51 protein-coding genes and 1 pseudogene (2 of these 52 only partly in view) are annotated in these 57,671 nt (G+C 44.1%); 19 read left to right on the forward strand and 33 right to left on the reverse strand.

Annotated features, from left to right (window positions below):
• From mutL to ACS8FD_RS00710, 4 genes and pseudogenes are all read right to left on the reverse strand, one after another.
• Positions 1–15, reverse strand: the 5' end (the start) of a protein-coding gene (gene mutL, locus ACS8FD_RS00695; RefSeq protein WP_439273969.1) for a DNA mismatch repair endonuclease MutL. The gene continues 1,785 nt to the left of window position 1, outside the view; the window shows 15 of its 1,800 coding nt (coding positions 1–15); its start codon is at positions 13–15; its stop codon lies beyond the left edge, outside the window.
• Positions 16–22: 7 nt separating this feature from the next.
• Positions 23–535 carry a tRNA (adenosine(37)-N6)-threonylcarbamoyltransferase complex ATPase subunit type 1 TsaE gene (gene tsaE, locus ACS8FD_RS00700; RefSeq protein ID WP_439273970.1) on the reverse strand — a complete coding sequence of 171 codons (513 nt, stop codon included), beginning with the start codon at positions 533–535 and terminating at the stop codon, positions 23–25.
• A 331-nt stretch (positions 536–866) separates the two neighbouring features.
• Positions 867–1,006 (reverse strand): annotated as a pseudogene (locus ACS8FD_RS00705) (YnfA family protein); the annotation flags it as partial.
• Between the two features lie 138 nt (positions 1,007–1,144).
• Positions 1,145–1,606, reverse strand: a complete 462-nt coding sequence (locus tag ACS8FD_RS00710; protein ID WP_439273971.1) for a methyltransferase family protein — start codon at positions 1,604–1,606, stop codon at positions 1,145–1,147.
• Positions 1,607–1,881: 275 nt separating this feature from the next.
• Between ACS8FD_RS00710 and ACS8FD_RS00715 the strand changes: the two genes are divergently transcribed.
• Positions 1,882–2,325 (forward strand): DMT family transporter, encoded by a 444-nt coding sequence (locus ACS8FD_RS00715; RefSeq protein ID WP_439273972.1) that lies wholly within the window; start codon positions 1,882–1,884, stop codon positions 2,323–2,325.
• A 27-nt stretch (positions 2,326–2,352) separates the two neighbouring features.
• A complete protein-coding gene (locus tag ACS8FD_RS00720; RefSeq protein WP_439273973.1) occupies positions 2,353–2,811 on the forward strand; it encodes a DMT family transporter in 459 nt (152 codons plus the stop codon).
• A gap of 87 nt (positions 2,812–2,898) precedes the next feature.
• Here ACS8FD_RS00720 and ACS8FD_RS00725 read toward each other — a convergent pair whose 3' ends face one another.
• Positions 2,899–3,741, reverse strand: coding sequence for a BPL-N domain-containing protein (locus ACS8FD_RS00725; protein ID WP_439273974.1), 843 nt, complete (start codon positions 3,739–3,741; stop codon positions 2,899–2,901).
• A 103-nt stretch (positions 3,742–3,844) separates the two neighbouring features.
• Between ACS8FD_RS00725 and ACS8FD_RS00730 the strand changes: the two genes are divergently transcribed.
• The gene (locus ACS8FD_RS00730) at positions 3,845–4,408 is read left to right on the forward strand and encodes a biotin transporter BioY (protein ID WP_439273975.1); all 564 of its coding nucleotides are present in this window, start codon (positions 3,845–3,847) and stop codon (positions 4,406–4,408) included.
• A 156-nt stretch (positions 4,409–4,564) separates the two neighbouring features.
• On the opposite strand, the gene ACS8FD_RS00735 is transcribed toward ACS8FD_RS00730, so the two are convergent.
• The 5 genes from ACS8FD_RS00735 to nspC all read right to left on the reverse strand — a co-directional run bounded on the left by ACS8FD_RS00735 (position 4,565) and on the right by nspC (position 12,140).
• Positions 4,565–6,241 carry a GMC family oxidoreductase gene (locus ACS8FD_RS00735; protein ID WP_439273976.1) on the reverse strand — a complete coding sequence of 559 codons (1,677 nt, stop codon included), beginning with the start codon at positions 6,239–6,241 and terminating at the stop codon, positions 4,565–4,567.
• A gap of 199 nt (positions 6,242–6,440) precedes the next feature.
• Positions 6,441–6,647, reverse strand: a complete 207-nt coding sequence (locus tag ACS8FD_RS00740) for a DUF2905 domain-containing protein (RefSeq protein WP_439273977.1) — start codon at positions 6,645–6,647, stop codon at positions 6,441–6,443.
• Positions 6,648–6,806: 159 nt separating this feature from the next.
• Positions 6,807–9,050, reverse strand: a complete 2,244-nt coding sequence (gene betT / locus ACS8FD_RS00745; protein WP_439273978.1) for a choline BCCT transporter BetT — start codon at positions 9,048–9,050, stop codon at positions 6,807–6,809.
• A 325-nt stretch (positions 9,051–9,375) separates the two neighbouring features.
• Positions 9,376–10,641 carry a saccharopine dehydrogenase family protein gene (locus tag ACS8FD_RS00750; protein WP_439273979.1) on the reverse strand — a complete coding sequence of 422 codons (1,266 nt, stop codon included), beginning with the start codon at positions 10,639–10,641 and terminating at the stop codon, positions 9,376–9,378.
• Positions 10,642–10,928: 287 nt separating this feature from the next.
• On the reverse strand, positions 10,929–12,140 hold the full coding sequence (gene nspC / locus ACS8FD_RS00755; protein ID WP_439273980.1) for a carboxynorspermidine decarboxylase: 1,212 nt from the start codon (positions 12,138–12,140) through the stop codon (positions 10,929–10,931).
• Positions 12,141–12,423: 283 nt separating this feature from the next.
• Between nspC and ACS8FD_RS00760 the strand changes: the two genes are divergently transcribed.
• Positions 12,424–13,005 (forward strand): DUF924 family protein, encoded by a 582-nt coding sequence (locus tag ACS8FD_RS00760; protein ID WP_439274048.1) that lies wholly within the window; start codon positions 12,424–12,426, stop codon positions 13,003–13,005.
• Between the two features lie 62 nt (positions 13,006–13,067).
• Here ACS8FD_RS00760 and ACS8FD_RS00765 read toward each other — a convergent pair whose 3' ends face one another.
• The 4 genes from ACS8FD_RS00765 to lpxB all read right to left on the reverse strand — a co-directional run bounded on the left by ACS8FD_RS00765 (position 13,068) and on the right by lpxB (position 17,951).
• Positions 13,068–14,360 (reverse strand): CAP domain-containing protein, encoded by a 1,293-nt coding sequence (locus ACS8FD_RS00765; protein WP_439273981.1) that lies wholly within the window; start codon positions 14,358–14,360, stop codon positions 13,068–13,070.
• Between the two features lie 86 nt (positions 14,361–14,446).
• Complete coding sequence (locus ACS8FD_RS00770; protein ID WP_439273982.1) at positions 14,447–15,640, reverse strand: CAP domain-containing protein; 1,194 nt, start codon at positions 15,638–15,640, stop codon at positions 14,447–14,449.
• 136 nt (positions 15,641–15,776) lie between these two features.
• Positions 15,777–16,640: a ribonuclease HII gene (locus ACS8FD_RS00775; RefSeq protein WP_439273983.1), complete on the reverse strand. Its 864-nt coding sequence runs from the start codon at positions 16,638–16,640 to the stop codon at positions 15,777–15,779.
• Between the two features lie 57 nt (positions 16,641–16,697).
• Complete coding sequence (lpxB, locus tag ACS8FD_RS00780) at positions 16,698–17,951, reverse strand: lipid-A-disaccharide synthase (protein WP_439274049.1); 1,254 nt, start codon at positions 17,949–17,951, stop codon at positions 16,698–16,700.
• A gap of 251 nt (positions 17,952–18,202) precedes the next feature.
• On the opposite strand from lpxB, the gene ACS8FD_RS00785 reads away from it, so the two are divergent.
• Entirely contained in the window at positions 18,203–19,285 is a 1,083-nt protein-coding gene (locus ACS8FD_RS00785; RefSeq protein ID WP_439273984.1) for a 3-deoxy-7-phosphoheptulonate synthase, read from the forward strand.
• Between the two features lie 79 nt (positions 19,286–19,364).
• Here ACS8FD_RS00785 and pepN read toward each other — a convergent pair whose 3' ends face one another.
• Positions 19,365–22,016, reverse strand: coding sequence for an aminopeptidase N (gene pepN / locus ACS8FD_RS00790; protein ID WP_439273985.1), 2,652 nt, complete (start codon positions 22,014–22,016; stop codon positions 19,365–19,367).
• Between the two features lie 242 nt (positions 22,017–22,258).
• On the opposite strand from pepN, the gene ACS8FD_RS00795 reads away from it, so the two are divergent.
• From ACS8FD_RS00795 to ACS8FD_RS00805, 3 genes are all read left to right on the forward strand, one after another.
• Positions 22,259–22,984, forward strand: coding sequence for a DUF6231 family protein (locus tag ACS8FD_RS00795; RefSeq protein WP_439273986.1), 726 nt, complete (start codon positions 22,259–22,261; stop codon positions 22,982–22,984).
• Positions 22,985–23,229: 245 nt separating this feature from the next.
• Positions 23,230–23,766, forward strand: coding sequence for a peptidoglycan-associated lipoprotein Pal (gene pal, locus ACS8FD_RS00800; protein WP_439273987.1), 537 nt, complete (start codon positions 23,230–23,232; stop codon positions 23,764–23,766).
• A 183-nt stretch (positions 23,767–23,949) separates the two neighbouring features.
• On the forward strand, positions 23,950–24,750 hold the full coding sequence (locus ACS8FD_RS00805) for a 4'-phosphopantetheinyl transferase family protein (RefSeq protein ID WP_439273988.1): 801 nt from the start codon (positions 23,950–23,952) through the stop codon (positions 24,748–24,750).
• 130 nt (positions 24,751–24,880) lie between these two features.
• Here ACS8FD_RS00805 and ACS8FD_RS00810 read toward each other — a convergent pair whose 3' ends face one another.
• Positions 24,881–25,729 (reverse strand): hypothetical protein, encoded by an 849-nt coding sequence (locus ACS8FD_RS00810; protein ID WP_439274050.1) that lies wholly within the window; start codon positions 25,727–25,729, stop codon positions 24,881–24,883.
• Positions 25,730–26,345: 616 nt separating this feature from the next.
• Here ACS8FD_RS00810 and ACS8FD_RS00815 point away from each other — a divergent pair.
• Positions 26,346–27,107, forward strand: a complete 762-nt coding sequence (locus tag ACS8FD_RS00815) for an IclR family transcriptional regulator (protein WP_439273989.1) — start codon at positions 26,346–26,348, stop codon at positions 27,105–27,107.
• A 66-nt stretch (positions 27,108–27,173) separates the two neighbouring features.
• Here the strand turns inward: ACS8FD_RS00815 and mmsB are convergent, their stop codons facing one another.
• From mmsB to ACS8FD_RS00845, 6 genes are all read right to left on the reverse strand, one after another.
• On the reverse strand, positions 27,174–28,142 hold the full coding sequence (gene mmsB / locus ACS8FD_RS00820) for a 3-hydroxyisobutyrate dehydrogenase (RefSeq protein ID WP_439273990.1): 969 nt from the start codon (positions 28,140–28,142) through the stop codon (positions 27,174–27,176).
• Between the two features lie 118 nt (positions 28,143–28,260).
• The gene (locus tag ACS8FD_RS00825; RefSeq protein ID WP_439273991.1) at positions 28,261–29,502 is read right to left on the reverse strand and encodes an enoyl-CoA hydratase/isomerase family protein; all 1,242 of its coding nucleotides are present in this window, start codon (positions 29,500–29,502) and stop codon (positions 28,261–28,263) included.
• 54 nt (positions 29,503–29,556) lie between these two features.
• Complete coding sequence (locus tag ACS8FD_RS00830; RefSeq protein ID WP_439273992.1) at positions 29,557–30,717, reverse strand: acyl-CoA dehydrogenase family protein; 1,161 nt, start codon at positions 30,715–30,717, stop codon at positions 29,557–29,559.
• A gap of 34 nt (positions 30,718–30,751) precedes the next feature.
• Positions 30,752–32,239, reverse strand: a complete 1,488-nt coding sequence (locus tag ACS8FD_RS00835; protein WP_439273993.1) for a CoA-acylating methylmalonate-semialdehyde dehydrogenase — start codon at positions 32,237–32,239, stop codon at positions 30,752–30,754.
• A 240-nt stretch (positions 32,240–32,479) separates the two neighbouring features.
• Complete coding sequence (locus tag ACS8FD_RS00840; RefSeq protein WP_439273994.1) at positions 32,480–34,150, reverse strand: fatty acid--CoA ligase; 1,671 nt, start codon at positions 34,148–34,150, stop codon at positions 32,480–32,482.
• A 368-nt stretch (positions 34,151–34,518) separates the two neighbouring features.
• On the reverse strand, positions 34,519–35,736 hold the full coding sequence (locus ACS8FD_RS00845; RefSeq protein ID WP_439273995.1) for an MFS transporter: 1,218 nt from the start codon (positions 35,734–35,736) through the stop codon (positions 34,519–34,521).
• A gap of 557 nt (positions 35,737–36,293) precedes the next feature.
• On the opposite strand from ACS8FD_RS00845, the gene ACS8FD_RS00850 reads away from it, so the two are divergent.
• The 3 genes from ACS8FD_RS00850 to ACS8FD_RS00860 all read left to right on the forward strand — a co-directional run bounded on the left by ACS8FD_RS00850 (position 36,294) and on the right by ACS8FD_RS00860 (position 38,239).
• Positions 36,294–37,040, forward strand: coding sequence for a hypothetical protein (locus ACS8FD_RS00850; protein WP_439273996.1), 747 nt, complete (start codon positions 36,294–36,296; stop codon positions 37,038–37,040).
• 81 nt (positions 37,041–37,121) lie between these two features.
• Positions 37,122–37,865 (forward strand): hypothetical protein, encoded by a 744-nt coding sequence (locus tag ACS8FD_RS00855; RefSeq protein WP_439273997.1) that lies wholly within the window; start codon positions 37,122–37,124, stop codon positions 37,863–37,865.
• Positions 37,866–37,927: 62 nt separating this feature from the next.
• Entirely contained in the window at positions 37,928–38,239 is a 312-nt protein-coding gene (locus ACS8FD_RS00860; RefSeq protein ID WP_439273998.1) for a DUF1244 domain-containing protein, read from the forward strand.
• Positions 38,240–38,299: 60 nt separating this feature from the next.
• On the opposite strand, the gene ACS8FD_RS00865 is transcribed toward ACS8FD_RS00860, so the two are convergent.
• Positions 38,300–38,737 (reverse strand): SRPBCC family protein, encoded by a 438-nt coding sequence (locus tag ACS8FD_RS00865; protein ID WP_439273999.1) that lies wholly within the window; start codon positions 38,735–38,737, stop codon positions 38,300–38,302.
• Between the two features lie 353 nt (positions 38,738–39,090).
• Between ACS8FD_RS00865 and ACS8FD_RS00870 the strand changes: the two genes are divergently transcribed.
• A complete protein-coding gene (locus ACS8FD_RS00870; protein WP_439274000.1) occupies positions 39,091–39,837 on the forward strand; it encodes a hypothetical protein in 747 nt (248 codons plus the stop codon).
• A 106-nt stretch (positions 39,838–39,943) separates the two neighbouring features.
• Here ACS8FD_RS00870 and ACS8FD_RS00875 read toward each other — a convergent pair whose 3' ends face one another.
• From ACS8FD_RS00875 to ACS8FD_RS00890, 4 genes are all read right to left on the reverse strand, one after another.
• Positions 39,944–40,462, reverse strand: a complete 519-nt coding sequence (locus ACS8FD_RS00875; RefSeq protein WP_439274001.1) for an Rrf2 family transcriptional regulator — start codon at positions 40,460–40,462, stop codon at positions 39,944–39,946.
• A gap of 32 nt (positions 40,463–40,494) precedes the next feature.
• On the reverse strand, positions 40,495–41,730 hold the full coding sequence (locus tag ACS8FD_RS00880) for an NnrS family protein (RefSeq protein ID WP_439274002.1): 1,236 nt from the start codon (positions 41,728–41,730) through the stop codon (positions 40,495–40,497).
• A 244-nt stretch (positions 41,731–41,974) separates the two neighbouring features.
• A complete protein-coding gene (locus ACS8FD_RS00885) occupies positions 41,975–42,412 on the reverse strand; it encodes a DUF3429 domain-containing protein (RefSeq protein WP_439274003.1) in 438 nt (145 codons plus the stop codon).
• Between the two features lie 35 nt (positions 42,413–42,447).
• Positions 42,448–43,815 carry a DASH family cryptochrome gene (locus ACS8FD_RS00890; protein WP_439274004.1) on the reverse strand — a complete coding sequence of 456 codons (1,368 nt, stop codon included), beginning with the start codon at positions 43,813–43,815 and terminating at the stop codon, positions 42,448–42,450.
• Positions 43,816–44,208: 393 nt separating this feature from the next.
• On the opposite strand from ACS8FD_RS00890, the gene ACS8FD_RS00895 reads away from it, so the two are divergent.
• Positions 44,209–44,439: a hypothetical protein gene (locus ACS8FD_RS00895; RefSeq protein WP_439274005.1), complete on the forward strand. Its 231-nt coding sequence runs from the start codon at positions 44,209–44,211 to the stop codon at positions 44,437–44,439.
• A gap of 174 nt (positions 44,440–44,613) precedes the next feature.
• On the opposite strand, the gene ACS8FD_RS00900 is transcribed toward ACS8FD_RS00895, so the two are convergent.
• Positions 44,614–46,101: an aldehyde dehydrogenase family protein gene (locus ACS8FD_RS00900; protein WP_439274006.1), complete on the reverse strand. Its 1,488-nt coding sequence runs from the start codon at positions 46,099–46,101 to the stop codon at positions 44,614–44,616.
• Between the two features lie 312 nt (positions 46,102–46,413).
• On the opposite strand from ACS8FD_RS00900, the gene ACS8FD_RS00905 reads away from it, so the two are divergent.
• The 5 genes from ACS8FD_RS00905 (at position 46,414) to ACS8FD_RS00925 (ending at position 51,230) form a co-directional block, all read left to right on the forward strand.
• Positions 46,414–47,055, forward strand: coding sequence for a TetR/AcrR family transcriptional regulator (locus ACS8FD_RS00905; RefSeq protein WP_439274007.1), 642 nt, complete (start codon positions 46,414–46,416; stop codon positions 47,053–47,055).
• 238 nt (positions 47,056–47,293) lie between these two features.
• A complete protein-coding gene (locus tag ACS8FD_RS00910) occupies positions 47,294–48,508 on the forward strand; it encodes an iron-containing alcohol dehydrogenase (RefSeq protein WP_439274008.1) in 1,215 nt (404 codons plus the stop codon).
• A 176-nt stretch (positions 48,509–48,684) separates the two neighbouring features.
• Positions 48,685–49,734 carry an NADP-dependent oxidoreductase gene (locus ACS8FD_RS00915; RefSeq protein WP_439274009.1) on the forward strand — a complete coding sequence of 350 codons (1,050 nt, stop codon included), beginning with the start codon at positions 48,685–48,687 and terminating at the stop codon, positions 49,732–49,734.
• A 143-nt stretch (positions 49,735–49,877) separates the two neighbouring features.
• Complete coding sequence (locus tag ACS8FD_RS00920) at positions 49,878–50,555, forward strand: type 1 glutamine amidotransferase domain-containing protein (RefSeq protein ID WP_439274010.1); 678 nt, start codon at positions 49,878–49,880, stop codon at positions 50,553–50,555.
• Between the two features lie 36 nt (positions 50,556–50,591).
• The gene (locus tag ACS8FD_RS00925; RefSeq protein ID WP_439274011.1) at positions 50,592–51,230 is read left to right on the forward strand and encodes a glutathione S-transferase family protein; all 639 of its coding nucleotides are present in this window, start codon (positions 50,592–50,594) and stop codon (positions 51,228–51,230) included.
• A 94-nt stretch (positions 51,231–51,324) separates the two neighbouring features.
• Here the strand turns inward: ACS8FD_RS00925 and ACS8FD_RS00930 are convergent, their stop codons facing one another.
• The 5 genes from ACS8FD_RS00930 to guaB form a co-directional block, all read right to left on the reverse strand.
• Complete coding sequence (locus ACS8FD_RS00930) at positions 51,325–52,671, reverse strand: D-arabinono-1,4-lactone oxidase (protein WP_439274012.1); 1,347 nt, start codon at positions 52,669–52,671, stop codon at positions 51,325–51,327.
• Positions 52,659–53,870, reverse strand: a complete 1,212-nt coding sequence (locus ACS8FD_RS00935) for an alanine racemase (RefSeq protein WP_439274013.1) — start codon at positions 53,868–53,870, stop codon at positions 52,659–52,661. The genes ACS8FD_RS00930 and ACS8FD_RS00935 overlap by 13 nt, the downstream gene beginning before the upstream one ends.
• A 79-nt stretch (positions 53,871–53,949) precedes the next feature.
• Positions 53,950–54,591 (reverse strand): pyridoxamine 5'-phosphate oxidase, encoded by a 642-nt coding sequence (gene pdxH, locus ACS8FD_RS00940; protein ID WP_439274051.1) that lies wholly within the window; start codon positions 54,589–54,591, stop codon positions 53,950–53,952.
• A gap of 38 nt (positions 54,592–54,629) precedes the next feature.
• Positions 54,630–56,003: a phosphoglucosamine mutase gene (gene glmM / locus ACS8FD_RS00945; protein ID WP_439274014.1), complete on the reverse strand. Its 1,374-nt coding sequence runs from the start codon at positions 56,001–56,003 to the stop codon at positions 54,630–54,632.
• Between the two features lie 327 nt (positions 56,004–56,330).
• Positions 56,331–57,671: the 3' portion of an IMP dehydrogenase gene (gene guaB, locus ACS8FD_RS00950; RefSeq protein WP_439241291.1), read on the reverse strand. 129 nt of this gene lie beyond the right edge of the window; the window shows 1,341 of its 1,470 coding nt (coding positions 130–1,470); its start codon lies beyond the right edge, outside the window; its stop codon occupies positions 56,331–56,333.

The following is a 57,671-nucleotide window of genomic DNA, read 5'->3' on the forward strand; positions in this document are numbered from 1 at the left end:
GGTATTCTCTAGCATGGCAGAATTATAAGTGCAAAGTGGATAAGTCTAAGCCTTGGGCTTGACCTATTTTTGAGAGACGAAGCTCAATCTGCCGAGCGCCGTCATCGGCTTCTGTCATATCGATAAATATAGCGGGTGGCGGCAAATAGCTATCGGCGCGACTCGCCCACTCAATAATGGCTAAAGCGTTTGGTTCATCGAGATACTCATCGAAACCAATAAAGGATAGCTCTTCTGGATCTTGCAATCGATATAAATCAGCGTGATAAACCGGCTTTACTGAGCCATCATTTTGCTCAATTTGATAAGGCTCAACTAAGGTATAAGTCGGACTTTTGACCGCACCTTGATGACCTAAGGCTTGTAGCCAATAGCGAGTCAAAGTCGTCTTGCCCGCGCCTAAGTCACCAGATAGCCAAACACTGCCCTCTATAGGTAAATTAGCCAATTGCTGCGCCAATGCTTGGGTATCGGTTTCTGAGGACAGAGTTAAGGTTTGCAAACTCGCCTTATCGTTTAAATACGTATTAGACATCTGCGTGTACCTGCATCGTTACCTCTAAATTGCTAAAACAATCATGTTATCGACTATTTGTATAATTTGATCGTTGATTATAACAAATCGCTCTGTTGTCGTAAGTAAGCACTTATTAACGTTGGAGCCAAATAGCTATGAAATACATCAATCACTTCTTCAACACTAAACTTGCCTACATATGCCAGCGAATATAACTATCTATTACTCAAGCTTGAGCCCATACTGAAGGTTAAATAAATGAGTTAAAACCAAAGGAAATCATGATAAGTAAAGGTCAAGACAGTAAGAAAAACGTTAAGAAAAAGCCGTTATTGACGGCAAAGGAGAAAAAAGCGGCTAAGCCAAATGCGCTAGGCACTAATAGCCATATGCTTTTGCCTTCTCTTAGCCAAAGATGAGGCAAATAACAACCGATAATCTCTGCTAATGCGCTAATAAAAAGAGACCTGCTGTTTTTAGCCCAGGCAAAATAGTTTATCCCTTTAACTCTCATTAAACCTCAATGAATCCTGTCAAATACTGCAATGCATGATCATAGACAACTACTCTGTCTTTAGTGACTCAGCAATCTACCACCCTACCTCTATGTCACGTTCTTAGCCCCATTTATATCCAACGTCTGACCTTTGACAGATAAGCTTGATAACTCTTACCAAATTTTTGGCTCATCATTCTTTCTTCTGGCTGAATTTGAAAGCGAGTGATATAAAGTATAAAACCGGGCACTAATAAGAAAGCGAGCAGATGCGACAAATACAATCCCCAAGCTAATAACATAAGCACCAATCCTAAATACATGGGATTGCGACTATAGTTATAGATGCCACTGGTGACTAAGCTGGATACTTTTTCGAGTGCTTGCGGATTAGGGGTGGTCTGAGCTTTTTTAAATTGTGTGACGCCCACAATACCACTACTTAATCCTATAATAGTCAAACCAAGCGCTAACGCCTTCGAGCCATCGAGTGAAAACTTCAAAGTCGGAAGCACTTTGGAGACCCCATACATAGCAGCCGCTGTCACAATGACTTGCGCGACAGGAGGTATTTTTAGCTCTAAAGCATTCATAAAGTCATCCTAATTATTTATAAAAATATCTTTAATCATTATCTTATAACTATAGATTTAACCACATTAGCAGGTTGATAAAAAAGCATGATTGTGATTTTAAAATAATAACATTTTCTCAAGGTTTGTAGCGTTCTAACCTATCATCGCCGCGTGCTCTTGCAAGCTATCCATCATACCTTTAGGGTCAGTCATTGTATCCGTTGACCCCTAACCATACAATAGAAGTCATTATTTTCTGAACATTGGGCAAAATAGTTGAAAAAAGGCAGGCTATGAAGCAAATCTTGATGTTGTTATTCGTAGTATCAGGCGGTATGGCACTAGCAACAGAAGCGGCATTTCTAGGACCCTTGGGAGAGAATATCGGGCGCTTATCAGCTTCTTTATCGATATTTTTAATTGGGGTGATTGTCTTTAGCTTAGCGATGATAGTGCTCATGATAATGGGCAAGCGTAATTATCTAATTACTCTGCCAAAACAACCGCGCTGGCTGTTGACAGGTGGTCTCGTTGGTTTCGTTTATACCATAATACTGACTATTACTACGCCGTTGGTGGGCGTCGGTATTACTATGGTCGGTATTTTATGCGGGCAAATGACTGCTAGCTTAGCTATTGATCACTTTGGTCTGTTAGGTAGCGAGCGCTGCGCTATCGATAGCTATCGCGTTGGCGCATTGATGCTTATTTTAATGGCGCTTTGGTTGATTTACTAGCGTGATTAGTCTGTTAAGGAAAAAGTCATGCTATTAACTCTCGCACTTCCCTTGTTATTGATTGGCGGTATGGCAATCGCCGCGCAGTCGGCTATCAATGGCACGCTGAGCATTCGTACCGATGTGGTGACAACGGCATGGCTGACCAACGTCGTCGCTTCTATTATTCTAGTAGTGTTAGTGATATTTATTGAGCCACCACAAGCCGCGACGATGTTTAGTGTACCAACATGGCAATTAGCTGGCGCGCTATTTGGTAACTTCTCTATGGTGGCTATCGTCATTGCCGTACCGCGTATCGGTACGGCGGCAACTATTGTCGCTATCATCGCAGGTCAAATAATTATGGGGCTACTGGTCGATCATTTTGGCTGGTTTGGTAATACGCAGATAGTATTAGATTATAAACGTGTAGCGGCTATCGCCCTACTCGCTGGCGCGCTTTATTTGATTTATCTGAGTAATGTTCGGCAGGTTATTAAATAGAGTTTTTAATTCAATTAGACGGGTTACGCTTTGGTTAACCCACCCTACGCCAACGACAATGCATTGTTAGCTATTCCAAGTCTAGATTTATTCGCTTGTATCAGCAGCCTCTACCAACCTTGCAATCTCCTGATAAACAAGCTTTCCATAATCTTCGCGACTAATAGCTGCTAATAAACACTGTTCCCTCTCCACATCAGCCACACTCGCTTCTTTAACAGCATATCTCTCATAAACCTCAGCGCTCAATTCAAAATGTACTCCTGACAGTAGATACTTGCCTTGACCAAAATTACCGCTAACAATAGCATTTTTGCCATTATCATAAGTCGCTACGACATTAAACTCAGCCTCCTTATCCGCTATAAAGTACGCGCCACCATGATAATAAACCTCACCTTGCTGTTCGTTAGCATAGTCTAAAGTGACCATAGCTTTTGAAGCAATGGTTTCATCATAGAGCTGACCGTCAGTAAATTCACTTACACTACCAATAGCCGTTCCTGAGAATAAGGCTAATTCACGCGCGCCATTTATCTCATAGCCTCTTTTATGCCCCAACTCATAACTTTGTCCAGAAAATTGAATCTCTTTTGCACCGTAATAGCCGCCAGCACAGATACCAATATAGATATTACCTTTGCTAATAAACTCACGGACATTATCATTGCCTTGACCATTTAAATTTTGACAATAAGGCAAATCAGCACCGCCCGGCATCACTAAGACGCCAATACCTCTTGATTCGCTAAGCTCATCATTGAGCTTATTATTAATGATGTCTTGACTAGAGAGGGTTTGTACACTACTAATACTACCTTTTGATAGCTTTTTTTTGATAGTAACCAATGCCGATTGCACGCTTAATTCGCTAGTACCTTCGTCTGCATAAACCCAAACTGTAATGCTATGATTTATCATAAAATTCATATCCACGCCGCTATTTAAATATCAGTTGAAACTCAATGAATAATAGTATACTTTGAATTTCAGCTTACAATCGTACACTATAATCAATAAACAGGGACTACCTATGTCAATGGTTCTAGCATCAACTAAACAGTGGCTTATCACTAATGAGCAAGCTGCTTTTTTTATCAAAGTTGTTTTTGGCTCATTAATGATTGCCTTATTCGCGCAAATATCCGTACCTATGTACCCCGTCCCTATTACAGGGCAAACTCTAGCCGTCACCGTAGTTGGTTTGGCATTAGGCAGAAAAGCCGGTATCTCAGCCGTATTATTATATTTAGCGCAAGGCGCTATCGGTCTGCCAATATTTGCTAACGGTGCAGCAGGTTTCACAGCCTTCTTCGGTCCTACTGGCGGTTATTTATACGGCTTTATCGCTGCGGTCGCTATTTTAGGTTATTTCAGTGATAAAGGTATTTTGAAGAGTTATGTTAAGAGTACGCTAGTTGCTTTTGTCGCCACTGCGGCAGTGTTTGTCTTTGGTCTAGCGCATTTATCTCTGTTTGTACCTACTGAGAACCTATTACAACTTGGCTTATATCCGTTTATCATTGGCGGCATTGTCAAGGCCGTATTAGCGGCAGGCTTAGTAGTACCAACTCATAAGTTCTTTTCAAAGTTGTAATTTAAATCAGTAACTGATGGTTTAACAAGATTAGCTTAGAATGGTTGATTGAAAAGTACAGACTTCATCTAATAAGCCAGATACTTTAAGTATCTGGCTTATTTTATAGGTGACGTTTAGCACATTTTATATATAGGAATCGATGATAATCATGCGCTAGATGGTTGCTACATGCTCAGCTTTGGCGTAATTATTAATCTCAGTCGGTACGCTCTCACTGCTATGTCGCTCTGATTTCATCTGTTCGGCTATCTTTTCAGCGATAGCAATCGTTGGCGCATTGGTATTAGCGCTAATCAAGGTCGGCATAATCGAGGCATCAATCACACGTAAGCCTTCAATACCGCGTACCTTAAGATCAGTATCTACAACCGATAGCTCATCTGCGCCCATACGGCAGGTACCAACAGGATGATAAATGGTGTCGGACTTATTACGTATATAGCCAATCATGCCGTCCTTTTCGATATAGGGCGCGGCGTAATCTTCAGTGATAAACTTGGCAAGCGGCGCTTCTGCCATAATAGCTCGCGCACGCTCGGCACCCGCGACCATGAATTCCACATCTTTGTCGTTTGACAAGTAATTGGGATCAATCAGCGGCGGCGCACTAGGATCGGTCGATGCCAGTCTCACTGTGCCGCGGCTCTCAGGGCGCAAATAACAGCTATGTACTGAGACGCCGTAGCCCCATTTCAGCTCACGCCCATGATTAATCACGCGCGAGATGACAAAATGCAGCTGGGTATCAGGCCAGTCTTTGGGCGTCTTGTCAGTAGAATTATAAAAAGCACCGCCCTCGGCGTAATTAGTCGATAAAATGCCAGTCCCGTCTTTGCGCCACTGTCCTAAAGCGGACATCATCTGAGCAACCGTACCTAAACCGATACCGATGATATCCTTAGTATTGACCTTATAATCAAACACCACATCTAAGTGATCCTGCAAGTTACCGCCAACATCCGGCGATTCTTGAACCACCTCGATACCGTGCTGCTCTAAGTGCTCTTTTGGACCAATGCCTGATAGCATCAAAGTCTTGGGCGAGCCAAACGCGCCGGCACACAACAGCACTTCTTCTAGAGCGCGAACGCTATATTCTTCACCATGTTTAACATAGGCAACTCCAGTTGCCCGCTTATCTTCTATGATAACTTTGGACACCATAGCGCCAGTAATAATCGTGAGGTTCGGACGGTCATCAACAGGGTGTAAGTAAGCGGCGGCCGCTGAACAGCGCTGGCCCTGCTTATCACCATGAAAATGAGTGACTTGATAGAGTCCTGCGCCATCTTGCTTAGTACCATTAAAATCATCGTTGGCATCGAGACCATTAGCCACACAAGCATCAACAAAGGCTTTGGATATAGGGCGCGGGCTCAATAACTCAGACACATGTAGTGGGCCAGAGTCACCATGATACTCGTCGCCACCATGAATGTTGTTTTCTGCTTTTTTGAAAAAAGGCAGCATATCATCATAGCCCCAACCCTCACAGCCGTTATCTGCCCAACGATTATAGTCTTTGGCACTGCCGCGAGTATATACCATCGCATTGATAGCAGACGAGCCGCCTAAACACTGTCCGCGCGGCTGATATCCTATGCGATTATTTAGATGGGTTTGCGGCACAGTATCGAATGCCCAGTTGTTGATTTTCACCGGCTTATCACGCATCATCATGATAACGCCTGCGGGCACACGTACGGCTAAATCTTTGCCGTCGCCGCCAAACTCTAATAGGCAAACTGAGATATTGGGATCTTCTGATAAGCGGCTGGCCATCACGCATCCTGCTGAGCCACCGCCGATAATGACATAGTCAAATTCCATGAGAAAAGCGCTCCTTGCTAATAGGTAGTTCCGCTCATATAACGCGATACGGTCATTTTACTATAGCAGAATTTATCCAGAGTTTGACTAAGTTAGTGATTTTTTTGTTGGTGATATCTCATTGAAGCGCTAAGCGACTAAAATAGAATTATAGATATCATAAGCGCATGGTAGACCTTGTGAATAAGCAAATTATCACCTAACGATTAAATAGATTTAGCAAAATGCTCGCCACAACGCTTATCACAATCATCGTCATTACTGGAAAGTAAATTTTGGTATTGCCAGAGCTATGTTTGATATCCCCTGGTAGATTGCCTATCCACGAAAACAAGCTTGGAAATATCAGCCAAACAACCCCTATTATCACCAAAATCATACCAAGAGTGATTAGAATCTTTGCCATTTTCTGCCTCTTTTTATCGTATTAAATCGTTTATAAGCTCTCAATAAAAAAAGCCTATCTCTAACAGATAAGCTTATTTTTAAAACCGCTGGTTTCGCTAATAATTACTGTAATGATCAGTTTTTTTGTCTGAGTTAGAGCATTATCAGCGCTCAGCTATTAATAACTCTTTGTTGCCCCAACCAGCGTTTCCCCTTTATTGATTTCAGCATCACTGTTTACTGACTCACTGATAAACGTCAAGTAGGCCTCGTATTGCTCGAGTACATCATTGATAACTTGCTGCTTGGTCAGTCCCATCAAGTCATAACCACCAGAACCCGTTTGCGTCGCTACTTCTAACCGATAATAGACATCGGTATTAGGCGCCATTTTACCACTAAAGGTAGGTGACGGCGTCTCAACCATTGACACCTGATAATAAAAGTTATTTTTTGCATCGGAGGCGACTTTTAATAAAGGACCGCCAATATCGATATCGTTATCTATATGCGGAACATTATCGCGCTCGATGTCGTATCCTTGACGTTCAAACTCATGCGCAACCTCGTTAAGCGCTGGACGAACCACACGCTCAAGAAACTGTATCGTCTCACGTTTCGAGGGATACGCTAGCATCTGTCCCAAGCGCTGTTTCCATGAACGCTCAGGCCTCTGACCGCCACTAGGGGTAATTGAAGGACGGCGTAGCACCTTACCTTCGTTTTCAGCTCGCTCAATTTTCAGCGCTTTGGAAAAAGAGAACATCACTAAATATACAATCACGGTCACAGGGAGCGCGAAAATTAGCGTCGCGTACTCCATAGTAATGACGCCGCCTGCTATCAACATAGAAATGGTCAACATCGCTGTCAGTACTGCCCAAAAGATGCGTAACCATTTGGGGCCGTCCTCGCTTGGATCGGGAATAGAAGTTGAGAAGTTCGACATCACCATCGCTCCTGAGTTGGCACTGGTGATATAAAACAAAAACCCAGACAGCGTTGCTAGGGCGATTAAAATAGTAGCGCCGGGGAACAGCTCCAGTAGTGCATACCAGCCGCGCTCAGGGCTTTGTACAGCCAACTCAGCAAAAGCAGTATTACCTTGCAGCACCTCATAAAGCGCGGAATTACCAAAGAAAGAAACGATAATAAAATCGCACAATACCGGTACGGTAATCGCGGCGATGACGAACTCACGCAAGGTACGGCCGCGAGAGATACGCGCCAAAAACACCCCAACGAAAGGTCCCCAGGCTAGCCAAAACGCCCAAAAGAACAGCGTCCAACTGCCCATCCAGGCACTACTACCCGGCACATAAGCAAAGGTCTTGAACATCCGCGCCGGCAAAGTGACAAAGAATTGACCTAAGTTCTCGACCAAAGCATTTAACAAAAATGCGGTCTCACCAGCGATAAGGATAAACGCCATCATCGCCACCGCGCTCCAAAGGTTCAGCTCCGATATCCAGCGAATACCGCGATCAACACCTGAGGTAGTCGCTAAAATAGTCAAAATAACCGCACCAACTACTAGCGCTATTTGTAGTGTCAAGCCTTCTTCAAACCCAAATAACCTTGAAAAGCCAACGTTTAGCAGCACCACCCCAATACCCATAGTGGTGGCGACACCAAATACAGTGCCAACTAGCGCTACCGTACTAATACCGTGACCGATAGGACCTAGGACCCGCTTACCTAGCAGCGGATAAAGCGCCGCTCGAATCGATAACGGCATACCCCAGCGATAAGCAAAATAGCCCATCGCCATGCCAAGCAGCGCATATATGGACCAGCCGGCAATACCGTAATGAAACATCGTCCAGACCACCGCATCTTGCATGGCAGCAGCGCTTGAACCTTCACCAGCGGGCGGCGTTAGATACTGGACGACAGGACCGGTCACTGAGAAAAACAGCATGTCGATGCCGACCCCAGCGGCAAATAGCATTGCCGCCCACGTTCCAAGCTTGTATTGCGGGCGTGAGTCATCAGGGCCAAGACGGATGCTACCTGCCTTGGATAAGGCCACCCAAAGTACAAAGCCAATCACCAAAACCATCGTAATGACGTAATACCAGCCTAGATTACTAGCAATCCAGTCCACGACCATCTTCATCGTAGTACTAGCATTAGTAGGCAAGAAGATGGCCCAGATTGAAAAAGCCACGATCACTACCGATGAGATAATCAGCACGCTCCAATTAATATGCGCTACGCTGTTTTCAGAGAGCTCCTGCGCGCCTTTTTGCAGATCATTACGTGATATCGGTACGTCTTCATCAAAAGGTTTAGATTGACGCTCGGTACCGCCGAACTGACTACGCTCAAACGGGGTGCGTGAAGACTCCCCTGACCCAGTGGTTGCAGCCTGAGGTTTTTGCGCGGCATTTAACTCATCATTATCGGATTCATTGGCCATTTGTACGTCCTGTATTTATTTTATGTTTGGCTAAACTAGATTTGTTAAAGTAGGTTTACTCAGTTAGCTTTGCTAAAACAACGTGTTCGTAAGTGTCTTTTGGCAGCACTTGTAGACCTGCTTTAGCTCAATGATAAGATTATGTCATATACGGGATAATTTCATAGTGGTAGCGGTCAGTATTGACCGCTGTATTTAGATAAAAAGTATAACGCTATCAAATCAGAGACGGCTGTTTTTGATTAAAATACTTAAATGCTAAAACCTAAACCAAAAAAAAGCCTATCTCTAGGAGATAAGCTTCTTTGTAAAACTCATTTTTCGTCTAAAATTCGAGCGCTCTATCACCATCAGCATCTTGAATACGCGTCGGTAAGCCTATCTTATTAAGTAGATTAATAAAAGGCTTAGGGTCAAGCTCTTCAACATTGACCATTGCGCCCGTGTCCCACTCTCCAGTCGCGACAAGCATAGCCGCTGCTACGGGTGGTACGCCTGCGGTGTAAGAAATACCTTGGCTGCCCACTTCATTATAGGCGTCTTTATGGTCAGAGACGTTGTAGATAAAGACTTCACTATGGGCGCCGTCAATCGTGCCTTTGACTTTATCACCGATGCAAGTCTTACCGGTATAATTGGGCGCCAGCGAGCTAGGATCAGGCAATACCGCTTTAACGACTTTTAGCGGAATCACTTCTTGCCCTTCGGCGGTCATTACTGGCTGCTCAGACAATAGACCTAAACTCTGCAAGACAGTAAACACATTAATATAATGCTCACCAAAACCCATCCAAAAGCGTATGTTTGGCACGTCTAAGTTCGCCGATAACGAGTGAATCTCGTCATGCCCGCTAAGATAGCTATTTTGTACGCCAACGACAGGCAGATCATCAGTGCGCTTGACCTCGAACATATCATTAGACTGCCATTGGCTATCTTGCCAAGAGTAAACCGTACCAGTGAATTCGCGAAAGTTAATCTCAGGGTCAAAGTTAGTCGCGAAGTATTTGCCATGACTGCCGGCGTTAATATCAATGATGTCGATATCAGTGACTGAGCCTGCATCCATCATGTCATAGCCGAGACGGGCATAAGCATTGACCACGCCCGGATCAAATCCTGCACCCAAAATGGCGGTGACATTATTGTCGGCGCAGCGCTGCTTGCGTTGCCATTCGTAATTGTTATACCAAGGCGGGGTTTCACAAATCTTACGCGGATCTTCGTGAATGGCGGTATCAATATAGGCCACTCCCGTCTCAATACAAGCTTCTAGCACGCTCATATTAATAAAGGCCGAGCCGACATTGATAAGGATCTGAATGCCTGTATTCTTGATAAGTTTGATCAGCGCTTCACTATCCATGGCATCGACTTGATGGGTATGCAAAGTCGCCGGAAGTTTAAAGCTGCCTTTGTCATGGACGCTTTGCGCTATCTCATCACACTTGGCCTTAGTACGCGAGGCAATATGAATCTCGCCGAGTACGTCGTTATACATGGCGCACTTATGCGCGACTACCTGCGCCACGCCGCCTGCGCCAATGATAAGAACGTCTTTTTTATTGAGCTTGGTTTGACTTATGTTCAATGAACAATCCTCCTTTGTGCTCCTGCCGATGCCACAGAGATGGCTATGCAAAACAGTAACAGATGAATGATGTGTATGAATTAAAAAGGAAGACCGAGGAAAACCCATACACCCGTAAGGCAAAAACTATTATTCTTACAACAATTCTACCCAGCGCAATTATAACAATTTTTATCGTATCTTTTAGTCATAATTAGTGACTGTTAGCCGACCATACTATATTTACAGCTTCGTAATTTATAGCTTCCTAGCCAGTAGCACAAATCAACGCGATTCAAATAACAGAACTAAGACAAGCTTGCTTTATAATCCTGATAATCAAACTCACGCTGAATATCAATGCTGCCATCTAAGCGCCGAATCACAATGGCTGGCATGTTGACGCCATTGAACCAGTTTTTCTTAACCATGGTATAACCGGCCGCATTAGCGAAGCTGATTTGATCGCCTACTTTGAGTTTATCCGTCAATTGATATTCGCCAAAAATATCACCGGCTAGGCAAGAACGACCGCAAACGATAGTATTGTCTACCGCCTGCTGCTCACAGCTTTCTGTAGCGGGTAAGATATCGACGGCCTCGTCATTGATAGCCGCGATAGCCGCCGACTCTTGATAAATTAATAAATCGAGCATATGCGCTTCGATAGAAGCATCAACAACCGCGATGTTTTTTTCATTGTGCAACGTATCGAGCACCGTCGTGACTAGCGTCCCCGCGCTATGGATGCTCGCCTCGCCTGGCTCAAGATAGACTTGCACGCCGTATTTTTCGCTAAAGCCTTTTAACCTATTAGCCAATTTTTCTAATGGATAATTAGGTGCAATAAAATGAATACCGCCGCCGAGGCTTACCCACTCTAGCTTGGCTAAAACATCACCAAACTTCGCTTCGATATCTGCCAAGCTATCGCTAAACGCTTTAAAGCTATCGTTTTCGCAGTTGTTATGAATCATGACTCCGCTAATATCAGCGAGCACCGCTCTAATTTTATCTTTGTCATGCTCCCCTAAACGACTAAATGGGCGCGCCGGATCAGCAATAATAAAAGAGGAATTACTGGTCTTAGGATTCAGGCGCAAGCCTACAGGAATGTTTTGTGCATAAGCTTGCTCTTTAAAAGCTGTGAGCTGAGAGATGGAATTAAAAATAATCTTGTCGGCATAGCTCAATACTTCATCTATCTCATCACTACTATAAGCCACGCTATAGGCATGAGTTTCCTTATCTTGTGCACTGCCAAACGTCTCAAAGCCTAAACGCACTTCATTGAGTGACGATGAGGTCGTACCGTGCAAATAGGGCTGCATAGCATCAAACACACCCCAAGTTGCAAAGCACTTGAGCGCGAGCAACGCCTTAGCTCCTGAAAGCTCACATAGACGCGCGATAATCTGCATATTACTGACAATTGCGGCCTCATCAAGTAAGTAATAAGGCGTTGCCGGTAATTGAGACGACAATTCGGGAGTTGCTAAGTTTGGATTTACTGAGTTCATATAAGATAGCCTAAAGCAGATAAGCAAAACAGGTGAAATAGTATAGGTCTAAAGAGTCAAAGCAGATGGTCATTAGTAGCGACTCATAATAAGGTTTGTATTCACTTTTGCAAGCACAATCCTTGCTACATTTTAACATCATAACCACAGCTAGTATTTGAGTTATAGTAAGCTAAATTCATTACTAGGAGAATAGCTTATGTCACTCTCAACCGATTATTCTACAACCGCTAGTAAAGCAAATAATAATAAAATAAATGCTGAAGATATCAATCTACAACATATCAATGCTGATGCGCGTGCCGTGTTAGAGTTTTGGTTTGCTAAAGACAACGAGCCTTACTGGTTTGAAAAAAACGAGGATTTTGATCAGCGTATTGAGTCAAAGTTTGGCAAAATCTGGCAAGCGGCCAAACAGGGTGAATGCGCTCATTGGCGCCGCGGCAACAATAAAGCCGACGCCAACAGCTCCATCACCGATCTAGCAGGACGCTTGGCGGAGATTATTGTCTTAGATCAGTTCTCGCGTAATTTATGCCGCGATGAGCCTTGTGCTTTTTCACAAGACGGCATGGCGGTGGTGCTCGCACAAGAAGCTATTAAGCAGCCGCATTTTGACAGCTTACCGATGGAATGGCGACGCTTTACTATTATGCCATTTATGCATTCTGAATCTTTGGCGATTCATCAGCAGTATCTGCCATTATTTGAACAGCTTGATGACGAGAGCACTTTAGGGTTTGAGCATCGTCATAAAGATATTATTGAGCAATTTGGTCGCTATCCGCATCGTAATGAGACTTTAGGCCGAGAGTCTACTGACAAAGAAAAAGAATTTTTACAGCAGCCTGGATCTTCATTTTAGGCCGGCTTTAAGGACTAATCTTAAAGCGCTAAGTTGACAACTGAGCTTTTGATGATAACTCTTTATGAGTAATTCACATCGCCTGTCATAAAGCTAAATGACTTACTGATCATGCGTTGGTCGTTTATGATGACATCGAAGCTTACTTTATATTCACTATTACCCTGCAAGCCGCAGTTGTTTGCTTTTTTTATCATAGCCTGTTTTATGCTAGTCTCACAGCTGTCGACTGAATCTGTGATGGGCAAGATAAATGCCTCGTTTTTGGGAAGCTCATATTCTGTATTGAGGTAAGGATCTGACTGATAATCGAGTACTTGCGTCGGTATCGTTGTTCCGCGCTGCTCATCATAGAAGCGGATATTAATAATTTGGATCGTATCGGCTTTTGCCATCTTGATATAGACAGGTTGACCTATAGGGTCGGTACTTAAGTTGCGGCCTGTATGCTTTACCGGGTCTGGCGTTTCATTATAAAGGGCGGTTACAGTGCCAGTTACCCCTTGGCAAGGATAAGTCAGGATACCATCATAGCTCGCGCCCACTGAGTCGGCTGTTGCTGCAGCGTTACTCACTAGCACATAGCCTTGATTGGTGCGCACCTCTTTATCATAAGGTTTATAGGCGACGACTGCCGTTCCTACTACTTTCGAGCTTGGCTGCATTAAAGAGCGCAGATGATAAGGCGCTGCAAGCAAGGATCTGGCCATCGAAGTGGTTACCGCTTCTGCGGAGAGTAGCTCGCCTGCAGAATGATAAGACATACTCTGCGCAATGTTTTCTGTAAAACCATATTTTAGATTGGCGTAGCTGGCATTGAACAAGCGGTTTTTGATATCTAGGCCACTATAATGCGGGTTGTTGTTGCTAGTAACCGCTTTGATACCTTTGATTTCGTTTTGATAGTGCGGATAAAACAGCGTTGGCTGCGAATGAGCAAAAACGTGTTTGATATAGTTCGCATGACCTAACGCGACTTTTTTAAGCTCAGCGTCTGGCGATAAAGTGCTCAGACCACAGCGGCTTCTGGCTAAGTTAAACTCTTTATTCGCTACCGCGGTGGCAGTATCATCGTTATTGACGTTAATATTCTCATCATTATTATTATCTTGAGCCTTTTTACTTAAGCCGAGATCATTATTTTCATGAGCCAAAATACTCGTATCAGCTTGCTCCTCCACCTTTATACCCAACGTTTCAAACGTCTCCTCTAACTGCAAACGTGCTATCACCGCGTTTAGATCTTGTAGATAAAGTACCGGTAGATACGCTCTTTTTACCCCATCGTAGGCGGGCATCAGCAATAGTAAAACCAGTAACAATACTGGCATTGTAGAAGAAGATCTAGCGCTCACTGACTCCCCTTTCTGTTGTCAATTTAGGTGGTACATGCTAATGATACAGAGCAAATAGATCTAAACATTGCTTATTTAGACAGCGCTTAATAGTTGACGGCGCCGGTTGTAAAGCTAAATGATTTGCTTTGAAAGTCTTTATTATCGACTAGTACATCGAAGCTGACGCGGTATTCGCTATTGCCATATAGACCACAGTTGCCGCCTTTTTTTCTACCAGCTTCACAGCTTTGCAGATTGTCTGTCAACGGTAAGATAAAAGCCTCATTATCAGGTAGTCTGTTAGCGGTCGCTCTATGCGGATCATTATCATAATCTAGCAAGCTAACAGGTACTTTTGTTTGACGCTTAACATCATAAAATTCTATATTGCTGACTTTGATGCTTTGTGCGGCAGGCACATGAATATAAATAGGTTGCCCAATAGGATCGACTCGTAAATCGCGACCGGTGCCCTGTACCGGATTTGGACTTTCGTTATATAGAGCTGTAACCGTACCCTGCACCTCTTGACAAGGATAGGTAAAAACCCCTTGCGCCGTATCATTTGCACTCGCCGCGGTCGATGCAGCATGAGTGACTAATACATAGCCTTGATTGTTTTTAGGATCTCTATTAAAAGGCTTGTAGCTGACCACTTCAGTTCCTACTACGCTTGAGCTTGCTCGCATCAATGAGCGCAGATGATAAGGCGCCGCTAGTAAAGATTTCGCCATCGAGCTGGCAGCGTTATCAGCGCTGATAAGTGCTCCTACAGAGCTATAATAAATAGTCTGCGCGATATTTTCAGTCGCGCCGTATTTTAGATTTGCGTACCGGGCATTAGCGAGTCGATCTGAAAAACTAACCCCACCAAAAAAAGGATTGTTTTGGCCGGTGACCTCAGCGATATCACTGATCTTATTTTCGTAATGAGGATTGAAAACCGTTGGGGTACTATTAGCAAATACATGCTTGATATAACGACTATGCTGACTTGCAATACTAGCTATTTCTTGGTCCATTTGTAGTCCGCCAAGGCCACAGCTGGTACGAGCAATACTGAACTCATTGTTTGCGATCAAAGCCGCTTGAGGGTTATTATCTACTGGCGGAGTAGCAGTGACTGGCGGGGTGATGGTAGAGTCTTTATCGTCTGTTGTAGGCGCAATTGGTAGTGCTGGATTAGCTGGCGGATTAGAGCTAGCTTCTGAGCCGCCAGCTCCCCCGCCGCAAGCGCTCAAAAATGCGCTAAAAAAAATAATAACGCCTAGATTTCTAGTTAACGATATTTGCGACATTAGCTATCCTATGAATATTTCGAGCACCCTACATGCTCTTTTAACAAACTATAAATGCAAACTAAGCTAGTTTCAATCACAAACTTTTGCTTTATCGAATATTATTTAAAATGTATGTATAACAACTCTACTTAGGCTATTCAGTAAAACCGCTCAGTGCCCTACTGGCCAGCGCTCTGCTAATAGGCCCAAAGCTGCGGCGGTGCTCGCTTAGGACGCCATGAGTCTCGATAGCTTGCAGGTGCGCTTTGGTCGGATAGCCTTTATGCTTGGTAATACTATACTCAGGATGCTTGCTATCTAAGGCATACATCGTCTGATCGCGGCTGACTTTGGCTAAGACACTAGCCGCCGCTATACTGGTGTGACGCGCATCCCCTTTGACCCAAGCTTGGCAATCAATAGCAGATGAGGGCAGTCCAAATTCAGCTAACTTAGCATAATCCAGTTCAGGGCAGCGATTGCCATCGAATAGCACCTCAACTTGCCTTGTTTGGACATCAGCAACATTGCTAGCCACTGCTTCTAGCAATCCTTCGGTACATAAGCGCATACCGAGCATCGTCGCTTGCAGGATATTCAGCTGATCTATGATTGCCGCTGGAATATCAGCAATGATATAGCCAAGTGCGTACTGCTGCACTAAAGGATAAAGCGTATCGCGCTTTTTTTCACTGAGCTTTTTGGAATCGGTCAAGATAGATAAAGGCGTGTCTCTTAGCGGCTGGTTTTCGATAAGATCTGACCAAATATCCGGTAAAATAGCCGCCGCAACATGGACACTTCCTAATAAAGGCCCACGCCCTGCCTCATCAATGCCAATTTGTAGCGTTGGCAAGCTTTTCGTTTGCGCCGCTATCGACAGATATTCAGCAGTGAGCTTTGGGAGGTATAGCTGTCCGGTTAACTTTATAGGAGCAGCCAAAGACGTATATTGACCGTTAATATTGATATGCTCAATACAAGTGTCGATAGGCAAAACTTGGGGGTTAATACTCATTTTATATCACTAAAATTATCTTGAATTACTTTTACATTACTAGGAGTTAGGAGCTTATTAGACCGTTTCATTACGAGTGGTATCTACTCTCGTTTGTGCAAACCACTGTTCGACGACACTATTGGCAGGATCATGGTTGCTTTGCTGCTGCAAATCTCGCTTGGTCGCTAGTAAATTTTGTAGTTGTTCGTCATAAGCCCGCGGCTGTAAAAGCTTAGTCAGCGTGCGACAAATATTCTCGCCTGTCGCTTGCTCTTGAATGAGCTCAGTGACTATCATTTCTCCGGCTAAGATATTAGGTAGTGCCACATAAGGAACTTTAACCAAGCGCTTAGCGATCTGATAAGTCAGCTGATTGAGCTGATAAATGACCACCATAGGACGCTCAAGGAGCATCGCCTCAAAAGTAGCAGTACCTGAAGCTAATAACACAATATCAGAGGCAGCCATCGCTTGCTGACTAAAAGTCGGCTGACTCTCATCATAGACAACCGCGATAGCGGCGCGCAGTGGTTCAGAGCGTTTATCTATCACATCTTGTACGATATATTGATGATTTTGATCGACAGTCGGAATAATAAAACACAGCTTAGGATCGACTAATAACAGTTTTTGCATACCATCGAGCATCAAGGGCAAAATAGCGGTAATCTCACCGCGGCGCGACCCTGGCATCACACAAATAAGCTGACTGACTGCCTCGAAGCGCTCGATAAAGAACTGCTGTAGCCCATCGTTTTGCCAAACCAGCTCACTACGCAGCTGATTGGTCGGCGTCTCAGTCAGCTCAGCAGCAAGCGTTCTAAGTAGCGGATGGCCCACGCATATCGCCGGATGGTTGTAGCGCTCATAGACGGGCAGCTCGAATGGAAACAAGCAAAGCACTAAGTGAGTCGCCTCTTTGATACCGTGGATACGCGACTCGCGCCACGCCCAAATAGAGGGGCTGACGTACTGTACACAGAACACCCCTTTCGGCTTGAGCTTCTTAGCAACACGTAGATTAAAATCAGGTGCATCGATACCAATAAACCAATCAATCTTGGCTTGGGCGAATGCAGTTAAAAGCTCACGGCGCGCTTTAAAAAGGTCAGATAATTGTGAAACCACTTCAACCAAACCCATTACGGCTAGCCGTGATAAGGGAAACAGACTTTGTAACCCCTGCGCTTGCATCTTTGGCCCGCCCACGCCGACCCAAATGATATCATCACGCAAGTTATTCATCTGCTGCATAAAGTCTGCCCCTAAGCTATCCCCCGATACCTCGCCGGCGACTATCCCTATGACCAATGGCGCTAATGGTGGCACTGATGATAATGCCTGATCCTCTAAGGGGGCAATCTGTTCAGAAGCTTCAGTAGGCTTAGCAAAATGGGTCATGACAAACCTTTAATAGTGATAAAAATAAAGAAAAATATACTCATAAAAAAACAAGTATAACAAAATTTTGGTTTTCACATTCCAGTTATCAGTCAATTAACTGCAAGGCTACCCTTGTCAACGAACACTTTTGACCTCATAATGAATATTCCTACAAATCAGCTAGATGATAGATACCCATGACAACAACAGCTACCCACAACGCAGATATTGATGACGTGAATATTGAACAATTCATCCCTTTAGTCACCCCCGCTGAGCTAAAAACTGAGCTACCCCTTACCGATGCCGCCTATAGAACCGTACTAAAAGGCCGACATACGATTCAAGACATCTTGGATGGTAAAGACAAGCGCTTGTTTGTGGTTATTGGTCCTTGCTCTATTCACGATATAAAAGCCGCTCACGAATACGCCGATCGCTTAGCTATATTGGCCAAAGAGGTCGAAGACAGCATATTTGTGGTGATGAGAGTCTATTTTGAAAAGCCGCGTACTACTGTGGGTTGGAAAGGTATGATCAACGACCCTGATATGAATGACAGTTTCGATATCGAAAAGGGTCTGCGCAGCGCTCGTAAGCTACTCATTGATCTCAATGAAAAAGGCCTGCCTTGTGCTACCGAAGCGCTCGATCCGAATACGCCGCAGTACATGCAAGACCTCATCAGCTGGTCCGCTATCGGCGCGCGTACCACTGAGAGTCAAACGCATCGCGAGATGAGCTCCGGCTTATCTTGCCCTGTCGGCTTCAAAAACGGCACGGATGGCGGTATGACGGTCGCTGTCAACGCTATGCAAGCGGTCAAAGCAGGTCATAGCTTTTTAGGTTTATCTGCTGATGGTCAAGTGTCTATTATCAAATCTAAAGGCAACCCTTATGCTCACGTCGTGTTACGCGGTGGTAATGGTAAGCCGAACTACGATGAAACTGCTGTCGCAGAAGCTGAAAACCAGCTTGAGAAAGGCAAAACGAGCACGAAGATCATGATTGACTCAAGCCATGCCAATTCAGGTAAAGATCCGTATTTGCAACCGATGGTCATCAACAATGTCGCTGAGCAAATTCAAAATGGCAATAAATCTATTATCGGTATGATGATTGAGAGTCATCTAAAAGGCGGCAATCAAAAGCTTACCGCTGATCTTAGTCAGCTTGAGTACGGCAAGTCTATCACTGATGGTTGCCTAGACTGGGATAGTACTGTGACCGCTCTACATGAGCTTCGTGATGCGGTAAAAGACATACTACCTAACCGATAGTTATTGATATTACTGTTACTTAACTCAAAAAAAAGCTCATCTTATTAGATGAGCTTTTTGTTTTCTGTTAGTCCGATCATCAAGCAGAAACATCTGCCGCACTGAGCACACTATCTAGTGTCTCTAGTACATTCTTCGAGGACACTTGCTGCTGCAAAGCCACAAGCTCATCTTGGGCCATTTGCCGATCCGGCTCTACTAGCGTATACCAGCGCGCTAGGACTTGTAGCAAGCGAGACGCCAACACCGGGTTGGTGCCATCTAACGTCTTGATAACCCCTGTAAAGTTAGACAAGCCCTCATCGGTCCAAAGTACAGTCGGCTGCGAGGTAAAGGCGCTAATCACCGAACGTATACGATTAGGCGTGTTCCAGTCAAAATCATCATGTACTAATAAAGCTTTGATATCCTGTGTGGTGACATGAGCGCTCGAGGCTTGCACGCTAAACCACAAATCAATGACCAACTCATTATCTCTAAAACGCTGATAAAAGTCTGCTAAATACTCATCCGCATTAGCAACTTGATGATTGACCATTGCTTTTAGCGCGCCGAAGCGTTCTGTCATACAGCTGGCATTATTATATTGCTGCTCCGCCCACTCCTCTGCGCCAGTCACGTTAGCGGTTAATGCCATATCTAGGACCACATTACGTAGGGCACGCTTACCAAGCGCTTCTGACGTATCTGAATAAGGCTGCATCGGCAGCTGCTCATACAAGGCCGTCCATTGATCTTCGAGCGCCTGCGCCACTTGGCTATATAAGTCATCGCGCTGCTGTTTTACCACTACTGGATCGTAGTCTTTATGAGTGGCTGAAGCCAGCTCCTGCGCCGATGGAATATCAAGCAAACGCGCCGCTAGCATAGCATCACTCGCTGCCAGCTTAGGCAGAGTCTTCGCTAAGGCCTGCAAATAGATATCAGGGCTGCTTTTTTTATTACCTTGAGTATTCAGCAAGATACGATTCACTAGCATCTGCGTCACTTGCCATTGGTTAAAGCCATTGGTCTCATGCTCAAGTAAAAACGCTAAGTCTGCATCTTGATAGTCATAATTGAGCTGCACCGGCGCACTAAAATCACGCAGTAAGGAAACCACAGGCTCTTGCGCAATATTGTCAAAGCTAAAGGTTTGCTCTGCCTGATCAAGCATCAGCATACGTTCGCTAATAATAGCGCCTGAATCTTTGTCAAATAACGCGGTCGCCACTGGTATCGGTAGTGGCTTTGGCGCCGCAAATCCTGGTACATGGCGCGTCTGCTGCTGTAGATGGATCGTTAAAGTCTGCGTATCACTATCATAGTTTTGATGACCGGATACTACCGGCGTACCAGGCTGACGATACCAGTCGATAAAGCCTTCAATCTTACTATCAGTAATACTAAGCGCGGATAAAAAGTCTTCAACCGTCACCGCTTGCCCATCGTAACGACGGAAATATTCATCAGTACCTGTGCGAAAGTTCTCTGCGCCTAAAGTATTGGCAAGCATCCGGACGATTTCAGCGCCTTTTTCATAGACGGTTGTGGTGTAAAAGTTATTAATCTCAACGAAGCTCTCAGGGCGTACCGGATGCGCAAGCGGGCCTGCATCCTCGCTGAATTGATGCGCGCGTAAGGTGGCGACATCATCGATACGCTGCACGGCACTTGACTGCTGATCGGCTGAAAAGGACTGATCGCGATAGACGGTAAGTCCTTCTTTTAGGCACAGCTGGAACCAATCGCGGCAGGTAATGCGATTGCCAGTCCAGTTATGAAAATACTCGTGAGCGATGATCGCTTTGACACTGAAGCTACGCGCGTCCGTCGTCGTCTCAGGGCTTGAGAGCACGCAAGCGGTGTTAAAAATATTAAGGCCTTTGTTCTCCATTGCGCCCATATTAAACTGACTGACCGCCACTATCATATAACGGTCCAGATCATAAGCACGACCGTAATTGACCTCATCCCAACGCATCGAGTCTTTTAGAGCTTGCATGCCCACATGGCATTTTTCAATATCATCGCTTTTAGCGTAGAGCTCAAGCAAGACCTCGCGGCCCTCACTAGTGGTATAGCTATCACTTAACACTTCTAAATCAGCGATGACGCTGGCAAACAAATAGCTAGGCTTATTGGTTGGATCGTGCCAAATTGCATAATGACGGTTGCTATCTTCGGCGACTTCACCAGCTTCGATTAAATTACCGTTAGCCAGTAAAGTCGGAAAACGCTTATCCGCTTCAATTCGCGTGGTGAATATCGCTAGCACATCAGGGCGATCAGGATAAAAGGTAATCTTGCGAAAGCCCTCAGGCTCACACTGAGTGACAAACATCGTATCGCTACCACTACCCGCTATATACAGACCTTCAAGCGCAGTATTAGTGTGCGGATAAATGCGCACTTGCAGCTGCAAAGTCAGTTCATCCGGAGCATCATTAATGATAAGCTTGCCGTCAGCTTGCTGATAGCGATCCTCAGCAAGTGTTTGACCGTTAAGCTTAATAGCCATCAGCTCAAGATCCTCGCCATCAAGGACTAAATCACCAGCACTTTGACGCTGCATCACCAAAGTACTATCTACAATGGCATGACCATCAAATAGCTGAATATCTAAATCAACGGTATCCACATCGAAGCTGGGTAGCTTATAGTCTTTTAGGTGAATTTTACTGGGAATATGCGCAGGAACATCAGGCATGTCTGCATTGATAATGTTGGCATCGGTTTGAGTCGTTGACATTGATAATCCTATTATTTTTAAAGAAGACTAGGGTCTATTGATTATAGTAGTAGTGACAGAGTGTACCTCTAAGCGCTTAGCGTCACCTATTTTTCTTATATCGCTTCATGATGTCTTCGCTACCGCTTATTTAAACGCGCGCATTAAATTAGGTTTGATTCTGCTACGCTTTAACGCTACATTGGCTTGAATAAGTAAATTTCAAGAGTAACCTCGCAGTTTAATCACTTTGGCGACCCTTTATGAATACTAATCCCAATCCTTCTATTGCTAGCTCTCCTACCATTACCCTACCTGTACTAATCGCTTATACCCAAGCGCTTCTACCGTCACTGTATCAGGCAACTGCTGATACTGGGAAAGAGACTCAAGACAAGCCGTCAGTCAAGATGCTTTGGGTCGTAGAAAACAACAAGGAAGCAGAAAGTCTAAGCCAACAGCTACAAGAACAAAATAAGCAAAAGACGCTCTCTAACCCTAATAGTGGTGCTCATAAAGAAAAGACTGAAGCGAATAAAGCTGAAAACAAGAAGGCTGAAAATAAGAAGGCTAAGGATAGTATAGAAACGGATATTGAGATAAGTACTTTAGCTGAGCTTAATAACCAATATAACCCGCAGCGTTATGAGCTTGCCTGCTTTTGGCTACCTACTCTCTCAAAAGAGCAGCTACCGCAATTTACTCCTAGCATAATGCGCTACCGAGACTTATATGCCGCCCATCTACTACTCGCTATTGATAACAGCTTAGATCTACGAGCTTACGGTTTTATGCCATTTGATAGTATTAATGAGCAGTCATTAGACATCAGTGTAAAGCCAACATCTCACCCCTCCCATGACGCATCACTCAGCACCTCTGCTTTAGCATTATGGCAATTTAACCTTTATGATTACAAACGCTTGCCGAATTGGTTAAATAGTAAATACTGGGCCAATCCTGAAAATTGGGATAAGCACCGCTGGTAGTAACTAGTAGCGATTGCTTGAACAGATTTGGGCCGTATCACAGCCAAACTTAGCAAAAATTAAAATATATGTATTTTTGATACCTAAATCTTCAGACACATGCTGTAATACTTACCGAACCTTGATATTATTTACAGTAATGCTACTTACACAACGTAACATTGATTTTATGATGAACGTCAATTGCTTAAGTTTCTTGTAAAATATTTAAAACAACAAATTAATTATCTATTTAGGAGCTTCAAATGTCACAACATTCTTCTTTTAGTAACCGTTTTGCCAAGATTACCGCTTTAGCTGTTTTATCTAGTGCTGTGGCTCTGACCACAGGTTGTGCGACCAAACGCGCCACCTCTGAAGTTGTAGTAGCCCCCTTAGGTATTCCTGGTGGTCAAGGAGCTTATACAGGCGCGGTTATCGTTGATAACCAAGTAGGCGTTGTCAACGCTGCAGAGAACCTGGAAGCTGTGGTTTATTTTGCGTTTGATAGTAGCGAGATTACTGCTCAGTCTGCCAGCGTACTTAATCAACATGTCGGCTTATTAAATGCAAACCCAGCTACACAAGTGCTAATTGCAGGTCATACTGATGAGCGCGGTAGCCGTGAGTATAATATTGCTTTGGGTGAGCGCCGTGCGCAAGCTGCGCGTAATTACTTATCAGCGCAAGGTGTCGTTGCCAATAACATCCGTGTTATTAGCTACGGTGAAGAGCGCCCGGCAGCAGCTGGCAACACTGAAGAAGCTTACGCTTTAAATCGCCGCGCTGAGCTATCGTATTAATTGCCAGCTTACTAGCGCATTTGTATTTTGTTCTTTGTTTTGAGTTTGGCCCAGTAATATAAGTATTGCTGGGTTTTTTTATATTTGAAAAATAATTCACTACTGACTAAGGATTTTTGCGCTTACCAGTTGACACCTGCCATACTAGTACTCTTATGATTATTAATATCGTTGTTTCACCTTATGATCTTACTTAATGATATCCACTATACGCAGCTCACGGCGACCCATTATTGTGCTATTGGTCGCTTAGAATCTACGGCCGCACAATTATGGATAAACTATTCGACAGCCATTTATACTTTCGCTTTATCCGCTAGCAGCCTCGATAATAACTCTCTGTCTTTACAGACATTTCATTTAGTCCAGCATCCTCATAACCTACTTGCCAGTGAATTCACTTCACTAGCCTCTACGCAGCAAACCCTATTAAACAAAAAAGTTAAGCGCCAAAGCCAACGTACTGGCGTGCGCTTACTGCTAAATAAGTTATTAGTTCAGCTCGGTATAGTGGATACTTTAGACGAGTCAGCATTTCCCTATCGACTCAAAAACCATCGCCATTACGTTTGTTTCAGTCATTCGGGAGATACAGTAGCCGTCGCTCTGAGCTATGATAGCGCTATTGGTATAGATATTGAGGTAAATAGCGTGGCATGGCAAGTCGCCAAACGTTTCTATCATCCCAGTGAAATCGCTATGCTCGAGCAGCTGTCACTCGATAAACGCGATTATCTGGTCAGGTTACTATGGCAAATCAAAGAGAGTTTGATCAAAATCAATCAAACAACACTCGCAGCAGGTTTAGGTCGCGCTGATCTACCGCTAGTTCAGATGCTTATTGAATATGATAGCGCTGATAATAGTGCTGATAATATTGTTAAGAATAATAGTTCTGCTCGTAAGCTATTTATAAAGCTGAGCCAGGACGCTCAGCGTAGAGTAGCTTATATTTCAAACTATCAGACGATAGTAGTATTCTGATATAAACAGTATTTAGCGTAATATTCAGTTTAACTAACGCTCTTACAGCATTTAAGCAAACTTAAAACACAAAAAAAGCGATCCGAAGATCGCTTTTTTTATCAACTATTAGAAAGATTCAGTATTTAAATTAGAAGCGGTAAGTTGCACCTAGTTTAACAATTGGGAACCACTCTAACAAATCTTTATCTTCAAGCTCACGCTCAGCAATTTGTGCAACTTCATCACGCGAAACAGTATCTATTCTATCACCGTCTACGTAACGGACTCGTTCAGCACCGTTACCAACAGCGCGTACTGTGGCATCGGTTTTACCCATGTAGGCTGCACCGATTTCACCGAACACACCCCATCTATCAGAGATGTTTGGACGGAAACCAACGGTTAGGTATGGAGCCAAATCATTACGATGCTCTACAGTACCAGCCAATGTACCAACGTCAGAAGCAACATAGCTTTCATCATCAATTTCAAAGATATCGCCTTCACCTCTAGCTTCAACATCGAGATCGTTATCAGGAACGATGATACCAGCACCCACAGTAAACCAGTTCGCTGCAGGGCGCATCTGTACGCCTAAGTATGGGTTGCTAAAATCAGCATCTTTAATATCATACTCAACATCATCTACGTCGAAATCATCTTTGATATCAGATACGTCGCCACCTGCCCAACCGGCTTGTAGTTCAGTAGTCTCGTTCAAGCTCCACGCGAGGTTAGCACCATAACCTAAGGTACCAATCTCTGCACTAACAGCAGCAGGGTTGATTGCTGTGTTAAATAGAGTCTTAGTTGTACCAACGACTGCGCCAGTAGTATTGCGGACGATACCCGCATCTTGGTTATACTGATAAGCAGGAGCAGCTACTGGGTAAGCAACCGTATCATTATCATCTACAACAACGATAGGATCGGCAGCCATAGCAGCAGTTGAGCCTAGAATAGCGGCAGATACTGCCGTAAGTTTAATAAGTTTCATCATTAATCTCCTAAAAATATGAAGTAGCTTGCCCACAGTGAATGATGACTTAGCGTTTTTACAAACCATCATTTTGTTGAGCAGATTAAAACAATTTTGACCCTAAAAGTCATCCCCTAAGAAGCGCTTTTTGTTTGCCATTATGTAAAGATTACGTAGGTATTGTAATTATTGCCGTTACACTCTGTCATAAAGCGCATTAGTGTTACAAGATATGTCAAGACAGAATGGTTAGCGTATCAATATATCTGCTAAATAATAACTCATCATTACAAAGCGAGTAACCTCGGAGAACAACGTTTAGAAGCATAAATAAACGTGGTATCGACAAGCTTAAAACTATTGAGCATCTATCTAAGTAACTGAATGCTATTTTGGCTTATTGTGAGATTTTAAACAGTGTAGCTTATATAACTAATTACTACTGTTTGTTGTGTTATGTGAAATGATGTATCTTAGCGAGCCATAGAGATAGAATGAGTAGTATAGCTTATTGCTGATATCAGACCTAGATAATGAACATAGCAAGCTCTACTCCTTTATTTAAAACTATATTAGCGATTTGCCTACTGAGCAAACGCATGAATGATCAACCCTTAACTATCGAGCCAATATTATGCCTAAAGTATCATCTATTACTCGTGTATTAGAGATTGTAGAAGCCGTGTCTTATGCCCAAAGACCGCTCTCACCCCTTGAGCTGTCAAAGGATTTAGACATTCCAAAACCTACTATCCATCGGTTGATACAGACTTTAGTAGAGGAAGGGTTTATAGGAGTCGATATAGGAGGCGGAATAGTACCAGGAAAGCGCGTACGTAATTTGAGTATAGAGCTGTGGCAACAAAAGCAGTTCTTTCAAGAGCGCCAATTGATACTGCAAGGATTGGTTGATGATATAAAGGAAAGCTGCGGTATCGCCGTGCCGCATGAGATGAGTATGCTATATACCAATCGCGTACAGACTGACCTGCCTATCCAGATCTACTTACCAGCCGGCTCTCAATCACCGATGTGGTGTACCGCAACGGGTAAGCTATATCTCAGTCTTTTGCCCGCGCAAACTCGTGCGAAGATGCTGCGACAGCTCCCACTTGATAGGTTTACTGAAAACACCTTTACCGATGTTGAGGCTTTAACTGCTGAATTAGACACTATCGCTGCATCGGGCGTCGGCATAGACAATGAAGAGTTTATCTCTGAGACCTTATCAGTAGCCGTGCCTATACTCGATAAGGACTCACGCTATTTGGCGTCTTTATTTGTGAATGCACCTACTATCCGCGTCTCTTTAGAAGCGCTTCAGACACACGTACCCAGACTTAGAGTCGCGGCGCAAGATATCCAAACACTGTGTTATGAGTTTGAGATGAAATAATCAGCAGATGTGGCTCTAAATCTGTAACTTTACTAAGACAAGGGGCCTGGTTTCCTCTGCAAGCTATTAGGGCAGTACTGATTTGTCATGAATAGCCATAATGCTCGAAAAGTCCTTTTCACCATGCTCGCCAGTATGAGCGGTGTACAATTGCGCGGCTCGTTGTGCCATTGGCGTGTCGACTTGAGTTTCTTTTGCCGTTTGCAGCGCAAGATTTAGATCTTTTTGCATCAGCTTACTCATAAATCCGCCTTGATAGTGATTGCTAGAGGGGACATTGTCCATCACTTGCGGATAAGGGTTGTAGACCTCTAGTGTCCAATTACGCCCTGAGCTTTGCAGCATAATGTCCGATAGTACTTTGGCGTCTAAGCCATTCTTGACGCCGAGGTTTATCGCCTCTGCCGTGCCTGTCATTAAGATACCGAGCAGCATATTATTACAGATTTTGGCGACTTGTCCGGCGCCACTAGCGCCTGCATGAAAGATGTTTTTACCCATTTCGGCAAGGATAGGTTCGGCTCTAGCAAAAGCGTCAGCCTCACCTCCGACAATGAAAGTTAAACTGCCTGCTATCGCCCCGCCGGTGCCCCCTGATACCGGCGCATCCAAAAAGTCTATACCAAGCGCGCTTGCCGCTTCTGCGACTTGCCGTGCGTCTGCCGCTGCAATCGTACTACTATCGATGACTAAGGTGTCTTTAGAGAGATGAGATAACAGTCCTTGTTCGCCGTTTGCTCCCTCTGCACCATTTTGGCTACTTCCTAAATATACCGATAACACATGCTCGCCAGCAGGCAGCATACTAATCACCACTTGCGCATTAGCAGCGGCTTGCTTTGGGCTGTCAGCCACGCTAGCACCTGCTTGCCGTAGACGCGTAGTCGCGGCCGGTGATAGATCATAGACGCTCAGCGCGTAGCCTGCTGTTAGTAGATTCTCTGCCATAGGCGCGCCCATATTACCAAGACCAATAAAGGCGATACTAGGCTTTATATCTTTAGCAGAATCGCTTGTGCTATCTGTGTTATTCATTCCATCATTCCTTGATGTGATTATTTAGTAATGACTTAATAGCGAATATGTTCATATTGACGAGGTTTACTAGCCGCTAAGTCTCAATAAGCTACTCATTATCATGTACGGGTCATAGCTAGCGGACGTGCTGCGAGCCTAAAGCATCTGCGGTAAGCCAATCTTGCAAAGGATGCTGATAGGGCGCATAAGGATTCTCAAAATGCGACTCAATGTACGCTTGTCCCTCAGCGCTTAGACAGTCGGCTAATGTGCGTGACCACTGCGGATTTTTGTCTTTGTCAATGAGCAGTGCTCGTACCCCTTCTCTAAAGTCAGGATTGGCCGCGCAGTGCACGGCGACATTGGCTTCTAAATAGAGCACTTGCTCTAACGATAAAGCACTGACTTTATGACAAAGCGCATAAGTCAAAGCGGCGGTTACTGGGCAGCCCTGACGATAAGTTGCTAGCGCCCTTTGTGTCCATTTATCGGCGGCAAAGTCAGCATCGAGCTTAGCTAATGCTTCATCGTTTTGAAGCAGATGATCCATTTCAGCCAGTCCGCCACTATTCATAAGCTTATTAATGGTTTGCCAGTATTTAGCCAAATTACTCTCAGGCAGACTAGACGATTGCTGCGCCGCTAAAGCGCGACTGGTAATACTCGGCAGCCTACTAGAGCCCTGCTCTATCTCCGCTCGCCAATTGGCAGCTTTTAAGCGCTCAATGATAGCGCCATAGTCGCTACTTTCAATATAATACTCAGCAAGATTGCCAATGATAGCATCACCAGCATTACACATAGCGCCGGTCAGACCCAAAAACAGACCTGTTTTGGCTGGCATGCGCTGCAAGAACCAACTCCCTGAAGCATCAGGAAACAGACCTATAGTAATCTCAGGCATCGCAAAGCGGGTACGCTCCGTGACGATACGATGGCTACAGGCCGCCATAAGACCCATACCGCCGCCCATGATAATACCGTCACCCCATAAAATCAGTGGCTTAGGATAAAAGTGCATTTGCCGATACAAGCGATACTCGTGACCAAAAAACTCGGTGGCATAAGGATTCGGTAATGGTGCGGACTCTGACATACTGTCATAAAGCTTGCGAATATCACCGCCAGCACAGAAGGCTTTTTCGCCAGCGCCTTTAAGAATAATGGCGACTATTTGGCTGTCTGTCTGCCAAGCTTCGAGTTGCTGTGACAATAGTTGACACATCTCAACGCTTAAGGCATTAAGCGACTTTGGACTGTTTAGCGTCATAATGCCAAGCTGATGACCGCAATGCGTCTCTTGGGTCTCGAAAAGTACCGCGGCTTCTTGCTTTGGAAAGGGAATTGTGGGGTTACTAACATTATCATTTGTGGTCATAAAACTACCTATAAAAATTTATAGAATTTAAAAACTGGCTGGAAAAACGGTTAATTAACGCAAAGTACTAAGACCATCTTCTTGCAACATCTGCCGGGATACGATGACGCGCATGATCTCGTTAGTACCTTCTAAAATTTGATGCACGCGTAGATCTCGCACATGACGCTCAAGCGGATACTCGTTTAGATAACCGTAGCCGCCATGCAGTTGTAGCGCCTCATTAGCGACTTCAAAGCTCAAATCGGTAGCTAAGCGCTTTGCCATGGCGCAATAAGTTGCCGCCTGCGGATCGTTGTTATCGACTTTGCTGGCAGCCAGATAAATCATTTGCCTAGCAGTAATAGTTTGCGTGAGCATATCGGCAAGCTTAAACTGTACCGATTGAAAGCCTGCTATCGGCTTACCAAACTGATTGCGGTCTTTGACGTAGCCAGTCGCGGTTTCAAGCGCGGCCTGCGCCGTTCCTACCGCGCAGATGCCAATGTTAATACGGCCGCCGTTGAGACCTTTCATCGCAATACTAAAGCCTTGACCTTCAGCGCCTAATAGATTGGATGCAGGGACTTTGACATTGTTAAAGCTGATGGTACGCGTCGGCTGCGCTTTCCAGCCCATTTTGTGCTCGTTTTTGCCATACTCAATGCCCGCGCTTTGCGCGTCGACCACAAAGGCAGAGACGCCCTTAGCACCCGTATCGCCAGTGCGCGCCATAACCACTAAAACATCGGTAGACCCCGCTCCTGAGATAAAGGTTTTCTCCCCATTTAGCACATAATAGTCGCCTTGTTTGTCCGCTTTGGTACGTAAGGATGCCGCGTCAGAGCCTGCATTAGGCTCCGTCAGACAATAGCTGCCTAACCAATCGCCATTGACCATCTTCGGTAGATATTTTTGACAAAGCGCGTCATGACCATACTCTCCAATCATCCACGACACCATATTATGGATGCTCATATAAGAAGCCACAGCAGTGTCACCCCAAGCTAGTGCTTCAAAGACCATCGCTGAATCCAGTCTCGGCAATCCTAGACCCTCAAAGTTGGGATTGGTATAGAGTCCTAAAAAGCCCAGCTCGCCTGATTTTTTTATTACTTCGATCGGAAAATGAGAAGTCCGATCCCATTCAGCGGCGTTAGGTTTTAGCTCTTTTAATGCGAACTGACGAGCGCTGTGCTCAAAAGCCTTCTGATCATCGGTTAGAGAAAAATCCATGCAGTTATCCTTAAATAGTGCGGCAAAATGCGGCTTACATTGAGATGGTGGTATTGACTTTACCACGGCTAGCTTCATCATCGAACCAACGTGCCGTGACGGTTTTGGTTTGCGTATAGAACTGCACGGCTTGTTTACCGTAAGGGCCTAAATCGCCAAGCTTACTGGCCCGTGAGCCTGAGAAGGAAAACATAGGTAGCGGTACAGGAATTGGCAAGTTGATACCGATTTGACCGACCATCACGTCTTGCTGGAACTTATGCGCTGCCGCTCCTGACTGGGTAAAGATAGCGGTACCATTGCCATTTGGATTGGCATTCAGTAGTTCTATCGCTTCATCCAAGCTATCTGCGCGCATGATACAAAGCACCGGGCCAAAGATTTCTTGCTGATAGATTTGCATGTCGCTGGTGACATGATCAAAGATTGTCGGCCCAACGAAATTACCATTTTCAAACCCTTCAACTTTGATACCGCGGCCATCCAATATCAAACTAGCACCTTCCTCTACGCCTGTATCGATTAGATGTTCAACGCGAGCTTTTGCCGCTGGTGAGATGAGCGGGCCTAGATCTTTGTCATTCTTGCCAGCAGAGACCACTAAAGTTTCGGCTTTGGCTTTGATCTCATTGATCCACTCGCCTGCTGCGCCGACTAACACCACTACCGATAGCGCCATGCAGCGCTGTCCTGCCGCCCCAAAGGCCGCCCCTGCTAACTGATTTAGTGTCTGCTCTTTATTAGCATCTGGCAAAATAACGCCATGGTTTTTGGCACCCATCATACACTGAGCACGTTTACCTGACTGGCTAGCGCGCTCATAGACATGCTTGCCAACTGCGGTGGAGCCGACAAAAGATACAGCCTTGATATCAGGATGATCGCAGATAGCGTCAACGGTTGGTTTGCCACCATGCACCACGTTTAGTACCCCTTCTGGCACGCCTGCCTCGACGGCTAGCTCGACTAAGCGCATAGTGACCATCGGGTCTTGCTCAGAGGGTTTTAAGATAAAGGTATTGCCCGTAGCGATAGCCATTGGGAACATCCAAAGCGGAATCATCGCCGGGAAGTTGAACGGCGTAATACCTGCACAAACCCCAAGCGGCTGCCAAATGCTATAAGTGTCGACATTCGAGGCGACGTTTTCGACGAAGTCGCCCATTTGTAGATTGGCAATACCAGCGGCATGTTCGACCACTTCTAGACCGCGAAACACATCACCGCGCGCATCAGCAATCGTCTTACCTTGCTCAGCGGTTAGGATTTGGGCCAGCTCATCCATATGTTCGCGAATGAGCGCTTGGTATTTTAGGAAAATACGCGCACGAGTAGTGATAGGCGTTTTGCGCCAAGTCTCAAAAGCGCTCTTGGCAGTAGCAACGGCCTCATTGATCTCATCGTCAGTGGTTTGCGGTACTTTAGCAATCACGTCTTGAGTGGCAGGATCAGTAATATCTATCCATTCACTGGTTTTTGATTGAGCAAATTGACCATTGATGAGCTGTTGAACGTGATGCATAAGATATCCTTATCTTGTTTGAGTCATCAGAAAATAGGTGACAAAAATAGCTATTGAGGTTTTAGTGAATAGCAAATTGAGAATTCAATGGTCATCGACTATAGCAATAATGTCAATTTAGGGTCAAGCGCTTTACAGCAACTTACTGTGTGTGAATATAAATCGCTTGTTAAACATAAAAAGCCCATGAACACTCATGAGCTTTTTGGCACTAATAACGAAATTTATAAAGGGTTAATACTAGCTCTTATTCTGCTCGCTGTATTCATCACGCATGACTTTTTTATCATGTTTACCCACTGAGGTTTTAGGCAGATCATCGAAGAATTGAAACTCACTCGGGACGCCATACTTAGGAATGATACCTTTGGTAACCGCTTGTTCAGCGACAGCCATGATGTCCTCAGCTGTTGTATCTTGATGACTAGGTTTGAGCACGATCAATGCCACTGGACGCTCGCCCCATTTTTTATCAGGCACGCCAATGACTGAGACATCCGCTACCGCTGGATGCAATGATAAAATAGTTTCAATCTCCAGCGAGGAGATCCACTCGCCGCCCGACTTAATGACGTCTTTGAGACGATCGGTGATTTTAAAATAACCCTCTTTGGTCATATAAGCGATATCTTGGGTATGCATGTAGCCGTTTTCCCACAGCTCAGTACCGGCATCATCGTTTTTGAAGTAGCTTTGGGTCAGCCAAGGCGCGCGCAGTACCAGCTCGCCGGTATTGTCTGCACCTGTGCCGACCGACTGATTATCGGTGTTCCACACTTGCGCATCAACCATCATCACAGGCTTACCTGACATGCAGCGGCGAGTGATATCTTCATCGAGGCTCATCTCAGGCTCATTGATAGTGAATTCAGTTAAGCCAATGAGCGGCGCGGTCTCTGACATGCCGTAACCGGTATAGACTTCGATATCTTGCGCGAGAGCCGCTTTTGCTAAGCCTTCGGTCAACCTTGAACCACCAATGATCATTTTTAGACCGCCAAAGCTTTTATCGCGATCTTGGGCTTCTTTTAGCACCATTTGTAGTATCGTCGGTACGCAGTGAGTAATACTAACCTTCTCATTGATAATTAAATCGAGCAAAGTATCAGGCGCATAGCGGCCCGGATAGACTTGCTTGAGGCCAGTCATCGTCGCGGTGAATGGAAAGCCCCACGCATGCACATGGAACATCGGCGTCATCGGCATATAGACATCGCCATAGCTCACGCCTTGCTTGTCTGGGAGCATACCTAATGTTGCCGCCTCCGCCATGCTGTGTAGCACCAGCTGACGATGCGTAAAGAATACACCTTTGGGGTTACCCGTAGTACCTGAAGTATAAAAGGTCGTGGCGATGGTGTTTTCATCAAAATCTGGAAAATCAAACTCCTCACTGGCGTCTGCTAACAGCGCCTCATACTCACCTACTACTCGGCTTTGGTTATCACCGAATACGCCCTCAGCTGTCACACCATTATCATCAAGCCAAATAATGTGCTCAATACTGGAGTTTTCGAACTGATAGTCTTTGACCAAAGGCGCAAATTCAGAATTGAGCATGAGCACTTTGGGTTTAGCATGATTGACGGTATAGAGCACCTTTTCAGGAGACAGACGAATATTGACCGTTTGCAGCACATACTCAGACATCGGAATAGCAAAGTAGGACTCAAGATAGCGATGACTATCCCAGTCCATAACAGCGATGACATCACCTGCGTCTAAATTAAGACCGTCTAAGACATTGGCTAAGCGATTGATACGGGTAAAAAACTCGCTATAAGTAAAGCGTTTTTTATCGGCATAAATGATCTCTTGATCCTGCGATACCGTCTTAGCGCGGTTCAATAGCTGCTTGATAATCAGTGGATAATCGTAAGCAGATGGAGCGCTATGATAAGCATTTGACATAAATGAGCTTCCTTGTTATTTATAGTATTTGGTGAGTGATGGGTCGCCTACTAGGCTTTTTTCAAACTCTAAAATGACCTCTTTGATGGTAGAAAAAATTATTTGCTATGTAAAGTAGGCTTGCGTAAATAGCGTCATTTAAAAATAATATAAATTAAAAATGTATCTGCCTACTATAGTTAATCCACTTTAAAAAAAATACAGGAAAAACAATACAGGGCAGTTAGAATGAATTTTGCGCAGCATCGAAAGATAACAGCACGCAAGGAAATTTATACCAACTGCACGATGACATTAACGTATCGATTTTATTTCGAACTGACTATGTTTATTCTGTCTTCTACTGATCAGACTGATGCTATGATGAATTAAGCAGATTGCGATTTGGTTTTTATCATGCCAAAACTGGCGATGGTTAACGCCAAAACTTGCACTAAAAGTAGTAACCCTACGGTAAATCGCCATTGCCCATAAGCGTAAACCAAACCACAAAGCCAAGCTCCAATGGTTCCACCTGCATAATAGAACATATAATACAGCCCTGAGGCAAGCGAGCGGCCTTGTTTGACATTGACCGCGATATAGCTGATGGTCGCCGACTGCGTGACAAATACCCCTGAGGACATAATCCCTAGTCCTATAACGATCAACCATAATGGTGTCGCTAGCGTCAATAACACCCCTAGCATTGAGATAATGACCGCGACGATAATCGTCCGTGCTGAGCCAAAGCGGCGCAGTAAAATAGTAGACAATGGCGTAATAATCACCCCTACCAAATAGACAGCAAAAATATTAGCTAGAGCGCCAGTGCCTAAGTTGTAAGGCGAATTGGCTAAATATAGATTAATAAAGGTAAAACAGCCGACCAAAGAAAACAGTACGCAAGCGCCAAGCAAGCAGGCGGTGACCACATAGCGATTGACCATATGCGAGCCCAGCGTTTTTATAGCGGAACGAAAATTAGGGTTGGCCTCAAAATGCTTCGAGCTAGGCAGTGTTTTTGCCACCCAAAGCGCACTAATCAACGTCAATATAGCCAATACATAATAAGCCTGACGCCAACCAAAAAACTCGTGCAAATGCCCTAATAAAAACCGGCCCATAAAGCCGCCGAGCACGGATCCCGAAACATAAAAAGACATCAGCCCGGTCACGCTTTGCCCTTCAAACTCCTCACCGATATAAGCAATAATGACCACGGTGATACCTGGAACCGATAAGCCTTGGATAAAACGCCATAGCCCTATCCATTCGATAGTCGTGCTCTGAGCAATCAGCGCAGTAGGTAAGGTCAAAAACAGCAAGGCCCCGACAACGAAAGACTTGCGCCCTACTGCATCCGATAACATACCCAAGAACGGCGACATTATGGCGATGGCTAAGATAGTGGCGCCAACGACCATGCCTGCCTGCACTTCAGTGGCAGAAAAATCTGTCACTAATACCGGTAGAATCGCTTGGATAGAATACACTTGCAAAAAAGCAAACATTCCTATCAGGCCGATAGTCAGTTTGAGAAGCAACGAAGGAGGATGAGATGCTGAAGGTGGCGCCGATAATTTCTGAGTATTATTTTTATTCACAAGCAGACTGACTGTTTTGGACGCCACTAATATAAGCGCAGGAAAAAGGAGGTATGAGACTTGAGACTTTGTCGCTAATAATAAGCTTATTAACGGCGAATAGGATCATACTCATAAGCTAATTATCATAGCATAGTCAGATATAAGCGTAGGATAGGAAGTGTTATTGCCACGTATCAGGTTTTTATAACCCTCTAACGTTGAGTAGCGACTAAGCTTCTGAATTCTTTTTTATTAAACCCGCTATTCTCAAAGCCTTGTATAGTAATGGTGACAACTATTTTAACTACAGCACAATTTCAGTATGATTAATCTTCTATAGTTAATCTACTTTAAAAAAGATACAGTGCAGTTGGGATAAATTTTGCGCAGCATCGAAAGATAACAGCACGCAAGGAAAATTTATCCCAACTGCACAGTTATATTAGCGTAGCTATTTTATTTCGAACTGACCATATATCCACTCCGCTTTATTAACAGCGTCTCATAAAACAACCTTTTAATATCATTGCCTATCGATTTTAGGGGAAGATATCTAAAGCTAAGGTATAAGATAAATGAAAGATCAATTGCACGATTTGGGTCACGGCTTTTGGAATATTCGCGGCTCTTTTGTCAGAGACGAGATGGTCGATATTGGTAATCAATCGGCTTTAGTGCGCTTAGATTCTGGTAAATTTATCCTACTAGACAGCTATACTCTGACCGATAAAGTTAGAGAACAAGTCATGGCTTTGACGAGCGATGGCGAAGATATCGAAGCGGTACTCAATGTCCATCCCTTTCATACCGTACACTGTGCCCGCGTCGCCCAAGACTTCCCGCACGCTACCTTCTATGGCAGCGCCCGCCATCATAAGGAAGTACCAGAGGTCGATTGGAGCGAGGATTATGTAGAGAGCGACGCGGTAGCCAAGCGCTACCCTGAGCTTGAGTTTTCACTGCCAAAAGGTATTGATTACATATCCCCTGACGATTCGGTACACTCAGGCTCGCTATTGGTTTATCACCCTGCCAGTCAAAGTCTCTATGTCGATGACACCTTTGAGATTGCGCCATCCAAGTTACTTAACCAAATAAAAGGTGATATCAATTTGCATGCCACTACCCTAAAAGCGCTAAAAGACGAGCCGAACGCTGGTCAAGAGTATTGTGATTGGGCGCTAGGTCTTGCTCGTGAGTGGTACGATGTGCGCTATTTTTGCGGCGCTCATTCAGGATTAGTAGTGTTTGAGCCTGGTGAATTTGCAGAGAAACTAACAGCGACTATTAATAAAGCTCGCTCGACTCTAGCAGCAAATTAATTTGTAAACTACTTATTTAACAGCATGAAACGCTTTATCGCTATATTATTAACTTAAATAATCGTTAATTAGGAGAAATAAATGTCAGAACATGTTCATGATTTAGGTTCAGGGTTTTGGAATATACGCGGCGAATTTCGTCTTGGCGGTGTCATAAACATAGGTACGCAGTGCTCGCTAATCAAATTAGAATCAGGCAAGTTTATCTTCTTAGACAGCTATGAGCTTACCGGTGAGGTGCGCGATAAAGTCATGGCATTGACCAATGACGGTCAAGACGTTGAGGCGGTGCTCAACGTGCATCCGTTTCATACTATTCACTGCGCGCAGATGGCTCGAGACTTCCCACAGGCGACATTTTATGGCAGTGCTCGCCACGCCAAAAAAGTACCTGAAGTCGAATGGAGCGAGGATTTGGTCGAAAGCGAAGCGGTTGCTGAGCGTTATCCTGAGCTTGAGTTTTCTATGTCACAAGGCATCGATTATATCCATGCTAATGAGATGATTCACGCCGGCTCTTTATTGGCTTATCATCCTGCTAGTCAAAGTCTGCACGTCGATGATACTTTTATGAGTCCGCCAACTAAGCTGCTAGGCAAAGTATTACCAGAGATTATGCTACACCCTACCACCAAAAAAGCGCTAAAAGACGAGCCAGATTCTGGTGAAAGATATTGTAATTGGGCGACTCAAATTGCTCATGACTGGGACGTTCGTAACTTCTGCGCCGCGCATTCTTATTTAGTGAGATTTAGAGAAGGCGAGTTTGAAAAGGCACTCTTAAAAGCGATTAATAAAGCTCGTCCAAAATTAGAGAAAGCTTAAGCTGAGTCAGAACTTAAACGTCTTACCTTACAAATACCTACGAACGATTAGGGAAAAACTTTATGGCAAAATTAGAATCTAACATCGAATTAGAAGCGGCAGCATTTCGTCGCTTATTAGCTCATTTAGATGAGCGTAAAGATGTACAAAATATTGAGCTTATGAACCTTGCTGACTTTTGTCGCAACTGTTTATCCAAGTGGTATAAAGCGGCTGGCGAGGAGCGTGGTATCGATATCGGCTATGAAGACGCTCGTGAGCTGGTGTACGGCATGCCCTACTCTGAGTGGAAACAGAAGTACCAGCAACCAGCAACACCAGAACAGTTAGCGCGCTTTAACGAGATTGAAGCGGCTAAGAAAAAAGGCGATTGAGATTAAAAGTAGTCTTCTACTCTCAAAATTATAATCGCTGCAAGAAAGAAAGCCGCTAAGTTAGCGGCTTTCTATTGCTTTAAGTATACTGTTAAACCCTACTGTACCTTGTTTTTGCATTTTACGATCCAAAACCCGTCCGATAATTGGCACAGCTATTCGACCTTCAGATACCCAAGTTACTTGCGTGGTGCCATCACCTAAATCTTTAAGATCAATTACCCCTTTATCATGTTTCATTTTAACTGGCTTAGCTTTCTCAATTTTATACTGCATATGAGTGGGACGCTCAAACGCCGTAATTCGTTCCCAAAATTTGACAGGTCCCGTTTGAATGGTGCGTAAAGCACCAACGCCATTACGTTCCTCATCGCCTTCAGTTACTAGTTTTGCCGTACCTACCGCCTTAAACGACCCATAACTGGCATGATCACTTATCGCTTCAAAAACCTCATTAATCGGTTTTTTTACAATGCGTTCTACTTTTATTTTAAACATAAGGCTATCTCGCTAGAGTTAAGTTTAAGACTATTTAGGTTATTAAGATTAAGCATTTACGTTTATAGCACAACGTATACTATAAAGCAGTCACCTCGTACACTATATCGCTGTTTATATAAAAATAAAGTATCGTTATTTGTATAATATTTGAGCTCGATATCACTAACATTAGGTATAAAACTTAAATAATATTAAGCCAACAAGGGATAACAAAGCCTAACTATTAATCAAGCTTAGTATCTCCTACCCTAATTTGAAGTGGAAGTGATAGTTAATGAAGCTTACCACTCAGCATTATATTTGTTTAATTTGCAGAATTAAAACACTCTAAAAAAATAAGGATAATAGCAATGGCAGATGAAATTAAAGACTTAGGTGCAGGATTTTGGAATATACGTGGCTCTTTTAAAGTTGGCGGTGTTCTCGATGTCGGCGCGCAGTGCTCGCTAATCAAGCTAGCATCCGGTAAATTTATATTCTTGGACAGCTATGAGCTAAAAGATGAGGTTAGAGATACGGTGATGAAGCTCACGAATGACGGTCAAGACGTCGAAGCCGTGTTGAACGTACATCCTTTTCATACTGTGCATTGTGAGCAGATGGCCAAGGACTTTCCGCAAGCGACGTTTTATGGCAGTCGCCGCCACCCCGAGCAAGCGCCAAATGTGGATTGGTCAGACGATTTGGTTGAGAGCGAAGCGATTGCTAAGCGCTACCCTGAGCTAGCATTCTCTATGTCAAAAGGCATCTACTATATTGCGCCTGATGATTCGGTACATGCCGGCTCCTTACTGGTCTATCATCCAGCGAGCAAAAGCTTGCACGTCGATGACACTTTTATGACCCCACCGATCAAGCTCCTAGATGCGGTACTACCCGAAGTAGTATTACAGCCTGATACCAAAAAAGCACTAAAAGATGAGCCTGATGCGGCTAAACAATATTGTGATTGGGCCACACAGTTGGCTCACGATTGGGATGTGCGAAATTTCTGCGCCGCGCATACGCATCTGATTACATTTGAGCAAGGGCAGTTTAAAGAGACGTTATTAAATACGATTGATAGTGCTCGTCCTAAGCTTGAAAAAGCACAGTAGCCTATAGCGCTTAGACTTTAAAACACCTGAGCATATAGTTATAAATTAGGCTGCCCTTTGGCAGCCTTTTTGTGCGGCTTTATAAACTTGTAACATCTATCACAACCTAAGATAACAAAGCCGCTAACTCCACCTTGTTATTGATAATATCAGCTAAAGTATATCCCTCTAAAACGCTAACAAAAGCAGTAAGTGCCTCAAAAAACACACCTTTCAATCGGCACGCAGGACTGATGACGCAGCCTTGCTTTGTAAGTGATGAGGACTCGTTGACCGTCTCATCAATCAAGGTTATCGGTAACCCTTGTTGTTCAGTGGCATCCGTCTTAGGGGCGGTTGCCGCAAAGCACTCTACCAACGCAAAATCAGGTTCTATCTGCTTAATGAGTATGCCTAAATTAATCTCTTCAGGCGCACGGGCTAGCCGAATGCCACCATTTTTACCGCGAATCGTTTCTATATAGCCCAGTTGACCCAACTGATGAATAATTTTCGTCAGATGACTTCTGGAGATGTTATAGCTATTAGCAATATCACTGATGTTAGCTAGCATTTGCGGTTCAGGCTTTACTGCTAGATAAATTAAGGAGCGCAGCGCGTAATCACTATAATTGGTCAACTTCATGAGCAAACGCTCCTTTAAGTAGTAATCAAAATTTAGCCAAACAAACCATCGGGTCTAGGCTTGGACAGCATTGGTAAGTAGCTGATGCAAAATAGTATAAAGCAGCCAATCCAAGCACCTTGCGCAATCATAACCCATAATAAGTAATGCTCGGTAGCGATGATAGGTAAAAAAGCACGGCTCACAAATACTAACACCATTAGTGCAAACATCGCATTCACGCTCTTTGGTGGCTGATGGATATTGCGACCCGTATGCCCAAGCGATACTCGTGCCATCATCGCCAGCGTCATCATACCAACGCCAGCGATAGACAAGGCATGTACCGCCAGACTGTGACTAAAACCAAACCAAGGCTGTAAAGCGTATAAAAAGAAACTAAGACACATTCCCAAAAACGCTAGATATAGCGACCATAATAGCGGCTTCTGCCAAATCCCTGAGTGATACCAACCGACTAAACGTACGATGTTAACTAGGCCGACGCCAAGAGCAGCGATAGTGAGCAGATACTTATTGGGATAAAATAGATCAATGATAAAAAAAGCTAAGAAAAAGACTAAGCTTAAAATATCTTGCCATTTACTATTACGCACTTTGATATGAATACCATCATGAGCAAGTCCGCGCTCAATAAAGAACGGCACCACTCGCCGGCCTATGGTCAATACTAGACCGATAACCAGATAAAACCCTAAATAGACGCCTATCTTGGTGCTAGTCATATTGCCAGTAAAAATACCCCAATAGCATAATCCATTACCTAAGGTTAGTAGCGCAAGCTTTGCCAGAATACCCATTTGCTTGTACTGTTTGACTTGTAATACGGCTCGAAACACTACCCACGCCATCGAGCCGACAAACAACATATCGAATATAGCTGCTAGGTATAATAAGCTTGAACCAAGACCAAAATCTAACCCTAAGCCGAAGGCGAGCCAGCTTAAACGAGCAATTAACCAACAGCTAAAAATAGCTAGCAGCTTGTAGCCATAGGGCATCTTAACCCCAGTCCAAGTCTGCACGGCAGTCAATAAAAACCCCGCCACTACCGCCAAGGCATAACCATAAATCATCTCATGACCATGCCAATATAGCGGATTCAAAGTCTGGGCATCAATATCAGTGTGACCAGTAAAAACGAATGCCCATAAGACCATCATCACGACGGCAAACACTGCCGCCGCACTGAAAAAGATGCGAAAGCTGAGATTGAGAATAGGATGAGGTGAGCTTGGTGGCTGGCTAGGTAAATTGATCGATTGCATAGCAGTCTTCTTAGCGTTAGTTTTTCTTAAATTTATAGTCGATATTATAAACATTCATTTTAAATGAACGTTATAAATTATTCAATGACTTCTAGCACTATATGTATAAGCAACCATCATTCTTTCTTATCCAAAAGTCGAAAGCATAAAAAAGCCACCGACTAAGTGACTTAAATGAAGACTTAACTTCGGGTCTGTCGAACATTCGACCGTGGCACTGACAGAGACTACTTCATAAGCCCGTTTATAACTGCACTACTGAGATGAGTAGCGAGACAGTCACTATAAGCGTCACGTACTTTCTGACTTTGAAATACCGCGCGGAGATCACTTGACCTGCATTTAAGTTATAATCAATGAATAACAAAGCAATAAAAGCGATAATTAATAGCCAAATAAACCCTACTTCAGATAAGCTTAGAAAGCCTAACCATAAGACTAGCGCAATAATATTACTGATGAGAGGAAGTCTTACTGACCAAGGGTTATTATCAGCTAGACTCAAGTGATTACCCCAATGTGCGCCTGCCATAAAGGTCGCAATTACTAGTCCGTAGACCGCTAGCATAGTCGAGGTTTTTCCTAAGCCCAAAACGGCATCAATGCCTAAACTGATAAAAATAGCGCAAGCGATAAACGGAAGAGTACCCGCAAAGGTGAGATAAGGACTGGGTTTTTTCATAATTTACGACTCACACCACTGTTTATTAAAACTTATTATGACAGCCATTTATCCATAAACTCGCCATTAGGATCATGCTGCTGCGTTTGCTTTTGTAGATTAAACTGCCTAGAACCTCTAGGATCAGCCCCCACTCCGGCTAGATATTGCCAATTACCCCAGTTGCTAGCGACATCGTAATCTATCAGCTGCTGCTCAAAATAAGTCGCGCCATATCGCCAATCAAGACCCAACTCATGGATAAAGCAACTGGCGACCAGTTGACGGCCTCGATTCGACATATAACCCGTATGATTGAGCTGCTTCATACAGGCGTTGACTATGGGGTATTTGGTCTCGCCATTTTGCCATTGAACGAGACGCTGCTCATCATGGCGCGTTGCAGGTCTATGATCGCCAATGCCTTTAAATAAAAATAAATCTTGCTGATGCTCTAGCGCATACCAATAAAAATACTCGCGCCACAACAGCTCAAACCAGATCCAATAAGTCGAGTCATTAGCGATGACCTCGCGCTCATATTGACGCAGACGGTTAAGCAACACCTTTACCGATAGCGTACCGTTAGCAAGCCATGCTGAGAACTTCGTAGAATGCGTCCATGTGTCTAAAGCATTGCGAGTGACTTTATAACTGCTTGGCGCATCAGAGCTAAAATAAGTTTCCAAATGCTGTAGCGCAGCGCTCTCGCCACCTTGATATTCAGACTGATGTTTTTCATCATCAAAATCTGGTTCGTCAACTCGCGGTAACTGCAAAGGATACTTTGACGTGTCAGTTAGCGCATCAGGCAAAGGCGGCAGCGCAGTTGGGATTGTAGTTATCTCCAAATCCGTCTCTGCTTTTAGCAAATCTTGCTCGTATTCAACCTTTTTACGAAATTGAGTAAAGCTCTGCGGTAGCGCTTTGGTCGGCATTTTAGCATACAGCGTATTAATCGATTGGCTATGCCAAGCAATATCAGGATAGGTAGCGCGCAGCATATTATAGACTTCCAACTGTGCATAATCTGGCGTATCACTGACGTAAATATCGCTCACTTGCTGCTGCTCTATCAGCTCACATAACTGAGTAAAAGTATTTATGCTTAATTCAGCATCCGTTTGTTGTAAATAAAGCAATCGACTATCCAAACTTTGTAAGGACTCATTAAGATCGAGCAAACTTTCATTGATAAACTGTTGATGAGCCTGCCCTAATTCATCGAAGTGATAGGATTGACCCCAAGCTTTTTGATTCAGCTCATCGGTCAAATTGGCAGCGTATACTGGCAGTAAATAACCTGACTTAAAGTTGCCTAATTTGGCCTGCTCAGCCGCATTATATAGAGTAGCGTTATCGTGAATACGCAAATCATTATGAAATAGCACTAATACCACTTTACCCTTTAGCTCTTTCATCATATTTTATCTACCCTTTTAATCCGTCTAACCATAAGACTAACTTTTATCTCAACTGAGCTATTACTAAAGCTTAACCAATAACTGCTACTATTGAGGTTAACTATAATATGATAAAAAATCAGATACCGTATAAAGCATGTTAAAAGCTAGCTTCATATCCTTTACTAAACCTTGAAGATGTTCTGTATGATAGACATTGACTACTAATGAGTTGACTGCTTAAATGGTGAGATATAGTAAGTTCAAAGTAAAATTGTTGTAAATTTAAACGCGCTACTGGTATAAATTTTACTTGCATGCTGTTATCACAGAGGCTGTACAAAATTCATCCCAGCAGCGCTATATCATTTTTAGAGTAAATCGACAATATTAATAATTATAAATGGAAAAATTATGAGCGAAGACAATGCTGCTACTGAAAAACGTAAGATCATCAACAGGTTTTTGACTCAGCTCACTCGTGAAGAGCCGCAAATGTATTACGCTTCTACCGCTGAGATTTCTCGTAGCATTTATACTTTGATTAAAGAGCATACCAATCGCTTACCTGTAGAAGAGCAAGCTCTGGTTAGAAATATGTCTGTAGAAGAAATCCAATCTATTTTAGGCTTTAATATAAAGTAGTTAGGTTTTATTGCCGTTATTTATAATTTACACCAATCCGTGGACTTTTTTTAAGCATAAAAAAAAGACTGCTCTAGGGCAGTCTTTTTACTGAATAAAGTAATCAATAAAACGCAAAATTTAAGCTTTAGCTTTTATCTAAGACACTCAGAAGACTCAAAACGCTCAGAACGCCTAAAATCCATAGTCGCGCGGCTGATGTTGATAAGACACCCAATGCAAACGCGTCATCTCTTCTAGTACCCACTCGCCATTAAAGCGGCCAATACCTGAGTTTTTCTCACCACCAAATGGCGCATTACTTTCATCATTGACGGTGATGTCATTGACATGGGTCATGCCAGCTCTAATACCACGGGCAAACCGTAGGCCTTTTTCCATATCCATTGTAAACACTGAGCTCGATAAACCGTACTCAGTATCGTTAGCCAGTTTAAGCGCCTCATCGATATTCTTAGCGCGGATGATACCTACTAACGGTCCAAAGATTTCATTACGGAATAAGTCCATATCAGCAGTAACGTCAGTAAAGATATGCGGTGGTACTATTTGCCCTTCTATCTCACCACTTAACAACATGGTCGCGCCTTCCTCTTGCGCTTTAGCGATTTTATCTTTTAAAGAATCGAGCTGATCTTGATTAATGATAGGGCCGACAGCCGTGGCTTCATCATTAGGGTCGCCAACTTTAATCATTTTTACATGCTCGACAAAACGCTCAACAAACTCATCATAAATAGCGTCTTCGACAATAATACGGTTGATGGCAATACAGATCTGACCTTGATGTAAGAATTTACCAAACACCGCCGCCTTTACTGCATTATCCAAATCAGCGTCGGCTAGCACGACGAACGGATTATTACCACCGAGCTCTAGCGCTACAGGTTTAATAGTGTCGCCACCGTTAGCAAGCTCACCGATGTGTTTGCCAACTGCGGTTGAGCCGGTAAAGGAGACAAAGCTTGGAACATCATGTGTGACGATAGCATCGCCAATCTCGCTACCCGCGCCGACTACTACGTTGAGTAACCCTTTTGGCAAGCCGGCTTCTTCAAATATTTTGGCTAATAATAGACCACCAGTGATAGGCGTATCGCTAGCAGGTTTCAGTACCACCGCGTTGCCCAAGGCTATTGCGGGTGCGATAGAGCGCTGGGTCAAATGTAAAGGGAAATTCCATGGGCTAATAACTGCTACAACGCCAATCGGCTCGCGATAAGCAAAGTTCTCTTTACCGGGGATGTTAGAAGGACGAATCTCGCCGTGCACGCGATTTGGAAAAGTTGCTGCTTCTACGGTAATAGCGCGCGCACTGCCAAACTCAATCATCGCTTTGATACGGGTACTGCCCGACTCTTTAATAAGCCAATCAACGATTTCATCCTGACGCTGATCTAAGATATCAACGACTTTATATAGCAAGCCTGCACGTTCAGCGGGCATAGTCTGCGCCCACTGCTTCTGTGCTTTTTGCGCCGCCTTATAAGCGTTATCAAGTTGCGTTTCTGTCGCTTGCTGAATGTTAACTAAAGTCTCGCCTGTAAAAGGGTTGGTATTAGTATTGACGCTATCATCCTGACCTTTTTTCCACTCGCCTGCAATGTATTGCAAGTCAAAGTTGCTGTAGGGGCTTTTTTTAGTTTCAGTATTATCTGACATAGTCTATGTCCTTGTATTGATTTTAGTTTTTTATTTCTGATTGGTAATACTAACAAAAGATTTATGATATCGATTAATTAGGCGATACAAAAGCTAACTTGCTAGACGACTGGTCTAATGCTAACATAGCTTCTATAAAACTAAGAGTGTTTCGCATTAAAGTTTGTTGACTGAACGTAACTTTTAAGCCGTTATTCTTATAGATTTTTTTGCCTCGAGTACTTTGAGTGCCAAAATTCGGTACCGTTAAAACGATTAAAAATATAACGCTAATACAAATAAGATTATAAAAATAAGGAGAACATAATTTTTATGTCTACCCCTGATACTTTTGACTCACTACCTTCTTTAGATAGTGAACTCTGTGACACTACTCTATCAAACACTAAGATCCATCTGTTAGATACGGGTTACCAGCTCATCGCCTATAAAGGCTTTACTGCCGTAGGTATCAAGCAAATATTGGATACAGCAGGGGTGCCTAAAGGCTCTTTTTATCATTATTTCGCTTCTAAAGAAGCTTTTGGGGAAGCGATTATTACCCATTACTTTACTCGGTATAAAAGACGTCTAGACCTTATCGCTGCCGAAGATAATAGTGCTCAGCAAAAGCTCTATGACTATTTCCAACATTGGTACGACACCCAGCAAAACGGCTGTGATCACGAGAAATGCCTAGTGGTAAAACTCAGTGCTGAAGTCGCTGATATCTCAGAGCCTATGCGAGAAGCCTTACATAATGGCTATCAGCAAACGATTCGTTGGTTAACAGAGCAAATTAAGGCAGGCTTGCGCGATCAATCGATTCCTAAGCTCGATAATATCTCCGCTGAAAGTATAGCTAAGCGTTGGTATTTTGCTTGGCTAGGTGCTAGCTTAATTGCCAAAATCAGCCAAACTAATACGCCATTAGCAGAAGTGTGGCAGATGACGACGGTCCAATTAGGTCGCTAGTAGAGAACTATTACTATCCACATAGTATTATTGAAGCCTCTCTTTCTTATAGCGTTTTGTAACTGTACCCTACTTTCTCACCTTACTTACTAGACGACTGGTCTAATTGCTGTACAATGTTATCTATCAGAGGATGATCTATAGCTGCTTATAGCAGTTAGTCATAGCCTTAGAAAAGCATTTCTTATAGCTATTTACTTCACACAGAAAAACACCACATTAATCATTTAGGATTTTTATGAATAACTTTCAATATTACAACCCAGTACGTATCGTCTTTGGCGAAGGTCAAATCGAACAACTCTCAGAACTCGTACCGACTGACGCTCGTGTCCTTATCACTTATGGCGGCGGCTCAGCTGAGCGTACCGGTACTTTGGACGAGGTTAGAACGGCTTTATCAGCGAACGGTAATCGTGAAGTTTTTGAATTTGGTGGTATCGAGGCCAATCCAGAATTTGTTACCTTATTAAAAGCGGCTGATCAAGTGAATGAGCATGACATCGACTTTATCTTAGCAGTTGGTGGCGGTTCAGTCATCGATGGTAGTAAATTTGTCGCTTTAGTGTCTTCATTAAAAGAAGAAGATGGAACGGTCTCACGTGAAAAAGCATGGGATGCCCTGATTGGTTATACCAAAAAATTAGATTCAGCTGTGGACCTTGGTGCGGTATTGACCATTCCAGCAACCGGCTCTGAGATGAATTCAGGCGGCGTAGTCAACTATAGCGAGCGTCAAGCCAAACTGCCTTTTGGTAATCCGCTTGCCTTTCCTAAGTTCTCCATTTTAGATCCTGCTAAAACCCTCACTCTACCCGATAGCCAAGTAATGAATGGTGTCGCAGATGCCTTTGTGCATGTTATGGAGCAGTATCTAACTTATCCTGTTAATGCCAAAGTGCAAGACGCTTTCGCTGAGAGTCTACTCAAAATTCTTATCGAAGAAGGCCACGCCGTCAAAGCCGATCCTAACAATATGGAAACGCGTAAAAACATTATGTGGACAGCAACTATGGCGCTCAATGGTTTGATTGGTACTGGCGTGCCGCAAGACTGGACCACGCACATGATAGGCCATGAGCTAACGTCATTACACGCTATCGATCATGCCCGTACATTGACGATTGTGTTACCGTCAGTAATGCGCGAATTAAAAGACAGTAAAAAAGATAAGCTACTACAGTACGCTCGTAATGTCTGGAATCTTGAAGCTGATACTCAGCAAAGCGATGATGAAGTGATAGAAGCCGCTATTGTTCGTACTGAAGAGTTTTTCCGTGACCTTGGCTTACCCATAAGTCTAGCTGACGCCAATCTTGATGACACCGCTATCGAGCCTATCATCAAGCAGCTAGAGGCGCATAGAATGGTCAAATTGGGTGAGCATGGCAAAAATGATTTAGACGTCTCACGCCGTATTCTAGAGCGGGCAACAACTAGTAAAGCTTCGTAACGTTTTAACCTTAGTAGCCCATAGAAACAAGACTCTATGAGTTGTTAATATGGGTTATTGAGATAAGCTTTTTTACTACTTAGCTAATAAAGCGTTTATAAGTTTTGTATGCAACTATGAGTTTTAGTGTTGTAGATACAGATTTAATGAATAATAAATATAACAGGAGATCATTTATGAGTTTTGATAAACAACAAAATAAACAACAGAACCGTCAAATCAAATTAGCCAGTCGTCCTACGGGTGAGCCGAATGCCGATAACTTTGAGATGGCAACGAGTGATATGCCAAAAGTGGGTAGCAATGAGATGCTACTACGTACTGTCTATCTCTCGCTAGACCCATACATGCGCGGACGTATGAGCGATGCTAAAAGCTACGCTGATCCACTAGAAGTCGGTGATGTCATTATGGGCGCGACTGTGGCACAAGTCGTCGAGTCCAATATCGACAAATTTGCTGAGGGCGATTTAGTGGTGTCAAACTCAGGCTGGCAGGATTATAGCGTCAGTGATGGCGAAGGCGTGTTGAAACTTGATAAAAACATGGCAAATCCTTCCTATGGCTTAGGTGTCTTAGGTATGCCGGGCTTCACTGGGTATATGGGCTTGACCGATATCGGTAAACCGCAACAAGGTGAGACTTTAGTGGTTGCAGCGGCTACAGGCCCAGTTGGCGCTACGGTCGGACAAGTGGGTAATACTTACGGTACGCGCACTGTCGGTGTCGCAGGCGGCAAGGAAAAGTGTGATTTTGCTGTTAATGAGCTCGGCTTTGATGCGTGTATTGACCATTATGCCGATGACTTCGCTGAGCAGCTAAAAGCCGCTTGCCCTAATGGTATCGATATTTATTATGAAAACGTCGGCGGTAAAGTCTTTGATGCAGTCATGCCGCTACTCAACGCTCATGCGCGTATTCCTGTTTGCGGCTTAGTGTCACAATATAACGCTACTGAACTACCAGATGGTAAAGACCGTTTAAGCGTATTAATGGGACTAGTACTAAGACAGCGTATGACCGTCAAAGGCTTTATTATCTTTGAAGAGTACGGTGAGCACTTCCCTCAATTCCTAAAAACTATGAGCGAGATGGTCGCTTCAGGAAAAGTCAAAACCAAAGAGTATATCGCTGATGGTCTAGATCAAGCGCCTGATGCGTTTGTAGGGATGCTCAATGGCGATAACTTCGGTAAAACCGTCGTCAAAGTCGCTGACGTAGTATAGCAACTGACCTGATATAGCAACGGATGTCACACAGTAAAATTGGCGAAAACTAAATGCGCACTATGAGCCAACCCTGTTAATTCATAGTGCTATTGGCTTTACAGCTAATCGTTTATACAGCCCAACTATAAATAAGGATAATTATGAAAATTTTAATGGTACTAACCTCACATGACGAATTAGGCGATACCGGTAAAAAAACTGGCTTTTGGCTAGAAGAGTTTGCTGCGCCTTATTACGCTTTTATCGATGCTGGCGTTGATGTTACCCTCGCCTCTCCTGCTGGTGGTCAGCCGCCCTTAGATCCTAGTAGCGATACTGAGGACGCTCAAACCAAAGACACAAAACGCTTCAAACAAGACAGCGAAGCACAAAAGCATCTCGCCAATACTAAAAAACTGGCGGATATGAAAGCCGAAGATTTTGACAGCGTATTTTATCCTGGTGGTCATGGCCCACTGTGGGATTTAGCAGTCGATAAAGACTCGATCAGTTTGATTGAGACTTTTGTACAGCAAGACAAGCCGGTTGCCTTTGTTTGTCACTCTCCTGCTGCGCTCAAAAATGTCAAGGTCGATGGCGAATATCTAGTGAAAGGTAAAACCGTCACAGGCTTTACCAACTCAGAAGAAGACGCTGTTGGCCTGACCGATGTCGTGCCTTTCTTAGTAGAAGATGCGCTAAAAGCGAATGGTGGTAACTATCAAAAAGCAAGCGACTGGGAATCTTATGTCGTTGAAGATGGTCTGCTTATCACCGGTCAAAACCCAGCGTCTTCAGAAGATGCTGCCAAACATTTACTAAATAAGCTCAATGCCTAAAGGAGATGAGGTATCAAACCTAATAGTACGATTCGCTTGCACCATCTAAACCAATCGCGCTCTATGCGTATTTTGTGGTTGTTAGAAGAGCTTGGTGTTGCTTATGAGATTGTCAGTCATCAGCGTGATGCAAAAAGCTTTATGGCACCAGATAGTTTAAGAGCGGTGCATCCATTAGGTAAGTCTCCTGTTGTAGAAGTGGACGGTCAACTTTTCGCAGAATCAGGGGCTATTACTGAGCTGTTGATTGAGCGTTTCGCATCCGAGCGTTTGCGCCCTGCGGTTGATAGTAATGAGTATGGCGAGTACCTACAATGGATCCACTTCGCTGAAAGCTCGTTTATGGTGCCTATAGTATTAGAGATATTTACACGCAACTCTATAAAAAGCGATGATGTGTTTTTAGATCGCTACATTGCTCGTGAAAAACACAAGATGTTGAGCTATTTAAACAAAGTTGTCGAAAATAAATCTTTTATTGTGGCCAACAAATTGAGCGGAGCCGATTTTATGCTTTCCTTTGATTTGATTATGATGGCACGAAATAAAGAATTAGATGATTACGTCCATGTCAAACAATACGCTTTGCAGCTAGCTAGCCTAGATAGCTACCAGCGAGCTATGCGCCTTGAAGATAACTACGACCAAGCGGTGCAGCCTAATCTGATGAAGTAGCGAAGTGAATACTACTATAACTAATGTTCTTATAAACAGTGTTTCGCAAACCAAAAACAGCTCTAATTGAGCTGTTTTTTTTGCCTAATCAAAGTTAATTTGAGGCTTTGTACCCTAAGAATTTCTCTTCAAGCCAGCTATTCATAAAGAGGTCATCAGGATCGTACTGCTCTCTAATTTCTAAGAAACGTTTGAGATCAGGATACAGCTTATGGAGCTCATCAGTATTCAGCTTATTGACTTTACCCCAATGCGGACGGCCTTGCCACTTTTTCATATACTCATACAACCAGTTGAATAACGGTTCGCTATCCATGCCTTTATAGACATGAAAGGACAGTACCGCGCAGTCTTCACCTTGCGTGGGACTGAGCATGCCGGTCTCTCCTTTATGAGTACGCACTTCAATAGGAAAATGCGAGCCTTTATTGTTCTTTAACAAAATACTGTTCACCTCAGAGATACAAGCATCAAAATCAGAGAGCTTTATAAAGTATTCTGACTCATTGAATTTGACGCCGCGAGGAGTAGGAAATACCTCATAGCTATAACCTGCGCGTCTAGTATTGGGGATGGAGCTAGCGGAGATTTGACTAACTTTTTTGGTCCACTTTGGGTTCATTCTTGCCATCTCTGACAATACATAAAAAGCGCCATTCAAAGTGACTTTACTGTCAAATTGATCTTTAAATTTTTGCCAGCCTGTCATGGCTTTTGGTGCAATGATTGACAAGGTTTTTTGCTGCAGTTTATTGGTGCCGGGAAATAAGAACCACTCTAGATGACGGTGCTCGTGAGCCATATCATGAAAGCGGGATAAACCCTCTTCAAACGTCATTACTTCGTTGCGTTCTGCGAGTCCATACAGGTCAACGGCTTGAATAGTCAGCTTAGTAAAGATACCGAGCATACCGAGGCTAGCATGCAGCGCATTGCCAAGCTCATCAGTTTGCGGGTCCCCTCTTTGATGAGTGTGCAGCTCTCCTTTGCCATCTACCCATTCCCAAGCGATGACTTGATTGGCAATAGATCCTAAGGTTAGACCTGTGCCATGGGTCGCAGTACTCGCAGAGCCTGCGATACTCTGCTCTTGCACATCGCCCATATTCTCAAGCGCAAGGCCGTGTTCTCGCAATGCATCTCCTATCTCAAATAAATAAGTTCCGGCATACAGCGTAGCCTGTTTCGCGTCTTTATCGACTGAAATCAAACCGCGCATATTATGCAGACTAATAGCAATCTCTTCAGGCTTAGCGCAGCCACTGAATGAATGCGCCGCTCCTGTCACTCGAACGCGCTTATTAGTAGCCCGAGCTTTTTTGACGATATCTTGTAGCTCTTCCACGGAAGAAGGCGTTAGCTTTTGTTCAGGCTCAGCGCTGACGTAGCCAACCCAGTTTTCCCATTTATGGCTTCCTTGCCACTGTGTCAATGAAAACATTGTCCCGCTCCTCGATAAGTCATCATAGTGTCAAATTCCTTTTTTGCTTTTTTATCATTAGCCGTGGTCACCTGCGCAGCTTGCCGATAACCAATAAGTTCGTTGAAATGCTCACAAAGCTCGCCTGCTTTGGCGTGCCGACACCAAACATAGTTGCCGATATTGATGGCAGCAGGTTTAGCAATAGCCATGGGCGTTTGCACTTCACCGAAACCTTCATCGGCTAGTATCGATAAGCCGCTTGGATAATGAATCGAAGGTGCTTTATCCTCGCCCACCGCCCCCGAGGCGATAAAGCCGCCACCGTGACAGGTGATCACGCCTTTTTCGGGTTGACGAGTAACGGGTAGCACAAACCCGACTGCTGGCTGAAACGCCTCCATACTGTCCATATGATCGAAATAAGCGGGCTTATAATAAGCAGAACCTACAGTAATCTCAGTAATCTCAGGCTGGCTTGAAGTAAAGTCCATACTACCGCTACCGCCGCCATTGACTAGTTCTAGCGTATAGCCTTGTTTTTTTAGCCAAGCGACTATCGAGCTGCGCCGTTTACTTACTTGCTTTTTTGAGCGCTGTTTAAGCAAGCGAATAGCAGGAGTTAATAAGGCTTTACCGGGTACGTGTTCAGCTAAGCCAGCAATTTGTGCCTCATAGCCCATTGCCGCACTGACCGTAACATTTGGACATTTTTTAATATGTTTTAGCAATTTTTTTACGTCTTTGGTATCCATTAATGCTGAACGCTTAGTGCCGAAATAAAGCTTAGGTAGTGGCATCGACATATTGATATCGAGGCAAACATCAATGATAACGTCATGGGCTTTAGCAACTGCATTTAACACATCCACATGTTCAGGGCGATCAACCATCCAAATCATGGTTGCACCCTGCTTAGTGTATTTAAAGGTGGCAGCAACGCTTGTCATATCCAAAGTTGGGTAAGCACAAAGGATATTGTCAAAGCCATTTTCTAACAGATACAATGATTCCTCGGCGGCGTAAGACATCAAACCGATAAAATTGTGCGACTTTTCTTTGATATAGTTGAGCATATCAATAGAGCGAATCGACTTAGTCGCTAAACGTAGATTGATGGCTTGGGTCTTTTGATTAACCAACTGAATATTATGATCAAGCGCGTCCATATCGAGCCAAGCACTGGGCGCTTTGGGCGGGATGGTATTAGCAAAATCCATTTCACTATTCCTTAAAGATAAATAAAAACAGTCTAATACTAGCTTAGACGGTTATGATAAAACTAATCTTCCTCACTATTTAAGGCAATAAGCGTTTAGTGGTCCAACTACTGTTTTGTTTCGTATAAACGATGCGATCATGCACACGATTGGCGCGGCCTTGCCAAAATTCAATACGCTCAATAGTAATCTCATAGCCACCCCAAAATTCGGGCGTTGGCACTTTGGAATCTTGGGGATACTCTTGTAATAACTGAGCAAATTTATCCTCCATTACTTCTCTATTGGCCACTTCTCCACTTTGCGGTTGGCTCACCCAAGCGCCGACTTGGCTATCGTGCGGGCGCTTTTGAAAGTACTGAGCCGATTTGTCAGCGGCAATTTTGGCAATAGAGCCACTAATGCGGACTTGACGCTCAAGCTCGTGCCAAAAAAATAGCACCTCGGTATTGGGGTTTTGAGCGATATCTTGGCCTTTAGCGCTCTCATAATTGGTATAAAAAACAATGCCGCTATCAGTCACCTCCCGCAATAAAACGATACGCACGCTAGGTTTATTATCCGCGCCGCATGTCGCTAGACTCATTGCGTAAGGCTCTTGTACCTTTTGCACGATGGCTTCATTCATCCAAGCTTTAAATAGCGCAAATGGCGACTCTGGTACTGAGGACTGATCAAGCTCACCCTTTTCGTAAGACAAACGCTGATCGGTAAAATCCATACTCATAAAGACTCCTTCTTATAAATGTTCAACACGCCCTAGCCCAAATGAGCTTTGATTTGATCGGCGAGCTCATTCGCCATAACATCGCATTCTATCTCATCATCGGACTCTACCATCACCCGAATCATCGGCTCTGTACCCGATTGACGTATGAGCAACCGACCACGGCCTACAAGCTTGGCCTGCGCTTCGTCAAAAGCTGCGACTAGCTCGGGATTGGCAAAAGGATCTTGCATCTTCGCTAGACGCACGTTCACTAGCTTTTGCGGTAAAACAACAAAATCCTCAATTAAGGCGCTCAAAGCTCTGTCTTGCTCTTGCATCACTGCTAGCACTTGTAGCCCTGCTATAATGGCGTCGCCGGTACGGCTCTTATCTAAACACAAGATATGGCCTGAGGGTTCGCCGCCTAATATCCAGCCTTTCGCTTCAAGCTCATGCATCACATAACGATCGCCAACTTTGGCACGGATAAACTCAATCCCTTTTGCTTGTAGCGCCAGCTCTAGACCCATATTGCTCATCAAGGTACCGGCAACCCCTTTTGCCAGCTGTTTACCCTGCGTGGCAAGCACATAAAGGATACCATCGCCATCGACTAGATGACCTAAGTCATCCACCATAACGATACGGTCGCCGTCACCATCAAGCGCGATGCCGACATCTGCATTATGCTCAAGCACAGCTTGCTGCAAGCCTTCAGGATGTGTAGAGCCGCAGTCAGAATTTATATTGATACCGTCAGGCGTATTATTAATCGCTATAACCGTAGCGCCAAGCTCGCGTAGTACTCTTGGCGCTACGCTATAACCGGCTCCATTGGCGCAGTCCACGACGATTTTGAGGTGATTGAGATCATGCTGATAAGGGAAGCTGCCCTTACAGAACTCAATATAGCGGCCTTTAGCATCATCAATGCGATGATTTTTACCGAGTTTAGCAGGATCGGCAATAGGCATCATTAGCGCGGCCTCGTCTGTTGGATCCGCTGTCATGATATCATCTAATTTTGCATTGATAGCGTTTTGCATCTCATCGGTAAGTTTTTTACCATCGCCTGAGAACAGCTTGATACCATTATCATAATACGGATTGTGGGATGCAGAAATCACCACCCCAGCGTCGGCATTAAAGCTACGAGTCAGATGCGCAATCGCAGGCGTAGGTAGCGGCCCTAGCATGTGGACATCTACGCCTGCAGCATTAAAGCCTGCTTGTAGCGCGCCTTCGATGACATAGCCCGACAGCCGCGTATCTTTACCGATGACGACACTGGGTTTACGCGCAGCATTGCTTTGGCTTTCTATCAGTACTTGTCCGGTTACATAGCCTAATTTAAGAATAAAATCAGGGGTGATTGGCAACTCCCCAAACTTCCCACGAATACCGTCCGTACCGAAATAGCTCATTGTTATGACATCCTTACACTTAGTTTAAAAAACACCTATCTTAAAAAAATTAGCTCAAAAAGCTCAACTCAAAATCAGCAATAACCATCTTTAACATTTACATCATAAGTTGCAAGTCGACCTTTGAAGACTGCTCGCAAAGTACGCTGTTAGACACCAGTATAACCATTCTTTTATAAGGGGCTTTACTACCCCGTTATTTTACGAAAAAAAACAGTCAACAATGACAGAGCATTGTTGACTGTTTGTATCTCGCAATTATTATATTTTAAATAATGCTTATAGTTTGATAAGAGATTTCACACTTAAGCGCTTATACGCGATAGCTTATACACGATAGTTAGGCGCTTCTTTAGTGATTTGCACATCATGGACATGCGACTCTTTCATACCTGCTGAGGTCACTTTGATGAATTGCGGATTGCTACGCATCTCCTCAATAGTCGCGCTGCCTGTATAACCCATTGATGAGCGCAGACCGCCGACCAATTGATTGACGATACCGGCGACTGGACCTTTATAAGGAACACGGCCTTCGATGCCTTCGGGTACTAATTTTTCTACGCCATCTTTGGCATCTTGGAAGTAGCGATCCGAGGAGCCGTTCGAGCCTGACATCGCGCCAAGGCTACCCATACCGCGGTAAGCTTTATAATAGCGCCCTTGAAATAACTCAACCTCTCCTGGCGCTTCTTCAGTACCTGCCATTAAGGATCCGACCATGATACAAGAGGCACCAGCAGCGATAGCTTTGGCCATATCTCCTGAATAACGGATACCGCCGTCAGCAATCAGCGGAATGCTGTTTTTTAGCGCGCTTGCAACATTATCAATCGCCGATATTTGCGGCACGCCGATACCAGCGATGATGCGAGTAGTACAGATAGAGCCAGGACCAATACCGACTTTTACAGCATCAGCGCCTGCATCACGTAAGGCTAAGGCGGCATCTCCTGTGGCGATATTACCACCGATGACTTGGATATTTGGAAAGTTCTTTTTAATCCAAGAAACCTTTTCGATCACGCCTTTAGAATGTCCATGAGCGGTATCAACGACTAATACATCGACATCAGCGGCGATCAAAGCTTCTACGCGCGACTCAGTGTCCGCCCCAGTGCCGACAGCGGCGCCGACGCGCAGACGACCTTTATCATCTTTACAAGCGTTTGGATTGTTTTCAGCTTTAGCAAAGTCATTGACCGTAATCAAACCACGCAGACGAAAATCATCATCAATGACAATCACTTTTTCAATGCGATGCTCGTGCAGCAATTTTTTGATGTTCTCGTTGCTCTCGCCTTCATGAACCGTTACTAATTGCTCTTTTGGGGTCATGATCTCACTGACAGGCTGCTTTAGATTGGTCTCAAAGCGCCAGTCACGATGAGTGACAATACCGACGACTTTATCAGTGCCTTTTTCTACGACCGGTACGCCTGAGATGTTATTGTCCTCAGTGAGCCTTAATAGATCCCCAATAGTCATCTCAGGATGTACGGTAATAGGATCGACAACCGTACCGGCTTCAAACTTTTTGACGCGGCGTACTTGCGTGGCCTGCTTATCGATATCCATGCTTTTATGCAAAATACCGATGCCGCCCAATTGCGCCATAGTGATGGCCATCTCAGATTCAGTCACCGTATCCATAGCAGCAGAGACTAA

This window comes from Psychrobacter sp. 1U2 (assembly GCF_051847575.1).

What these genes read in the sequence shown, in the direction of transcription:
- tsaE (WP_439273970.1), bottom strand. Translation starts at nt 535, where the DNA reads ATGTCTAATACGTATTTAAACGATAAGGCGAGTTTGCAAACCTTAACT.
- ACS8FD_RS00710 (WP_439273971.1), bottom strand. Translation starts at nt 1,606, where the DNA reads ATGAATGCTTTAGAGCTAAAAATACCTCCTGTCGCGCAAGTCATTGTG.
- ACS8FD_RS00715 (WP_439273972.1), top strand. Translation starts at nt 1,882, where the DNA reads ATGAAGCAAATCTTGATGTTGTTATTCGTAGTATCAGGCGGTATGGCA.
- ACS8FD_RS00720 (WP_439273973.1), top strand. Translation starts at nt 2,353, where the DNA reads ATGCTATTAACTCTCGCACTTCCCTTGTTATTGATTGGCGGTATGGCA.
- ACS8FD_RS00725 (WP_439273974.1), bottom strand. Translation starts at nt 3,741, where the DNA reads ATGAATTTTATGATAAATCATAGCATTACAGTTTGGGTTTATGCAGAC.
- ACS8FD_RS00730 (WP_439273975.1), top strand. Translation starts at nt 3,845, where the DNA reads ATGTCAATGGTTCTAGCATCAACTAAACAGTGGCTTATCACTAATGAG.
- ACS8FD_RS00735 (WP_439273976.1), bottom strand. Translation starts at nt 6,241, where the DNA reads ATGGAATTTGACTATGTCATTATCGGCGGTGGCTCAGCAGGATGCGTG.
- ACS8FD_RS00740 (WP_439273977.1), bottom strand. Translation starts at nt 6,647, where the DNA reads ATGGCAAAGATTCTAATCACTCTTGGTATGATTTTGGTGATAATAGGG.
- betT (WP_439273978.1), bottom strand. Translation starts at nt 9,050, where the DNA reads ATGGCCAATGAATCCGATAATGATGAGTTAAATGCCGCGCAAAAACCT.
- nspC (WP_439273980.1), bottom strand. Translation starts at nt 12,140, where the DNA reads ATGAACTCAGTAAATCCAAACTTAGCAACTCCCGAATTGTCGTCTCAA.
- ACS8FD_RS00770 (WP_439273982.1), bottom strand. Translation starts at nt 15,640, where the DNA reads ATGTCGCAAATATCGTTAACTAGAAATCTAGGCGTTATTATTTTTTTT.
- ACS8FD_RS00775 (WP_439273983.1), bottom strand. Translation starts at nt 16,640, where the DNA reads ATGAGTATTAACCCCCAAGTTTTGCCTATCGACACTTGTATTGAGCAT.
- ACS8FD_RS00785 (WP_439273984.1), top strand. Translation starts at nt 18,203, where the DNA reads ATGACAACAACAGCTACCCACAACGCAGATATTGATGACGTGAATATT.
- pepN (WP_439273985.1), bottom strand. Translation starts at nt 22,016, where the DNA reads ATGTCAACGACTCAAACCGATGCCAACATTATCAATGCAGACATGCCT.
- ACS8FD_RS00795 (WP_439273986.1), top strand. Translation starts at nt 22,259, where the DNA reads ATGAATACTAATCCCAATCCTTCTATTGCTAGCTCTCCTACCATTACC.
- pal (WP_439273987.1), top strand. Translation starts at nt 23,230, where the DNA reads ATGTCACAACATTCTTCTTTTAGTAACCGTTTTGCCAAGATTACCGCT.
- ACS8FD_RS00805 (WP_439273988.1), top strand. Translation starts at nt 23,950, where the DNA reads ATGATCTTACTTAATGATATCCACTATACGCAGCTCACGGCGACCCAT.
- ACS8FD_RS00810 (WP_439274050.1), bottom strand. Translation starts at nt 25,729, where the DNA reads ATGAAACTTATTAAACTTACGGCAGTATCTGCCGCTATTCTAGGCTCA.
- ACS8FD_RS00815 (WP_439273989.1), top strand. Translation starts at nt 26,346, where the DNA reads ATGCCTAAAGTATCATCTATTACTCGTGTATTAGAGATTGTAGAAGCC.
- mmsB (WP_439273990.1), bottom strand. Translation starts at nt 28,142, where the DNA reads ATGAATAACACAGATAGCACAAGCGATTCTGCTAAAGATATAAAGCCT.
- ACS8FD_RS00825 (WP_439273991.1), bottom strand. Translation starts at nt 29,502, where the DNA reads ATGACCACAAATGATAATGTTAGTAACCCCACAATTCCCTTTCCAAAG.
- ACS8FD_RS00830 (WP_439273992.1), bottom strand. Translation starts at nt 30,717, where the DNA reads ATGGATTTTTCTCTAACCGATGATCAGAAGGCTTTTGAGCACAGCGCT.
- ACS8FD_RS00835 (WP_439273993.1), bottom strand. Translation starts at nt 32,239, where the DNA reads ATGCATCACGTTCAACAGCTCATCAATGGTCAATTTGCTCAATCAAAA.
- ACS8FD_RS00840 (WP_439273994.1), bottom strand. Translation starts at nt 34,150, where the DNA reads ATGTCAAATGCTTATCATAGCGCTCCATCTGCTTACGATTATCCACTG.
- ACS8FD_RS00850 (WP_439273996.1), top strand. Translation starts at nt 36,294, where the DNA reads ATGAAAGATCAATTGCACGATTTGGGTCACGGCTTTTGGAATATTCGC.
- ACS8FD_RS00855 (WP_439273997.1), top strand. Translation starts at nt 37,122, where the DNA reads ATGTCAGAACATGTTCATGATTTAGGTTCAGGGTTTTGGAATATACGC.
- ACS8FD_RS00860 (WP_439273998.1), top strand. Translation starts at nt 37,928, where the DNA reads ATGGCAAAATTAGAATCTAACATCGAATTAGAAGCGGCAGCATTTCGT.
- ACS8FD_RS00865 (WP_439273999.1), bottom strand. Translation starts at nt 38,737, where the DNA reads ATGTTTAAAATAAAAGTAGAACGCATTGTAAAAAAACCGATTAATGAG.
- ACS8FD_RS00870 (WP_439274000.1), top strand. Translation starts at nt 39,091, where the DNA reads ATGGCAGATGAAATTAAAGACTTAGGTGCAGGATTTTGGAATATACGT.
- ACS8FD_RS00875 (WP_439274001.1), bottom strand. Translation starts at nt 40,462, where the DNA reads ATGAAGTTGACCAATTATAGTGATTACGCGCTGCGCTCCTTAATTTAT.
- ACS8FD_RS00880 (WP_439274002.1), bottom strand. Translation starts at nt 41,730, where the DNA reads ATGCAATCGATCAATTTACCTAGCCAGCCACCAAGCTCACCTCATCCT.
- ACS8FD_RS00885 (WP_439274003.1), bottom strand. Translation starts at nt 42,412, where the DNA reads ATGAAAAAACCCAGTCCTTATCTCACCTTTGCGGGTACTCTTCCGTTT.
- ACS8FD_RS00890 (WP_439274004.1), bottom strand. Translation starts at nt 43,815, where the DNA reads ATGATGAAAGAGCTAAAGGGTAAAGTGGTATTAGTGCTATTTCATAAT.
- ACS8FD_RS00895 (WP_439274005.1), top strand. Translation starts at nt 44,209, where the DNA reads ATGAGCGAAGACAATGCTGCTACTGAAAAACGTAAGATCATCAACAGG.
- ACS8FD_RS00900 (WP_439274006.1), bottom strand. Translation starts at nt 46,101, where the DNA reads ATGTCAGATAATACTGAAACTAAAAAAAGCCCCTACAGCAACTTTGAC.
- ACS8FD_RS00905 (WP_439274007.1), top strand. Translation starts at nt 46,414, where the DNA reads ATGTCTACCCCTGATACTTTTGACTCACTACCTTCTTTAGATAGTGAA.
- ACS8FD_RS00910 (WP_439274008.1), top strand. Translation starts at nt 47,294, where the DNA reads ATGAATAACTTTCAATATTACAACCCAGTACGTATCGTCTTTGGCGAA.
- ACS8FD_RS00915 (WP_439274009.1), top strand. Translation starts at nt 48,685, where the DNA reads ATGAGTTTTGATAAACAACAAAATAAACAACAGAACCGTCAAATCAAA.
- ACS8FD_RS00920 (WP_439274010.1), top strand. Translation starts at nt 49,878, where the DNA reads ATGAAAATTTTAATGGTACTAACCTCACATGACGAATTAGGCGATACC.
- ACS8FD_RS00930 (WP_439274012.1), bottom strand. Translation starts at nt 52,671, where the DNA reads ATGTTTTCATTGACACAGTGGCAAGGAAGCCATAAATGGGAAAACTGG.
- ACS8FD_RS00935 (WP_439274013.1), bottom strand. Translation starts at nt 53,870, where the DNA reads ATGGATTTTGCTAATACCATCCCGCCCAAAGCGCCCAGTGCTTGGCTC.
- pdxH (WP_439274051.1), bottom strand. Translation starts at nt 54,591, where the DNA reads ATGGATTTTACCGATCAGCGTTTGTCTTACGAAAAGGGTGAGCTTGAT.
- glmM (WP_439274014.1), bottom strand. Translation starts at nt 56,003, where the DNA reads ATGAGCTATTTCGGTACGGACGGTATTCGTGGGAAGTTTGGGGAGTTG.